Source organism: Streptomyces sp. NPDC046759 (genome assembly GCF_040645475.1).
Classification (GTDB): domain Bacteria; phylum Actinomycetota; class Actinomycetes; order Streptomycetales; family Streptomycetaceae; genus Streptomyces.
In genome coordinates, this window is record NZ_JBEYYJ010000034.1 from 64,966 (window position 1) to 110,581 (window position 45,616).

Annotated in this window: 40 protein-coding genes; 4 read left to right on the forward strand and 36 right to left on the reverse strand. The window is 71.5% G+C overall.

The features are described from left to right. Positions 1 to 121: 121 nt before the first annotated feature. Genes ABZ919_RS34530 through ABZ919_RS34545 form a run of 4 tightly spaced genes read right to left on the reverse strand, consistent with a single transcriptional unit; the run spans position 122 to position 2,949 of the window. Positions 122 to 328, reverse strand: coding sequence for a hypothetical protein (locus ABZ919_RS34530; RefSeq protein WP_361255887.1), 207 nt, complete (start codon positions 326 to 328; stop codon positions 122 to 124). Beyond that, positions 328 to 729, reverse strand: a complete 402-nt coding sequence (locus ABZ919_RS34535; protein ID WP_361255890.1) for a hypothetical protein — start codon at positions 727 to 729, stop codon at positions 328 to 330. Before ABZ919_RS34535 ends, ABZ919_RS34530 begins: the two co-directional genes overlap by 1 nt. A gap of 55 nt (positions 730 to 784) precedes the next feature. Further along, positions 785 to 2,248, reverse strand: coding sequence for a HAMP domain-containing sensor histidine kinase (locus ABZ919_RS34540; RefSeq protein ID WP_361255893.1), 1,464 nt, complete (start codon positions 2,246 to 2,248; stop codon positions 785 to 787). Then, positions 2,245 to 2,949: a response regulator transcription factor gene (locus ABZ919_RS34545; protein ID WP_361255896.1), complete on the reverse strand. Its 705-nt coding sequence runs from the start codon at positions 2,947 to 2,949 to the stop codon at positions 2,245 to 2,247. Before ABZ919_RS34545 ends, ABZ919_RS34540 begins: the two co-directional genes overlap by 4 nt. A 344-nt stretch (positions 2,950 to 3,293) precedes the next feature. On the opposite strand from ABZ919_RS34545, the gene ABZ919_RS34550 reads away from it, so the two are divergent. The 3 genes from ABZ919_RS34550 to ABZ919_RS34560 all read left to right on the forward strand — a co-directional run bounded on the left by ABZ919_RS34550 (position 3,294) and on the right by ABZ919_RS34560 (position 7,114). Continuing rightward, positions 3,294 to 4,520: a histidine kinase gene (locus ABZ919_RS34550; protein ID WP_361255899.1), complete on the forward strand. Its 1,227-nt coding sequence runs from the start codon at positions 3,294 to 3,296 to the stop codon at positions 4,518 to 4,520. Then, positions 4,517 to 5,158, forward strand: a complete 642-nt coding sequence (locus tag ABZ919_RS34555) for a response regulator transcription factor (RefSeq protein ID WP_361255901.1) — start codon at positions 4,517 to 4,519, stop codon at positions 5,156 to 5,158. The genes ABZ919_RS34550 and ABZ919_RS34555 overlap by 4 nt, the downstream gene beginning before the upstream one ends. A 132-nt stretch (positions 5,159 to 5,290) precedes the next feature. Further along, a complete protein-coding gene (locus tag ABZ919_RS34560; protein WP_361255903.1) occupies positions 5,291 to 7,114 on the forward strand; it encodes a glycoside hydrolase family 18 chitinase in 1,824 nt (607 codons plus the stop codon). Positions 7,115 to 7,135: 21 nt separating this feature from the next. Here the strand turns inward: ABZ919_RS34560 and ABZ919_RS34565 are convergent, their stop codons facing one another. From ABZ919_RS34565 to ABZ919_RS34680, 24 genes are all read right to left on the reverse strand, one after another. Next, entirely contained in the window at positions 7,136 to 7,582 is a 447-nt protein-coding gene (locus ABZ919_RS34565; protein ID WP_351215662.1) for a DUF2550 domain-containing protein, read from the reverse strand. Positions 7,583 to 7,730: 148 nt separating this feature from the next. Then, positions 7,731 to 8,105, reverse strand: coding sequence for a F0F1 ATP synthase subunit epsilon (locus ABZ919_RS34570; RefSeq protein WP_361255905.1), 375 nt, complete (start codon positions 8,103 to 8,105; stop codon positions 7,731 to 7,733). 110 nt (positions 8,106 to 8,215) lie between these two features. After that, positions 8,216 to 9,652 (reverse strand): F0F1 ATP synthase subunit beta, encoded by a 1,437-nt coding sequence (atpD, locus tag ABZ919_RS34575; RefSeq protein WP_361255908.1) that lies wholly within the window; start codon positions 9,650 to 9,652, stop codon positions 8,216 to 8,218. Next, a complete protein-coding gene (locus tag ABZ919_RS34580) occupies positions 9,653 to 10,570 on the reverse strand; it encodes a F0F1 ATP synthase subunit gamma (protein WP_361255910.1) in 918 nt (305 codons plus the stop codon). Between the two features lie 21 nt (positions 10,571 to 10,591). Then, positions 10,592 to 12,184, reverse strand: coding sequence for a F0F1 ATP synthase subunit alpha (atpA, locus tag ABZ919_RS34585; protein ID WP_361255912.1), 1,593 nt, complete (start codon positions 12,182 to 12,184; stop codon positions 10,592 to 10,594). Between the two features lie 158 nt (positions 12,185 to 12,342). Continuing rightward, a complete protein-coding gene (locus ABZ919_RS34590) occupies positions 12,343 to 13,158 on the reverse strand; it encodes a F0F1 ATP synthase subunit delta (protein ID WP_361255913.1) in 816 nt (271 codons plus the stop codon). Further along, on the reverse strand, positions 13,155 to 13,703 hold the full coding sequence (locus tag ABZ919_RS34595) for a F0F1 ATP synthase subunit B (RefSeq protein WP_361255991.1): 549 nt from the start codon (positions 13,701 to 13,703) through the stop codon (positions 13,155 to 13,157). The genes ABZ919_RS34590 and ABZ919_RS34595 overlap by 4 nt, the downstream gene beginning before the upstream one ends. Positions 13,704 to 13,751: 48 nt before the next feature. Then, positions 13,752 to 13,991 carry an ATP synthase F0 subunit C gene (atpE, locus tag ABZ919_RS34600; protein ID WP_351250117.1) on the reverse strand — a complete coding sequence of 80 codons (240 nt, stop codon included), beginning with the start codon at positions 13,989 to 13,991 and terminating at the stop codon, positions 13,752 to 13,754. Between the two features lie 83 nt (positions 13,992 to 14,074). Beyond that, a complete protein-coding gene (atpB, locus tag ABZ919_RS34605; RefSeq protein WP_361255915.1) occupies positions 14,075 to 14,893 on the reverse strand; it encodes a F0F1 ATP synthase subunit A in 819 nt (272 codons plus the stop codon). A 225-nt stretch (positions 14,894 to 15,118) separates the two neighbouring features. After that, positions 15,119 to 15,556 carry a hypothetical protein gene (locus ABZ919_RS34610; protein ID WP_361255918.1) on the reverse strand — a complete coding sequence of 146 codons (438 nt, stop codon included), beginning with the start codon at positions 15,554 to 15,556 and terminating at the stop codon, positions 15,119 to 15,121. A 287-nt stretch (positions 15,557 to 15,843) separates the two neighbouring features. Continuing rightward, complete coding sequence (locus ABZ919_RS34615; protein WP_361255921.1) at positions 15,844 to 17,118, reverse strand: methylaspartate mutase; 1,275 nt, start codon at positions 17,116 to 17,118, stop codon at positions 15,844 to 15,846. Continuing rightward, positions 17,115 to 17,588 carry a cobalamin-dependent protein gene (locus tag ABZ919_RS34620; protein ID WP_361255924.1) on the reverse strand — a complete coding sequence of 158 codons (474 nt, stop codon included), beginning with the start codon at positions 17,586 to 17,588 and terminating at the stop codon, positions 17,115 to 17,117. The genes ABZ919_RS34615 and ABZ919_RS34620 overlap by 4 nt, the downstream gene beginning before the upstream one ends. Continuing rightward, positions 17,581 to 18,834 (reverse strand): type III PLP-dependent enzyme, encoded by a 1,254-nt coding sequence (locus tag ABZ919_RS34625; protein WP_361255926.1) that lies wholly within the window; start codon positions 18,832 to 18,834, stop codon positions 17,581 to 17,583. The genes ABZ919_RS34620 and ABZ919_RS34625 overlap by 8 nt, the downstream gene beginning before the upstream one ends. After that, entirely contained in the window at positions 18,831 to 20,324 is a 1,494-nt protein-coding gene (locus tag ABZ919_RS34630) for an AMP-binding protein (RefSeq protein ID WP_361255928.1), read from the reverse strand. Before ABZ919_RS34630 ends, ABZ919_RS34625 begins: the two co-directional genes overlap by 4 nt. Before the next feature lie 16 nt (positions 20,325 to 20,340). Next, positions 20,341 to 21,882, reverse strand: coding sequence for an amino acid adenylation domain-containing protein (locus tag ABZ919_RS34635; protein ID WP_361255930.1), 1,542 nt, complete (start codon positions 21,880 to 21,882; stop codon positions 20,341 to 20,343). Next, entirely contained in the window at positions 21,879 to 22,799 is a 921-nt protein-coding gene (locus ABZ919_RS34640) for a hypothetical protein (RefSeq protein WP_361255933.1), read from the reverse strand. Before ABZ919_RS34640 ends, ABZ919_RS34635 begins: the two co-directional genes overlap by 4 nt. Continuing rightward, complete coding sequence (locus ABZ919_RS34645) at positions 22,796 to 23,485, reverse strand: 4'-phosphopantetheinyl transferase superfamily protein (protein WP_361255936.1); 690 nt, start codon at positions 23,483 to 23,485, stop codon at positions 22,796 to 22,798. Before ABZ919_RS34645 ends, ABZ919_RS34640 begins: the two co-directional genes overlap by 4 nt. After that, positions 23,482 to 24,567, reverse strand: a complete 1,086-nt coding sequence (locus ABZ919_RS34650; RefSeq protein ID WP_361255939.1) for an acyl-CoA dehydrogenase — start codon at positions 24,565 to 24,567, stop codon at positions 23,482 to 23,484. The genes ABZ919_RS34645 and ABZ919_RS34650 overlap by 4 nt, the downstream gene beginning before the upstream one ends. Further along, complete coding sequence (locus ABZ919_RS34655) at positions 24,560 to 25,753, reverse strand: acyl-CoA dehydrogenase family protein (protein WP_361255942.1); 1,194 nt, start codon at positions 25,751 to 25,753, stop codon at positions 24,560 to 24,562. The genes ABZ919_RS34650 and ABZ919_RS34655 overlap by 8 nt, the downstream gene beginning before the upstream one ends. Then, a complete protein-coding gene (locus ABZ919_RS34660) occupies positions 25,750 to 26,004 on the reverse strand; it encodes an acyl carrier protein (RefSeq protein WP_361255945.1) in 255 nt (84 codons plus the stop codon). Before ABZ919_RS34660 ends, ABZ919_RS34655 begins: the two co-directional genes overlap by 4 nt. Positions 26,005 to 26,035: 31 nt before the next feature. After that, positions 26,036 to 27,130: an acyl carrier protein gene (locus ABZ919_RS34665; protein ID WP_361255948.1), complete on the reverse strand. Its 1,095-nt coding sequence runs from the start codon at positions 27,128 to 27,130 to the stop codon at positions 26,036 to 26,038. After that, positions 27,127 to 27,405: a phosphopantetheine-binding protein gene (locus tag ABZ919_RS34670; RefSeq protein WP_361255951.1), complete on the reverse strand. Its 279-nt coding sequence runs from the start codon at positions 27,403 to 27,405 to the stop codon at positions 27,127 to 27,129. The genes ABZ919_RS34665 and ABZ919_RS34670 overlap by 4 nt, the downstream gene beginning before the upstream one ends. 49 nt (positions 27,406 to 27,454) lie before the next feature. Continuing rightward, positions 27,455 to 28,225, reverse strand: coding sequence for an alpha/beta fold hydrolase (locus tag ABZ919_RS34675; RefSeq protein WP_361255954.1), 771 nt, complete (start codon positions 28,223 to 28,225; stop codon positions 27,455 to 27,457). Further along, positions 28,213 to 29,214, reverse strand: a complete 1,002-nt coding sequence (locus tag ABZ919_RS34680; protein ID WP_361255957.1) for a ketoacyl-ACP synthase III family protein — start codon at positions 29,212 to 29,214, stop codon at positions 28,213 to 28,215. Before ABZ919_RS34680 ends, ABZ919_RS34675 begins: the two co-directional genes overlap by 13 nt. A gap of 213 nt (positions 29,215 to 29,427) precedes the next feature. On the opposite strand from ABZ919_RS34680, the gene ABZ919_RS34685 reads away from it, so the two are divergent. Beyond that, on the forward strand, positions 29,428 to 30,051 hold the full coding sequence (locus ABZ919_RS34685; protein ID WP_361255960.1) for a DapH/DapD/GlmU-related protein: 624 nt from the start codon (positions 29,428 to 29,430) through the stop codon (positions 30,049 to 30,051). Between the two features lie 59 nt (positions 30,052 to 30,110). Here ABZ919_RS34685 and ABZ919_RS34690 read toward each other — a convergent pair whose 3' ends face one another. From ABZ919_RS34690 to ABZ919_RS34725, 8 genes are read right to left on the reverse strand one after another with little or no spacing between them, the layout of a single operon-like run. Further along, positions 30,111 to 31,544 carry an NDP-hexose 2,3-dehydratase family protein gene (locus tag ABZ919_RS34690; RefSeq protein ID WP_361255963.1) on the reverse strand — a complete coding sequence of 478 codons (1,434 nt, stop codon included), beginning with the start codon at positions 31,542 to 31,544 and terminating at the stop codon, positions 30,111 to 30,113. Beyond that, positions 31,541 to 32,524 carry a dTDP-glucose 4,6-dehydratase gene (rfbB, locus tag ABZ919_RS34695; RefSeq protein ID WP_361255966.1) on the reverse strand — a complete coding sequence of 328 codons (984 nt, stop codon included), beginning with the start codon at positions 32,522 to 32,524 and terminating at the stop codon, positions 31,541 to 31,543. The genes ABZ919_RS34690 and rfbB overlap by 4 nt, the downstream gene beginning before the upstream one ends. Beyond that, positions 32,521 to 33,585, reverse strand: coding sequence for a glucose-1-phosphate thymidylyltransferase (locus ABZ919_RS34700; protein WP_361255969.1), 1,065 nt, complete (start codon positions 33,583 to 33,585; stop codon positions 32,521 to 32,523). Before ABZ919_RS34700 ends, rfbB begins: the two co-directional genes overlap by 4 nt. A 28-nt stretch (positions 33,586 to 33,613) precedes the next feature. Then, entirely contained in the window at positions 33,614 to 34,738 is a 1,125-nt protein-coding gene (locus ABZ919_RS34705) for a DegT/DnrJ/EryC1/StrS family aminotransferase (protein WP_361255971.1), read from the reverse strand. 46 nt (positions 34,739 to 34,784) lie between these two features. Continuing rightward, the gene (locus ABZ919_RS34710; protein ID WP_361255974.1) at positions 34,785 to 36,008 is read right to left on the reverse strand and encodes a glycosyltransferase; all 1,224 of its coding nucleotides are present in this window, start codon (positions 36,006 to 36,008) and stop codon (positions 34,785 to 34,787) included. Between the two features lie 8 nt (positions 36,009 to 36,016). Further along, positions 36,017 to 37,006, reverse strand: coding sequence for an SDR family NAD(P)-dependent oxidoreductase (locus ABZ919_RS34715; protein ID WP_361255977.1), 990 nt, complete (start codon positions 37,004 to 37,006; stop codon positions 36,017 to 36,019). Between the two features lies 1 nt (position 37,007). Next, on the reverse strand, positions 37,008 to 38,213 hold the full coding sequence (locus tag ABZ919_RS34720) for a macrolide family glycosyltransferase (RefSeq protein WP_361255980.1): 1,206 nt from the start codon (positions 38,211 to 38,213) through the stop codon (positions 37,008 to 37,010). 56 nt (positions 38,214 to 38,269) lie between these two features. Beyond that, entirely contained in the window at positions 38,270 to 45,607 is a 7,338-nt protein-coding gene (locus tag ABZ919_RS34725) for an SDR family NAD(P)-dependent oxidoreductase (RefSeq protein WP_361255983.1), read from the reverse strand. Positions 45,608 to 45,616: the final 9 nt, after the last annotated feature.

The window sequence follows — 45,616 nt, forward strand, 5'->3', positions numbered from 1 at the left end:
GGGGGTTGTCCCCCGGGACATGCAGCATCCTGGCTCGAGTGGCCAACCGGGACGTGGGCGACGTGCTGTGGGTCCCCGGCGGGGAACGCCGAGGGCGTCTCCCGGTCCAGGGACCCCCGCGTCAGCGGTCCGCGTCGCTCGCGGCGTCCCGGTCGGCCGCCGCGGCCGCGGACTGGGCCGCGTCCACCTTCTTCTGCATCTGCGCGTATCCGGAGGGCGTGCCCGAGGCCGGCGGGGTCTTGGGGGACGCCCCGTCGTGGTGGGCGCAGCCCGCGGTGAGCGCCACCAGCAGGGCGACCGCCGGCAGCGCCGCCGGTCGTGGCCGCATCAGCTCGCCGCCTTCCCGCCGTTGTTGTCCCGGCACCAGGTCCGGACGTCGTTCAGGTCCTTCTGGCGCTGGTTGAGGGTGGCCACCAGCGACTTGCGGAAGTCCAGCCGGTCCTGGAGGTAGGTGGCGATCTGGGTGTGGCCCGCCTGCTTGGCGTTGTCCACGCGCTGCTGGAGCCGGGCCACCGAGCCCCGGGTGCCGGCACCGGCGTCCAGCCGCTTCAGAGCCCGCTGGATCCGGCGGTCGATCTTGGGCACCCGCTTGCACAGTGCCTGCGCCCCGTCACCGGTGGGTCCGGGCGCGGGGGTGCTGTCGGCCGCGGCCACCCCGCCGGTGCCGGTCAGTACGGCCGCCGCCGCCAGCCCGGCGAACAGGGTGCGCGCACCTCGTCGTCCGTTCATCGCTCTCTCCGTTCCCTTCCCGGGCGGCCCGTTCGCCCGCCCGACGAGACGGAGGTTAGGAAGGGTCTTTGGGGAAACTCTGTGACCGGTTTGCCCCTGCTGTACCGATCAGCCAGTCCCGTCGGCCGGGCAGTCCACCGCCGTCCGAGGGCAGCCGTACCTCGAAGCGCGCGCCGGTCCCGCCCGGCCGGTCGGTGACGGTGACGCCGCCCCGGTGCAGTGCGGCCTGCTGGGCGACGAGGGTGAGGCCGAGGCCCGAGCCCGCGCTGTCCGGACCCCGCTGGAACCGCTCGAAGATCCGGGCGCGGGCGTCGGCGGGTACGCCGGGGCCGTGGTCGTCGACCGTGATCAGGACCTGGCCGGCGGTGCCGGTCACGCCGACCCTCACCCGTGCCCGGCCGTGCGCGTCGCGGCCGTGGGCGAGGGCGTTGCCGAGCAGGTTGTCCAGCAGGAGCCTGAGGCCCGGCTCCCAGCCGTGCACGGTGCGTCCGTGCGCCGCTTCGAGGGTGATGTCGGCGTCGGGGGCGCGGCGCCTGGCCTCGGCCACCGCGGCGTCGGCGATGTCGGACAGGTCGACGGTCCGCAGCGCCTCGGCCTCCACCAGGTCTCCGCGTCCGAGCTCCCGCAGCATCACCAGCAGTCCGAGCAGGCGGGTGTGTTCGCGGCGCAGGTCGGCGAGGACCTCGGCGCGGTCCGCATCCGGCAGGCCGGGGTGGTCGGTGAGGATGTCGAGGTTGGTGCCCATGCTCATCAGTGGGGTGCGCAGTTCGTGTGCGGCCGCCGAGGAGAAGGAGCGGGCGGTGTCCAGGGCCTGGCCGGTGCGGGCGGCCTGTTCGTCGTAGCGGGCGAGGACGGTCCGCAGGGTCGCGGCCAGTTCGTCGACCTCGCGCACCCCGGTCCGCTCCTCGGGCAGCCGGGCCGTGCTGGTGCGCGGGTCGAGACCGGCGGTGCGACGGGTGAGGCGGCGCAGAGGCGCGCTCGCACCGGTGGCCAGGCCCCCGGCCAGCAGGCCGGACAGGGGTGCGGCCAGCAGCGCGGCGAGGACCACGCGTCGGCGCACGAGCGGCAGCCGGGTGCGGTCGGCGGTGTCGGGCGAGAAGAGCCACAGCGTGCCTGCGGCGGCCGTGCCCCGCACGGGCCGGGCCAGCGCGCGCCAGCTGCGCCCGCCGGTGCGGAGGGTGACGAAGCCGGAGGAGCGGTCGGGCAGGGCCACGGCGGGACCGGGCTGGGGGCCGCCGCTGAAGGTCGTGTCCGGGCCGACGAGCCGTACGCCGACGTCGAGGGCGGAGCTGAACAGCTGCCGCTCCCGTGTGTCGGCGGCCTTGGGGCGGCCGTCCGCCGAGGCCCGCAGCAGCGCCCGGGCGTCCGGCGCCAGGGACACCGCGCGCTGCCGCAACTGCTGGTCCTCGGCCTGGCGCAGGTCCCGGGCGACCAGGTGCAGCAGCAGCCACCCGGCGGCGAGCACGAGCAGCGGGACGGTGCAGCCGACGGCGAGGGCGATCCGGGTGGAGAGCCTCATGGTGTGTCCCGCGGTTCCCTGAGCACGAAGCCGACGCCCCGCACCGTGTGGATCAGCCTGGCGCCCCCCTCCGCCTCGAGTTTGCGGCGCAGATAGCTGACGAAGGTGTCGACGGCGTCCGTGCGCACCTCGAAGTCGTAGCCCCACACCCGGTCCAGCAGCTGGTCACGGGTGAGGACGAGTCCGGCGTTGCGGGCGAGCACCTCCAGCAGCTCGAACTCGCGCCGGGTGAGGTCCAGCGGCCGGCCGTCCCGCTCGGCGGTGCGGGCGGCCGGATCGATCACCAGGCCCGCCACCCGCAGGTGCGTCCGGCCCGTCGGCGGACGGCGGCGCAGCAGGGCGCGCAGCCGCAGCACCAGTTCCTGCAGGGCGAACGGCTTGACCAGGTAGTCGTCGCCGCCCGCCTGGAGCCCGGCGATCCGGTCGGCGGTCTCGTCCAGCGCGGAGAGCATCAGGACGGGCAGGTCCCGGTCCTCGTCGCGGAGCCGGGTGCACACCTCGATGCCGCTCATGCCGGGCATCGACACGTCGAGCACCAGCACATCGGGCGGTGTGTCCCGGATCGCCGCCAGTGCCTCGGGGCCGTCGGCGGCGGTGCGCACCACGAACCCGCTCAGTGCGAGGCCGCGTTCCAGTGAACGCCGGATCGCCGCGTCGTCGTCGACGACCAGTACCGCACCGGATCCCGCCGTGTCGCTCATGCGCCCCTCCTCATCGCCGGGTCAGCGTACGGCCCTCCTCGGAGCGTGCGGCAGTGCCCCGGTTGGTTTCGGCGGGCGGGCGGGCGCGCCGACGAGGCGGTGGGCGGCGTGGCCGTCGAGCCGGCGGATCGCGTGGCACGCCACCTCGCAGGCGATGACCGACCCGACGACCGCGTTCGTCCCTTTCCCCTCGTCGCCTCGGCCGCCGCCCCCCTCCAGGCTCCCGGCGGCCGGGGCGCGGAGTGTCGTCGGCGCGGGCGAAACCCGGGGTAAGCGAAAGTTGCAGTCCAGGACGGTACTGGGGGAGCACGCGGGGCGGCGGCGGGCCGTGTTGGATGGCTCCCATGGCCCGCGCACTTCCCCGCCCCCACCGTGACGACGTGCGGATCGCCGTGGGCGGACTGCTCGGCGGCGTGCTGCTGTGGGCCCTGGGCCTCCACCCGCGCATGCCCTCCGCCCCCGTCGTGCTGTGGGCGGCGCCGTGGGCCCCGCTGGTGCCGCTGACGGTGACGGCCGTGTGCGAGCCGCTGCGCCGCACCCGGCCCCGCCTCGGTCTGCTGGTCGGCACGCTCGCGCTGGCCGTGGACACGGTGACGGTCGGCAACATCGTCACGGTCGTGCTGTACACCGATCTGATGTACGCGGCCGTCCTGTACGGCACGGCGTCCTCGGCCCGCCGCATCCCCTGGATCACCGGGCTGCTGACGGTGCTCGGCGGGGTGGTGCCGGCCACGCTCTGGCGCGACCCGGCGGCGCTGCTCATCGGAGTGGGCGTCGGCGTGGTCGCACTGGCGCCCGCCGCGACCGGCTGGGTGGTGCGCAACCACCGCGACGCCGCCGACGCCGCCCGGCTGCGCGCCGAACAGACCGCGCTGCTCGCCGAGATGGACCGGACCCAGGCGGTGACGGCGGAACGGGCGCGGATGGCACGGGAGTTGCACGACATGGTCGCCAACCACCTCTCCGCGATCGCCATCCACTCCACGGCCGCGCTGTCCCTCGACGATCCGCAGACCTCCCGGGACGCCCTGAGCGTGATCCGGGAGAACAGCGTGGCGGGGCTGGCCGAGATGCGGCGGCTGATCGGCATCCTGCGGGACAGCAGCGGCGATCGGGAACCGGCCGTCACGCCGGGGCTCGATGGTCTCGCCACGCTGGTCGAGGGCGCCCGCGCCAACGGCCTGGACGTCCGCCTGGACGCCGACCACGGCCGGGTGCCGGCGCCGGTGGGGCCGGCCGCGTACCGGATCGTGCAGGAGTCGCTGACCAACGCGCTCAAGCACGCGGCGCCGGGTCCCGTACGGGTCACCCTGCGGCGGACGGACGGCGCCCTGCAGGTCGAGGTCGTCAGCCCCCACCGGCCCGGTGACGGACCGCGCGCCCCCGGCTCGGGCTCCGGGCTCACCGGGATGCGGGAGCGGGCGGCGCTGCTCGGCGGCGGCTTCACGGCGGGGCCCGAGGCCGGCCTGTGGACCGTACGCGCGACACTTCCCCTGAACGGCACCGAAGCCGAGACCGGAGCCGACGCCCACATCCACACCGGCACCGGCACCGAAGGAGACTCCCCGTGATCCGTGTCCTGGTCGCCGAGGACCAGTCCGCCGTACGCGCCGGACTCGTCCTGATCCTGCGCAGCGCGCCGGACATCGAGGTGGCCGGGGAGGCGGCGGACGGTGAGCGGGCGGTGGAACTGGCCCGGGAACTGCGGCCGGATCTGGTGCTGATGGACGTGCAGATGCCCCGCCTGGACGGGGTGTCGGCGACGCGGCAGATCGTGGCGGAGCGGCTCGCGGACGTGCTGGTGCTGACCACCTTCGACCTGGACGAGTACGTGTTCGGGGCGCTCAGGGCGGGGGCGGCCGGGTTTCTGCTGAAGCACGCGGAGGCGCGGGAGCTGCTGGCGGCGGTGCGCGCGGTGGCGCGCGGGGAGGGAGTCGTGGCGCCGGCCGTGACCCGGCGGCTGATCGCCGAGTTCGCAGCGGCGCCGGTGCGGGAGCCGAAGGCCGACCCGGCGGTGCTGGACGCGCTGACCCCGCGTGAGCGGGAGGTGCTGTCCTGCGTCGGCCAGGGGCTGTCGAACGGCGAGATCGCCGGGCGGCTGGGGATGGCGGAGGGCACGGTGAAGTCGCACGTCAGCCGGCTGCTGGCCAAGCTGGAGCTGCGCAGCCGGGTTCAAGCGGCGGTGCTGGCACAGGAGTTGGGGATCTAGCGGACCCTCAGGCGTAGTGGTCCAGACCTATTGACCTGTGGTCCAGACCTTTCTACTCTCGCAGCACCGTGGGCGTGAAGGCTCAGTCATGCCCCTGACATTCCATCATTCCCCCTATCGAGGAGGCGCAGCATGCGCTTCAGACACAGAGCCGCGGCAGGGTTCGCGACCCTGTTGCTCCCCCTGGCCGGACTCGTCGGCCTCGCCGGCCCCGCCCAGGCCGCGACGAACGCGACGGCGAGCTTCACCAAGACCAGCGACTGGGGAACCGGCTTCGGCGGTCAGTGGACCATCAAGAACACCGGCAGTGCCAGTATCAGTTCCTGGACCGTGGAGTGGGACTTCCCCTCGGGGACGTCCGTCACCTCCGCCTGGGACGCCGACGTCACCAGCTCCGGCAATCACTGGACCGCCAAGAACAAGTCGTACAACGGCACCCTCGCCCCCGGCGCCTCCGTCTCCTTCGGCTTCAACGGCGCGGGCCCCGGCTCCCCGTCCAACTGCAAGCTGAACGGCGACAGCTGCGACGGCACGACCGCCCCCGGTGACGCCGCGCCCTCCGCGCCCGGCACCCCGACCGCCTCCGGCGTCACCGACACCTCGGCCAAGCTCTCCTGGGGCGCGGCCACCGACGACAAGGGCGTCAAGAACTACGACGTCCTGCGCGACGGCAAGGTCGTCGGCACGGTGACGACGACGTCGTACACCGACCCCGGCCTGACCCCCGGCACCGACTACTCCTACACCGTGCAGGCCCGGGACACCGCCGACCAGACCGGCCCGGTCAGCGGCGCGGTCAAGGTGCACACCACCGGCGGAGGCGGCACCACTCCCCCGCCCACCGGCGACAAGGTCAAGCTCGGTTACTTCACCGAGTGGGGCATCTACGGCCGCAACTACAACGTCAAGAACCTGGTGACGTCCGGTTCCGCCGCGAAGATCACGCACATCAACTACGCCTTCGGCAACGTGACCAACGGCCAGTGTGCCATCGGCGACTCCTACGCCGACTACGACAAGGCCTTCACCGCCGACCAGTCGGTCAGCGGCGTCGCCGACACCTGGGACCAGCCGCTGCGCGGCAACTTCAACCAGCTGCGCGAGCTGAAGGCCAAGTACCCGAACATCAAGATCCTGTGGTCCTTCGGCGGCTGGACCTGGTCCGGCGGCTTCGCCCAGGCGGCGGCCAACCCGACCGCCTTCGCGCAGTCCTGCTACAACCTGGTGAAGGACCCGCGCTGGGCCGACGTCTTCGACGGCATCGACATCGACTGGGAGTACCCGAACGCCTGCGGCCTGTCCTGCGACACCAGCGGGGCGGCGGCCTTCAAGAACGTGATGGCCGCGCTGCGCGCCAAGTTCGGCTCCTCCGCCCTGGTCACCGCGGCGGTCACGGCCGACGGCTCCTCCGGCGGCAAGATCGAGGCCGCGGACTACGCGGGCGCCGCCCAGTCCGTCGACTGGTACAACGTGATGTCCTACGACTTCTTCGGCGCCTGGGACGCCCAGGGCCCGACCGCCCCGCACTCCCCGCTCACCTCGTACTCCGGCATCCCGAAGGCGGGCTTCACCACCGCCGACGCGATCGCCAAGTACAAGTCGGTCGGGGTCCCCGCGTCCAAGCTGCTCATCGGCATCGGCTTCTACGGCCGCGGCTGGACCGGTGTCACCCAGGACGCCCCGGGCGGCACGGCCACCGGCCCCGCGGCCGGCACCTACGAGCAGGGCATCGAGGACTACAAGGTGCTCAAGACGTCCTGCCCGGTCACCGGCACCGTCGCCGGCACGGCGTACGCCCACTGCGGGAGCAACTGGTGGTCCTACGACACCCCGTCGACCATCGCCGGAAAGATGAGCTGGGCCAAGTCCCAGGGACTCGGCGGAGCCTTCTTCTGGGAGTTCAGCGGCGACACCAGCAATGGTGAGCTGGTGAACGCCATCAGCAGCAACCTGTAGGGCCGCTACCTGCAAAGGGCGCTAAGCGACGTTGACGCGCTGACCGGGCGGGGCTGCTTCCAGCCACGCGAGGAATCCGGTCAGCGCGTCTTCGCTCATGGCGAGTTCGAGGCGGGTGCCCCGATGGGTACAGGCGAGGACCACCGCGTCGGAGAGCAGCGCCAGTTCCTCCTCGCCCTCGGGCAGCCGGCGGCCGGCCACCTCGATGGCGGCGCGCTCCAGGGTGCGGCGCGGGCGGAAGGCGTAGGAGAAGACCCGGTACCACTCGATGCGGTCGCCGTTGTAGCGGGCGACGCCGTAGGACCAGCCCTTGCCGCCCGCGTCCGGTTTCTCGGCCACGTCCCAGCGCAGGGAACAGTCGAAGGTCCCGCCGGAGCGCTGGATCAGCCTGCGGCGCAGCCCGAACAGGAACAGTCCCACCACCACGAGCGCGACCACGATCCCGCACACAGTCAGAGCGAGGACCATCGGCACCGACCTCCTCGTCTCCTAGGAACTGCTTCTGTTACTGAGTAATGAAACGGAAAAAACACCCACATCTGCCTCAGCCGCGACCGGCACCGGATTGCTCCGGGCCGGCCGCGGCTGAGTGATGTCAACGTACAGCGCGGCTGGTTCAGCGCGCCGTCGCAGCGCGCAGTCGGACGTCCGCGCGGCGCTCGGCGGCGGCGTCGCCCTCCGCCTTCGCGCGCTCCAGCTCCCGCTCCGTGCGCTGGACATCGATCTCGTCCGACAGCTCGGCGATCTCGGCCAGCAGGGACAGCTTGTCGTCGGCGAACGAGATGAAACCGCCGTGCACCGCGGCGACGACCGTTCCACCTTCACTCGTACGGATGGTCACCGGGCCCGACTCCAGCACACCGAGCAGCGGCTGGTGACCGGGCATGACGCCGATGTCGCCGGACGTGGTGCGCGCGACGACCAGGGTGGCCTCGCCGGACCAGACCTGGCGGTCGGCGGCGACCAGCTCGACGTGCAGCTCAGCAGCCAAGGGTGGCTCCTCGGGTCACCACCCGGCGGTTCTGCCGGGTGTTGGGGTCAATTCTAGTAGGCGTGACTGAGGGGGCGGGACGCGCCCGCCCCCTCAGACGAGCACGGGGCTCAGGAGACGCCCAGCTCCTTGGCGTTGGCCTTGAGGTCCTCCAGGCCACCGCACATGAAGAACGCCTGCTCCGGGAAGTGGTCGTACTCGCCGTCACAGATCGCGTTGAACGCCGCGATCGTCTCGTCCAGCGGCACGTCCGAACCGTCCACGCCGGTGAACTGCTTGGCGACGTGGGTGTTCTGGGACAGGAAGCGCTCCACGCGACGGGCACGGTGGACGACGAGCTTGTCCTCCTCGCCGAGCTCGTCGATACCGAGGATCGCGATGATGTCCTGCAGGTCCTTGTACTTCTGCAGGATGTTCTTCACGCGCATCGCGGCGTTGTAGTGGTCCGCCGCGATGTACCGCGGGTCGAGGATGCGGGACGTCGAGTCCAGCGGGTCCACGGCCGGGTAGATGCCCTTCTCGGAGATCGGACGGGACAGAACCGTCGTCGCGTCGAGGTGGGCGAAGGTGGTCGCCGGGGCCGGGTCGGTCAGGTCGTCGGCGGGGACGTAGATCGCCTGCATCGAGGTGATCGAGTGACCGCGGGTCGAGGTGATGCGCTCCTGGAGGAGGCCCATCTCGTCGGCCAGGTTCGGCTGGTAACCCACCGCGGACGGCATACGGCCGAGCAGCGTGGAGACCTCGGAGCCGGCCTGCGTGAAGCGGAAGATGTTGTCGATGAAGAACAGCACGTCCTGCTTCTGGACGTCACGGAAGTACTCGGCCATGGTGAGGCCGGCCAGCGCGACGCGCAGACGGGTGCCCGGGGGCTCGTCCATCTGACCGAAGACCAGCGCGGTCTTGTCGATGACGCCGGAGTCCGACATCTCCTCGATCAGGTCGTTGCCCTCACGGGTGCGCTCACCGACACCGGCGAACACGGAGACACCGTCGTGGTTGTTGGCGACACGGTAGATCATCTCCTGGATGAGCACCGTCTTGCCGACGCCGGCGCCGCCGAACAGGCCGATCTTGCCGCCCTTGACGTACGGGGTGAGCAGGTCGATGACCTTGACGCCCGTCTCGAACATCTCGGTCTTGGACTCGAGCTCGTCGAAGTTCGGGGCCTTGCGGTGGATCGGCCAGCGCTCGCCGTCGTAGGTCTCGTCGACGTTCAGCACCTCACCGAGGGTGTTGAACACCTTGCCCTTGGTGAAGTCGCCGACGGGAACGGAGATCGCCGAGCCCGTGTCGGTCACCGGGGCCTGGCGGACCAGACCGTCGGTGGGCTGCATCGAGATGGTGCGGACCAGGCCGTCACCCAGGTGCTGGGCGACCTCCAGGGTCAGCGTCTTCTTCTCGCCCGCGTTCGCCGGGTCGGAGACCTCGACGTGCAGGGCGTTGTAGATGTCCGGCATCGCGTCGACGGGGAACTCCACGTCGACGACCGGGCCGATGACCCGGGCGACGCGGCCCGTAGCCGTCGCGGTCTCAACAGTGGTGGTCATTTATCGGTCACTCCCCGCGGTCGCGTCGGCCAGGGCGCTCGCGCCACCGACGATCTCGCTGATTTCCTGGGTGATGTCGGCCTGGCGGGCCGCGTTGGCAAGCCGGGTGAGCGTCTCGATGAGCTCGCCGGCGTTGTCGGTGGCCGACTTCATCGCGCGCCGCGTGGCGGCGTGCTTCGAAGCGGCCGACTGGAGCAGCGCGTTGTAGATCCGGCTCTCCACGTAGCGCGGCAGCAGGGCGTCGAGGACGTCCTCCGCCGACGGCTCGAAGTCGTACAGCGGGAGGATCTCGCCCTTGGGGGCGGCCTCCTCGGCGACCTCTTCGAGGCGCAGTGGCAGCAGCCGGGCGTCGAGCGCCGTCTGCGTCATCATCGAGACGAACTCGGTGAAGACGATGTGGAGTTCGTCCACGCCGCCGTCCGCCGTCTCCTTCTCGATGGCCTCGATCAGGGGCGCCGCGACCTTCTTGGCGTCCGCGTACGTCGGCTCGTCGGTGAAGCCCGTCCACGACTCCGTGACCTTGCGCTCACGGAAGTTGTAGTGGGCGACACCGCGCCGGCCGACGATATACGTGTCGACCTGCTTGCCCTCGCGCTCCAGGCGCTCGGTCAGCTGCTCCGCCGTCTTGATGGCGTTGGAGTTGAAGGCGCCGGCCAGGCCGCGGTCGCTCGTGAGGAGCAGGACCGCGGCACGGGTCGGGTTCTCCGTCTCCGTGGTGAGCGGGTGCTTGGTGTTCGAGCCGGTGCCGACCGCCGTGACCGCGCGCGTCAGCTCGGTCGCGTACGGCGTGGAGGCCGCCACCTTGCGCTGTGCCTTGACGACGCGCGAGGCGGCGATCATCTCCATCGCCTTGGTGATCTTCTTGGTCGCGCTGACGGATCGGATGCGACGCTTGTAGACCCGGAGCTGGGCTCCCATGAGTCAGGTCCCTTCCTTACGTCACTTGGCGGCAGCGGCAGGAACGTCCTCGCCGAGCAGCTTGCCGTCCGAGGTCTCGAACTGCTTCTTGAACTCGGCCACCGCGTCGTCGATCGCCTGGATCGTGTCGTCCGACATCTTGGCGCCCTCCTTGATGGAGGTCATCAGGCCCTGGTGCTTCCGGTGCAGGAAGTCGATCAGTTCCTTCTCGAAGCGGCGGATGTCGGCGACCGGCACGTCGTCCATACGGCCGTTGGTGCCGGCCCAGACGGAGACGACCTGGTCCTCGGTGGCCATCGGCTGGTACTGGTCCTGCTTCAGCAGCTCGACCATGCGCGAACCGCGCTCCAACTGCGCCTTCGAGGCCGCGTCCAGGTCGGAACCGAAGGCGGCGAACGCCTCCAGCTCACGGAACTGGGCGAGGTCGACACGGAGGCGGCCGGAGACCTGGCGCATCGCCTTGTGCTGCGCGGAACCACCGACTCGGGAGACGGAGATACCGACGTTCAGCGCGGGACGCTGACCGGCGTTGAACAGGTCCGACTCCAGGAAGCACTGGCCGTCGGTGATGGAGATGACGTTGGTCGGGATGAACGCCGAGACGTCGTTGGCCTTGGTCTCGACGATCGGCAGACCGGTCATCGAACCGGCACCCATCTCGTCGGAGAGCTTGGCGCAGCGCTCCAGCAGCCGGGAGTGCAGGTAGAAGACGTCACCCGGGTAGGCCTCACGGCCCGGCGGGCGGCGCAGCAGCAGGGACACGGCGCGGTAGGCGTCGGCCTGCTTCGACAGGTCGTCGAAGATGATGAGGACGTGCTTGCCCTCGTACATCCACTGCTGGCCGATGGCCGAACCGGTGTACGGCGCCAGGTACTTGAAGCCGGCCGGGTCGGACGCCGGGGCGGCGACGATGGTCGTGTACTCCAGGGCGCCGTTCTCCTCCAGCGCGCGGCGCACGCCGGCGATGGTGGAGCCCTTCTGGCCGATGGCGACGTAGATGCAGCGGACCTGCTTCTTCGGGTCGCCCGAGCGCCAGTTGTCGCGCTGGTTGATGATCGTGTCGACGGCCAGGGCGGTCTTGCCGGTCTGGCGGTCGCCGATGATCAGCTGACGCTGACCACGGCCGATCGGGGTCATCGCGTCGACGGCCTTGTAGCCGGTCTCCATCGGCTCGTGCACCGACTTGCGCTGCATGACCGTGGGGGCCTGCAGCTCCAGCGCACGGCGGCCGGACGTCTCGATCTCGCCGAGGCCGTCGATCGGGTTGCCGAGCGGGTCGACGACGCGGCCGAGGTAGCCCTCGCCGACCGCGACGGAGAGGACCTCACCGGTGCGCGTGACCGGCTGACCCTCCTCGATGCCGCTGAACTCACCGAGGACGATGGCACCGATCTCGCGCTCCTCGAGGTTGAGGGCGAGGCCGAGGGTGCCGTCCTCGAACTTCAGCAGTTCGTTGGCCATGGCCGAGGGAAGACCCTCGATCTTCGCGATGCCGTCGCCGGCAAGGGTGACCGTACCGACCTCCTCGCGCGAGGCCGCGTCCGGCTTGTACGACTGGACGAAGTTCTCCAGCGCGTCCCGGATCTCCTCCGGCCGGATCGTGAGCTCCGCCATCTGGGTTCCCTGCTCTCCTTGTTGGGCCCGAAGTTTCACTTGGGGGGGATGGGGACTCCCCCCTGTAAGAGGTGAATCCTCTGCACGGCCCAACCAGGGCCGTAGGTACGTTCTTCTTTTCTCGAAATATCGAGTTGTCTCGAAATGTCGAGTTGCTGCTAGCTCGCCATGCGGCGGGCGGCGTCGTCCAGGCGGTCCGCGATCGAGCCGTTGATGACCTCGTCACCGACCTGCACCCGGATACCGCCGACGACCTCGGGGTCCACGTCCAGGTTGAGGTGCATCCGGCGACCGTAGAGCTTGGTGAGGGCGGCGCCGAGGCGCTGCTTCTGGCCGTCGCTCAGCGGCACCGCCGAGGTGACGACGGCGACCATCCGGTCCCGGCGCTCGGCGGCGAGCTTGGACAGGGACTCCAGTCCCGCTTCCAGGCTACGTCCACGCGGCGCGGTCACAAGGCGCGTCACCAGACGCTCCGTGACCGGCTTGGCCCGTCCGCCGAGCAGCCGGTGCAGCAGCTCGGTCTTGGCCGCCGCCGAGGCGGCGCGGTCGGTCAGCGCGGCGCGCAGCTCGGTGCTGGAGGAGACGATCCGGCCGAACCGGAACAGCTCGTCCTCGACGTCGTCGAGAGTGCCCGTCTTCTCCGCGGCCGTGAGGTCGGCGATGCTCGCCAGCTCCTCCAGCGCGTCCACCAGGTCGCGGGGCTGCGACCAGCGGGAGCGCGCCGTCCCGGCCACCAGGTCGGCGGTCGCGCCGCTGACCTGGCCACCGATCAGACGCTGGACCAGCTCCGCCTTGGCCTCCGCGGGCTGCGCCGGGTCGGTGAGGACCCGGCGCAGGCCGGCCTCGCGGTCGAGCAGCGCGGTGACGGCCGCCAGCTCGTCGGCGAGCGAAGCGGCGTCCACGGACGTGGAGTCCGTCAGCGCGTCGAGACGCTCACGTGCGGCTGCCAGGGCCTCGCGGCTCGCTCCGTTCATCGCGTGGCCTCGGCCTTCTCCTCGAGCTCGTCGAGGAAGCGGTCGATCACACGGCTCTGGCGGGCGTGGTCCTCGAGGGACTCACCGACGAGCTTGCCGGCCAGCTGCGTGGCGAGCGTGCCGACGTCCTGCCGAAGCGCCTGCGCGGCGGCCTTGCGGTCGGCCTCGATCTGGGCGTGACCGGCGGCGATGATCTCCTCGCGCTGCCGCTGGCCCTCGGCCCGCATCTCGGCGATGAGCGCGGCACCCTGCTCCTGCGCCTCCTGGCGCAGGCGCGCGGCCTCGTGCCGGGCCTCGGCGAGCTGTGCCTTGTACTGCTCAAGGACGCTCTGGGCCTCGACCTTCATGGCGTCGGCCTCTTCGATACCGCCTTCGATCGCCGCGCGACGCTCCTCCAGAACCTTGTTGATGTTCGGAAGCAGCTTCTTCCCGAGGAAGAAAAAGACGATGGCGAAGGTGACGAGGCCGATGACCAGTTCGGGGCCCGGCGGGATGAGGGGATTCTCCGATTGCTCCGCCGCCAGCTGCACCAGCTGTTGTGTCAGCTGCATGTCATCAGTGCCTTTCCCTGAAGGGTGGTCGTCAGCCGCGGTTTACTTGTAGGTGTAAACGAACGGCATGACGATGCCGATGAGGGCGAGCGCCTCACAGAAGACGAAGCCCAGGATCTGGTTGGCGCGGATCAGGCCGGCGGCCTCGGGCTGACGGGCCAGGGCCTGGGTGCCGTTGCCGAAGATGATGCCGATGCCGATGCCGGGACCGATGGCGGCGAGGCCGTAGCCGACGGAGGCGATGGAGCCGGTGACGGCGGCAAGGGTCTCAGTGGCAGCCATGCTGATTCTTCCTTCTCATTTCAAGGACCGGTGGGGGTTGGCCACCGGGCGTCTGGTGACGGGGGCGGAGGGGGAGGGGGAGTTCAGTGGTGCTCGGCGAGAGCGCCCTGAACGTAGGTGCAGGCCAGCAGGACGAACACGTACGCCTGGACGGCCTGGACGAAGAGCTCGAACCCGATCATGAGGATGGTCATCACGAAGGAGACCGCCGCGGCGGGGACCAGGTAGCTGTTCATCAGGTACCAGCTCGCGACCGTGAACATCACGAGCAGCAGGTGGCCGGCGAACATGTTGCCGAAGAGTCGGACGGCGTGGGTGAAGGGCCGGACCAAGAGGTTCGAGAAGAACTCGATGAGCATGACCAGCGGCAGCACCCAGCCGAGGGACTTGTCGTACCCGGTGAGGTTCTTCAGACCACCGACGAAGCCGTGCTTGCGGAAGGTCAGGATGAGCCAGGTGAAGTAGACGATCCCGGCCAGGGCCGCCGGGTAGGCGATGATCGACGTGACCGGGAACTGCGCGACCGGGATGACCGACCAGAGGTTCATGACCCAGACGAAGAAGAACAGCGAGACCATGAACGGGACGTACTTGTCGCCCTCACGCTTGCCGAGCGTCTCGTAGACGATGCCGCGGCGGACGAAGTCGTAGCCCGCCTCGCCGATCATCTGGAGCCTGCCGGGGATCACCTTGGCCTTGCCGAACGCTGCCCAGAAGAAGCCGATGACCACCAGGGTGCTGAGCAGCGCGAGCAGCATCGGCTTGTCGATGTCGACACTGCCGACCGTGAACATCGGCTTGAACAGGAAGGAGTGCAGGCCCGGCGACGGGAAGCCGCAGCCGTTGTCGGCGAAAACGCGGCAACTCCAGTCGAAGGCGAGCGTGGTCTGGTCAGCACTCACCGCGAGCTCCTTCGGCGTGACGCATGGATACGGCAACCTCGTTGTGTCGGCGCGGCGCGCAGCCGCGGGTCGGCACCGGACTGGTGTTACGGATGTGGGGGCGGCTGGGGGGCATCAAGCCTCGCGAATGAGCAGGCGACAGCTCCGATGCCCGCGCCCGCGATGCCGCAGTTGGCACCGGACGATAGCAGGAGATCACACACGCCTTTATCCCGGCCCTACCCCTCACGACGAGTGCCCTGTCTTCTCGGGCTTCTCGCCCTCGCGGGAGTCGGGGTCGACGTAGAAGATCCTGGCCTTCAGGTGCGCCCGGGTCTGTGCGGCCATCCACACGACGGTCGCGGCGATCAGCGAGAGCGCGAACGCCCTCGTATTGAAGAGAGTGGTGCCCTTGAACAAGGCCAGGAAGAGCATGACCAGCAGCAGCTGGGCGACGTAGAGCATGAGCCCCATGGCCTGGAAGAGCTGCGGGAGCGTTTTTGCCGTCCACTGCAGCACATAGAGGCCGATCCCCATGTAGGCGACGGCGAGCAGCACGCCGACGGCCGCCCCGAGCGCCCCCTTGCCACCGGCGAGCGCACCACTGACAGCGACGGCGACCACGCCGGCAGCCGCTGTGGGCGCAGCGATCTGCAGAAGGTTCCGGGCGTCATTGGACGGCATGGCGGCAACTCCGCTTTCACAGGGGGCAGGGTGTCGTCATGGACGAGCGTAGTCCCGGGCTGAGTGATCGAACCTCACACCTCCGGACCGTCGCACTGCGGCCCTTCGGTTCTCTCCGGGGTTCTCGTGAACCGTATCACAAACTATTTGATGAGGTCTTTACCTGATCGGTGTGCTCACTGTCACACATGAGAGTGAGGGCGCACGTCCGTGCAATAACCGCGCCCAGTTGCCTGGTATTAGGAGAGTTTGTTCCCCCATGAGTGGGCAATGCTCTCGTCAGATTCTTACCTTGCCGTCAGGGCACCCCCGGCCGGTTCATCATATTTGCGGCGTATATATGAAAGATCGCCAAGGAGATCCGCCGAGGTGGAGCGCCGGCCGCGGGAACGTCGTGGAGCGTCGACCGGCAGCGCGCCCGTTGCCTCCCAGCACAGACGTCCGTCGCCGTCGATATAACTGCGGGTCTGTCCCTTGTTGTCCGGGTGCAGGCAGTACGGGATGTCGAGGTAGCCCTTGCGGAACGCCAGCAGCAGAGCGCGGCCCACATCCGGGTCGAGCTCCAGAACGGCGTTGACCAGTGCCGATGCCTCGTCGTAGGTCGCGGAGCCGACGGCGGCGTCGACCGGGACTCGTGTCGCCCGCCGGGCCGCCCAGGCCGCGTACTCCAGGGCGCGGACGTTCACCTCGATGCTCGGGATGCGCTGTGATTCCGCGGCCGTCTTGACTATCAGCCGCTGCGCACCGCCCTCGACGGCGAGCTCGGCCGCCTGGCCGAGCAGGCGGTAGGCGCCGTCGTGCGTCTGCGGGTACAGGCCCATGTACGCGTAGACGACGACGTGCCAGTCGGACACCCGCAGCAGTTCCCCGCACAGCCGCCGCAGCGCCGCGATCGCCTCGCGGTCCTGGCCCGGGTGAGTCTGCTGCGCGTAGCTGACGGAGATGCTGCGGATGCCGTGCTGGACGAAGAAGAGGGCCTCCAGCACGCTGATGGCCACGAGCTGGCCGGGCGGGCACAGCTGCCCGAGCATGCAGCCGCCGAAGGTCTCCAGATGCGGCTCCACACCGGTGTCGCGGAGCCGGGTGAGCAGCTCACAGCCGCGTTCCCAGTTGAGGACGGACTCCGCCAGCGGCGTGCGGCCGTAGGGCAGGCAGTAGGAGACCGGCCCGCCCTCGGTGGCGCCCAGACGTACGGCGAGCATGGCCTGGAAGATGTCTACGGGATCCGCCGACCCGTGGCGCACCTGAACAGGGAAGTGCGGGCCCTCGATGCCGGCCAGTATGCCGGCGGTCGTCGCCGCCGGGTGGGTGACCAGGGGATAGCCGTTGAGGGCGACGCCGTCGCGCAGGGCGCTCTCCACGGCGGCCAGGTGACCCACCCGGGTGTGGGCGTCGATGGTGATCGTGCCGACCGTGCGGGCGGCCGCGGCCCGGGTGGCGGCGAGCCCGGCGCGCATGACGGCCGGGTCGCCGAATCCCATCCGCGGCTGGACGACGAGCCGGCCGGCCTCGGCCTCGGCCCTGACGTACGCGCCGAAGTCCGCGGTCTGCCGCTCGCTCATCGGGCAGTGTGCAGTGGGACCGGGAGACGGCCCGGCGCCACGGTCTGGTGAAGCGAGGCAGCGAAGATGGCCAGGGCGGTGGCCGGGTCCTGCTCCTCCTCGAAGACCTCGTCGAAGCCGGCCGCCCTCAGCTCCCGGGCGCGGGCGGAGCTCTTGCCGTCGACTCCGAGCTTGCCGCCGATGACCACGGGGGTACTGGTCAGGTCGGGGTGGGAGCGGAGCTTCCCGATGACACGCAGGCCGTCCTGGTGGCCGTGGCCGTTGACGCTGCTGACGACGACGAACGCGGGACGCAGCGCGGCGCAGCGGTTGACCAGCAGGTCGTCGGGGACACAGGGGCCGAGGTTGACGACCTCGTAGCCGAGTTCCTCCAGGAGGAGTTGGAGGAAAACCAGGTTCCAGGTGTGGGAGTCGGAGGCCATCGTCGTCACGACGACGGTCGGCCTGGCCGCGGTGCGCGCGTCAGTCATGTTCCCGTTCCGCCTTCCGGTAGGTCCGTACGTGTTCGATACGGGAGACGGAGACCACATCGCCGTCGCGGACCACGGCCTCGGCCGGGGCGGGCCTGCCCAGGAACATCAGGAGGCTGGCGGTGGGGCCGTAGGCTCCGGTGTTGGGGATGGCGAGGAGGTCGCCGGGGCCGATGCCGGCGGGGACCTCGACGTCCCGGCCGAGGGTGTCGCCCGGGGTGCACAGCGGTCCGGCGAGGGTCACCCGCTGCGTCTGCTCGGCGCCGGAGTCGACGCGGACGGACACCGGGAGGATGCGACCCAGGCCGGACAGTCCGCCGAAGGTGTTGATGCCGGCGTCTAGGACGACGAAGGTCCGGCCGCGGCCGGTCTTGACGTTGCTGACGGACGCCAGCAGAGTCCCGCAGTCGCCGACCAGGTAGCGGCCCGACTCGACGGCGAGCCGGGGGGCGCCCTGGCGCCAGCGCGGGAAGTGCGCGTCGAGGGCGGCTTCGAGCGCGGCGCGCAGGGCGGGGTAGGCCGTGCGCTCGCCGTGCTGCCCGTACGGCGACGCGAAGCCGCCGCCGATGTCGAGCAGGCGCAGGGGCACGCCGAGTTCCCGCTCGATGCGGGCCGCGGCGTCGATGGTGTGCCGGAACTCGGCGATCAGGGCGTCCTCGTCGGAGGCGTTGCTCTGGGAGAACAGATGCAGACCGGCGAGGGAGGTGCCCGGCACCGCGCGCAGCCGCGGCGCGAGGCCGGCGATGGTCTCGCTGTCGAAGCCGAACTGGGTGGGCCGGCCGGTCATCCGGACGCCGGTGGCCGCCCGGGCGGTCGCGTCGTTGATGCGCAGCAGGCAGTCGGCGACCGTGTCATGGGCCAGCGCGGCCTCGCCGATGTGCTCGAGGTCGGTGAGCGATTCGGCGGAGAAGAGCCGGACGCCCTGCCCGATCGCCTCGTGCAGTTCGCCGGGAGTCTTGCCGGGCCCGGTGTAGAGGATGCCCCTGGGGTCGTGCCCGGCCTGCAGGGCCGCGGCGAGTTCGCCGGTGGAGCTGATCTCGGCGCGGCAGGCGCGGCCGTCGCCCTCGCGCAGGGCCTGGACGAGGTCGACGTGCGGGTTGGCCTTGAGGGCGTAGAAGACGTCGAACTCCTCGGGCAGCCAGCCGAACAGGTCGCGCCGGGCGGCATCGAGGCGGTCGAGGTCGTAGACGTACAGCGGGGTGCCGTAGGCGTCGGCCAGTTCGCGCAGTCGGGTGCGGCCGGTCATGCGCCCTCCCCCTTCAGCAGGGCCGCGAGCTCGCGGCGGGCGTTCTTGCCGTGCAGGGTGAGCGGGAAGTCCTTCAGGACACGGCAGACGGTGGGTACCTTCGGCAGTTCGAGGCGCTTGGTGAGTTCGGCAGTGACCTGGTGGGCGTCGAGGTCGCTCTCGACGAACAGGGCGAGCCCGTGTCCGTCGCCGGGCGGCAGCGCGGCGGCGGCCCGTACACCGGGGATGTCCATGGCCGCGCTCTCGATCTCCACGGTGCTCATGCGGAAGCCCTTGTGCTTGAACATGTCGTCGCGGCGGCCCTGGAAGTAGAGGTGGCCGTCGTCGTCGAGCCAGCCGTAGTCGCCGGTGTACAGCAGTGGCTCCCCGGTGCGCGGGTCGCGGCGGAAGGAGCGGGCGGTGTCCTCGGGGTTGCGCCAGTAGCCGGCCATCACATGGGGGCCGGCGGCAACGATCTCCCCCACCTCACCGGCGGGCAGCGGGCTGCCGTCGTCGTCGAGGACGAGCACGCGGGTGCCGGGCAGCGGCAGGCCGACGGAGCCGGGGCGTTCCCGGTCGGCCTCGGGCGGCATGACCGTGATGCGCTTGGCCTCGGTCTGGCCGTACTGCCGGACCACACGGGCGCCGGGGAAGTGGGCGCGCAGGGCGTCGATGGTGCTCTCGGGCAGGGCGGCGCCGGTGTTGGTGAACATGCGCACGGGTGGCACGGGCCGGGTGTCCCGGCCGGCCAGTCGGACGATCATCGTGGCGAGGGACGGCACGATCGGCACGATCGTCACGCCGGTCTCCCGCATGCGCTGCAGGAGGCGGAAGTCGGACTCGCCGTCGGCGAGGACGATCTCGCAGCGCGCGACACAGGTCATCAGGACCTTGCACAGGCCGTAGTCCCAGGACATGGGGAAACGGCAGAAGACCACGTCGTCCGGGCGGTATCCGAGCACCTCGGTCAGGGCGCGGCAGGCGAAGCTCACCTGGGCGTGGGGGCACGCGACCGCCTTCGGGGCGGCGGTGCTGCCGGAGGTGTAGATCAGCACGGCCAGGTCGTCGGCCGCGACCGGTTCCGGTTCACCGCGGTCCGCGCCGTCCGGCGCGAGGTCCGGCCGTACATCGGCGATGTCGTACACCGGTGCGGTGCTGACGCGGCGCAGCGCCGGGGCGCCGGCGGCGTCGGTGAGGACGAGTTTCGGTTCCGCGTTGCCGAGGACGGAACGCAGGTGGAACTCCTTCATCGCCGGGTTGAGCGGGACGAAGACGGCGCCGGCCCGCGACGTGCCGTAGAACATCGCGGCCAGTTCCCGGCTGGTCGGCAGCTGGACGACGACGCGGTCGCCGCGGCCGATGCCCTGGCCGCGCAGCCAGCGGGCGAACGCCCCGGCGGCCGCGGCCAGTTCCCGGTAGGTCCAGCGGCCGGTGGCGTCCCGGATCGCCGGGGCGTCCGGCGCCTCCTGGGCCGCTGCGTCCAACAGGGAGTGGATGGTCTGGCCGTTCAAGCGTGTTTCCCCCGTTTCAGCGTGCGCGAGCGGTGGTGAGCATGTCCCGCAGGGCGCGGCGGTCGATCTTTCCGTTGGTGTTCAGCGGCAGGTCCGCCAGCACGGTGAGGGTGCCGGGGACCATGTATTCGGGCAGGCGGGCGCGCAGGGAGGCGAGGACGTCGGCGGCTTCGACGTCCTCTCCCGTGCAGACGGCCGCGAGGCGCGTCTCACCGCCGGGGCCGGGCAGGGTCAGCGCGACGGCGTCGCGCACGTGCGGGTGGGCGCGCAGTTCGCTCGCCACCTCGGCGAGCTCCAGGCGGTAGCCGCGCACCTTGACCTGGTCGTCGAGGCGGCCGAGGTGGGTGAGGCCGTCCTCGCCGAGGCACACCCGGTCGCCGGTGCGGTACCAGAGCCGGTCGTCCGGGTCCGGTACGGCGTCCACGGCCGTGGCACGGTCGTCACCGGGTTCGTAGCGCAGGAAACGGCCGGCGTTGTCGGTGGGGTCGAGGTAGCCGGGGAAGCGCTGGACGCCCCGGACGCACAGCTCGCCCTCGTCGGCGGGGCGGCCGTCGTCGTCCACGACGAGGTGTTCCAGGCCGGGGTAGAGCCGCCCGATCGGCACGGTGCCGTTCGCGGCCAGGTTCTCGGCCGGAGTGTCGGTCAGCCGGTGCTGGGTGCAGCTCAGGGTCAGCTCGGTCGGGCCGTAGAGGTTCTCCAGCACGCTGTCGGGGGCAGCCGCCCGCCATGCCTCGGCCTGCGCGGTGGTCAGCGGCTCGCCGCAGAACAGGCTCCAGCGCAGCGTGGGCATGCTGCCGGGGGTCAGTCCGCGCAGCCGTCGGGCGAGGGAGATCACCGACGGCACGGAGAACCAGTGGGTGATGCGTTCCCTGGCGACGAAACGGGCGGGGGCGAGGAGGTCGCCGCGGCCGGGCACGACGACCGTGGCGCCGCGGCTCCAGGCCGCGAACAGGTCGAAGACGGAGAGGTCGAAGGTGAGGTCGAAGGTCTGGGAGAGCCGGTCGCCGACAGCGATGCCGTAGCGATCGGTCACGTGGTCCAGGTAGGCGGTGACGTTGCGGTGCCGGATCGGGACGCCCTTCGGCGTGCCGGTGGAGCCGGAGGTGAAGAGGATGTAGCAGATGTCGTCGGGCCCGGCGGCCCCCGGGGCGGTGAGCGGGGCCGGGGCGGGTGTGGTGGCATCGGGTGTCAGCACCGGTACCGGCAGCTCGACGCCCGCGCGGTCCGGGTCGGCCAGGACGCAGTCCAGTGCGGCCGCCTTCGTCGTCGTCGCCGTGCGCGCGGGCGGGAAGTCGGGGTGCAGCGGAACAACGGTGGCGCCGAGACGCTGTACGGCGAGATAGCCGGCGTAGGCGGTCAGGGTGCGCAGGGCGAGCAGGCCGACCCGGCGGGGGGCCGGGCCGTCGGTGCCGGCGACCAGGGCGGCGGCCAGGCGTGCGGCGAGCGCGTCCAGTTCGGCGTAGGTGTGGGCGGTGCCGTCGAGTTCGAGCGCCACGGCGTCCGGGTGGTCGCGGACCGACGCGGCGAACCGTCCGTAGAGGGAGTCCTGGTGGGTCATCGGCCCGCGTCCTCCTGCGGCTCGCTCTCCAGGCGCTCCATGGTGCCGATCACCTGCTCGAAGGACCTTTGCACGGCCCCTTCCCGGTACCGCCCTCGCTCGGCGGAGGCGATGCCGAAACGGACGGCCTGCGGGAGAGTCGCCCACGCTGCCGACGCCTCGGCGACGCCTTCCGTCTCGGGTCGGGAAGCCAGTCGGAAGCGCTGGTGACGGGCGGCGGTCCAGATGTCGTCGGCGTAGCGGGCGAGTGCGCCGGGGTCGGCGCACACCGTGTGGGCCACATGCCGCAGCGCGGGCAGCGGCCCCTCCACCCAGGTGCCTTCGGGGGCGGCCGTGTCCGGCGCGTCGGTGAGCTCGAGCCAGCGGTAGCCGGTGTACGGCGCCAACTCGGTGACCTCACCTAGGGCGTGGCGGTCCCGGCTGACGGCCTGGGCGGTCGTAGCGGACAACGGCCTGAGGATGTCGTGGAGTTCGACGTCGTCGAGGATGCCTTGGTACGCGGTCTGAGAGCCGTGGGGAGTGAGGGCGTCGAAGTCGTCGCGTACCTGCCACTTGCCGTCGGCGTGCCCGCGGAGCACCACCCAGTGCGAGGTCTCCGCGCCGCCGTACGACGGGGACCAGCGGATGTGGCGGGTGTTGGCGACAGCGAGCACGGCGCCGTGCCGGGACAGTTCGGCATCGAGCGCGAGGCGGGCGACGGCCCAGTCGTCGGCACCGCGGTAGACGAGTCCGCGGCCCTGGTCGTCGATGTCGACGCGGGTGTGGTGGGAGAACGCCAGCCCGCCGTCAGGCGGATCGGTGCGCACGCGCAGGCGGACGGCGGCAGCGAGCCGGTCCCGGATGTCGGGGACACGGGGTTCCAGGTAGGCCACCAGGCTCGCGGTGTAGCAGCTCAGCTCGGCCGGAGGCTCAGTCACTGTCGTTCTCCAGGGGGCGTTCGGCGGGAGGTCGGTACGGAAAGCGGCGTGTAGGCGCAGCTGAGCGGGATCGGCGACTGCTCGCGCAGGCTCACCCACCGGTGGTGGCCCCAGGCACCCCGCCGGGTGTACGGGGCGACGTCGGCCGTCCACAGACCGCCCGCGAGACCGGTGCCGTCGGCCTTGACGATGGCCTCGCGTACGGTCCACAGCCAGGCGAACTCCCGTGCCCGCGCGGCCATGGGCAGACGGGCGAGCCGCTCGGTGTGGGTCTTGGCGCAGCGGCGCAGCATCGCGTCGGACACGGTGTCCGGCGGGTGCTGGAGGTCGACGCCGACGGCGTGGTCGAGGGCGGCGCAGGCGGCGACGGTATCGCCGTCGTGGCTGACGCTGATGCCGATGTCGGGCCGGTCTACGAGGCGGGGCGCACCCCGGTCGGTGTAGGCGACGGGTGCCTGCCGGGCCTGGGGGAAGTGGGCGGCCAGCAACTTGCGCAGGGCCCGGCGCGCGGCGAGGTGTTCGCGAGCGCGCCAGTCGGGCAGGTGCTCGGCGCCGGCCAGGTCCTGCGGGGTGAGCCCGGCCGGCTCGTCGGCAGGGGTGCCGATCGGTTCCACGGTGACCCAGACGCCGGGAGCCGCCTCGGTGTGCAGGCGGGTCCCGGCGACGTCGGCGGCGGGGGCGGTCATGGCGTCAGCCCGCTCAGGACCTGGTCGAGGCGTTCGGCGACGGTGTCGAGGACGACTTCGGTGGCGCCGCCGCCGATGCCGAACACCGCCGCCTCGGCGCGCAGCCGCTGCACTCCGCCGCGGTCGAAGCCGTCGGCTCCCTGCAGCCGGGCGCACTCGGTGAGGATGTGTTCCACGGTCATGCCGGACAGCGCCTTGAGCGAGGCGGCGGCGGTGGCGTCGTGGTGCTGCGCGATGCGGTCGGCGGACTGGGTCCACAGCGCGTCCAGAGCGCTGAGACGTACGGCACAGTCCGCGAGCCGCTGGCGCACGGACGGCGACCGGCGCAGGGGCACGCCCTCTACGGACCGGGTGGCGAGCCGCTGGGCCGTGCCGGCTACGACCCTGCGGCACAGCGCCACCGCCCAGGCCGCGGAGGCCAGGCGTTCCACGGTCACGTGCCGGGCGAACAGGGCCAGCCCCCGGCCGGGGCGGCCAAGGACGTACTCGCGGGACAGACGCACGGAGTCGAAGTGGAGGTGACCGAGGCCCGCGCCGTCGAAGAGGTCGGTGTCGGCCGCTCGTACCGTCACTCCGGGGGCGGTCAACGGAACCAGGACCCAGGTGAAGCTGGTGAAGTGGCGGCCGGAGCGGTGCCGGGCCAGGACCAGGGCGTGGCCGGCGGTCAGGGCGGAGGTGACCCAGCGCTTGCCGCCGTCGAGAAGGATGCCCCCGTCGCCGTGGGAGAGGTCAACGGTGGTGCCGAGGGCGGCGAGGTCGGAGCCCGGCGAGGCCGTGTCGGTGGCCGCGAGGGCGAGCAGTTCGCCTCCGTCGAGGGCCGCGCGCAGGATGCGTGAGGTGACGGGGCTGTCGGCCGCCTCGGCGAGCAGCGGTGTCACGTTGGCGAGTTGGACGAGCAGCGCGAGGACGGTGCCGGTCGCACCGTGTGCGTCGGCCTCGGTGAGGATGCGGCGCAGCAGCAGCGGATCAAGACGGCCGGCCGGCTCCTTGCCGTAGAGCTCGGTGAGCGTGCCGGAGGCGGCCAGGCCCGAGAGGATCGCGGCCGTGTCGCCGTCGTGCAGCCCGAGGGGCCGGTCAGGCAAGGCGCACCTCCGCATCGAGCAGGGCGAGCCTGCCGTCGGCGAGGTGGAGGCGGTCGTTGCTGTAGTTGAGCGCGGCGGACCTGAGGTCGCGCAGGGCGCGTTCGAGTCCGGTGGGCGAGCTCTTGAGGTAGCCGTGGCGCAGACCGACGGCGTCGACCAGGTCCTCGATGGTGCGGTGGCACTCCTCGGACGCGGTGATCTTGAGGGCGTTGACCAGCAGCTGGTACTTGGGGCGGGAGAGGTCGTCACCGTCGTCGGCCGCCCCGGAGAGGGTGGCGGCGGTGTGCCGGAGCAGGGCATGCACGGTGTCCAGCCGCTGCCGGGCGCGGGAGAGCCGGGTCAGCAGCAGCTCGGAGTCGAGGTTGGCGCTCTTGCGGCCGGACGGGCTGCGCAGGGTGTGCAGCACCCGGGACAGGGCGCCGGCGGCGGTGCCCAGCCAGCTCGCGGCCCAGCCGAGGTGGGCCAGGGGACCGAAGGTGTCCAGGACGACCTTGCGGAACTGGCCGTGCTCGCCGACGACCTGGTGGCCGGGTACCTGGCCGGTGAGCTTCAGGGCGACGCTGTGGCTGGCGCGCATGCCGAGCGGGTCCCAGTCGCCGGAGACGTCGATGTCCAGCTGGTCGCGGTGGGCGTAGACGAGGGAGACCTCGTGCGGGGAGCGTGCCGTGGGGCTGAGCATGGTGATCAGGAAGCCGTCGGCGTGGGCGCCGCCGGTGACGATCGGTGCGACCCGGTCGATGACCAGCCGGTCCGCTTCCGTGGCGAGTTCGGCCGCGGAGGTGAGCAGGTGACCGCCCTTGCCGGCCTCCGTGGTGACGGAGGCCAGGTAGAGGCGTCCCGCGGCGATCTCCGGGAGGAGTTCCGCGGCGAGCCGGGGGGCTGCGTGCCGGACGATGCCGGCGACCTGCTGGCAGTGCATGGTGAAGATCATGGCGACGGACATGTCGACGCGACCGAGGGCGATGCCGGCGTCCAGGACGTCGTCCACCCCGCCGCCCATCCCGCCGTGGGCGGTGGGCACCATCAGGCCGAGCAGTCCGCTCCGGCGCATCTCCGCCAGGGCCTCGACGGGGAACTCGGCGGCCTCGTCGCGGGACGCGGCGTACTTCTCGGCCGTCTCGCACACTCCGCGGACGGCGTCCGCGGTGGCTTGTGCGTCGAAGCCGGTGCGGTCGAAGCCCCTCATATCGAGTCCGCCGTGCCGGCGGGCATCGCGGCGACGGCCGCGTTCCACAGGCTGCCCGCGGTGGCGAAGGTGTCCTCGGTGAGGACGTCGTCGGGCAGTTGCACCCCGAAGGTGTCCTCCAGCGTGAACATCAGCTCGATGGCCTGCATGGAGTCCAGTCCTAGCTCGCGCAGCGGGGTGTCGGCCGTGATGGGCTGGTCGCCGAGGAAGGGCAGAAAAGGCCTGAGCATCTCGGTAAATCGGGCGTCCACGGAAGAGCTTTCCCTTCGAGGTGACTGTGTTCTATGCATGGTCGAGTGCGCGGTTCAGCAGTGCGCACAGTCCCGCGACGCTCTGCAGGTTCTCGGGCACCAGGTCGGCCGGGTCGAACTCCACGGCGAACCGTTCTTCGAGGATCTCCACGACTTCCACCATCCGGATCGAGTTGAATTCCGGATGGAGCGTCAGATCTTGTTCTGCCAGGTCCTTTTCAGCGATCTGGAGAACGGAGGCGACGACCTCGCGCACGGTGGCGCCGGCCCCGAACGCCACGGAGTCCCCCGCAAGCGCCTCGGCTGCGCGCTCGAACAGGCCCGGCGGCTCGGCCCGGCCACGATCCACGCGGCGGAAGGCGAGGTAGGCGTGCTCGACGAGACCGTCCCACCGCTGAAGATGCTCCCGCACCGGCTCCGGCAGCGCAGCGCCCCGCTGTTCCTCCAGACAGGCGGCGTGCAGTCGGCGGGCGCGGGCGAGCAGCCAGGTCTCCAGCGTGAAGGCCTCCAGTGCCGCCCGCCGGTCCGGGTGCTCGCGATAGCCGCGCAGGTACTCCGGCGGCGGACCGGACTCGTGGCGGGGCCGGGGCGGTGCGCCGAGCGGACGGGGTGTGAACCGCACGGTCTCGGCGCCGTCCGGCAACGCCTTGAGCAGCGCGGCGAAGTCCTCGCGCCGATAGGGCAGTTGACGGGGGCGGGCGCTGCCCCACTGGGTGTCGTTGTGGTAGGCGTCGCTGATCACGACGGTGTCGCCGCCGTCGTCGTCCACGAGGAAGCTGTGCTCCACATGTTTGGTCCCGTGGTAGGGCACCCAGGGCAGGTGGTAGGCGTCGGCGACGACATACAGCGGGCCGTCGGCGGTGTCCGGCACCTCGCCCGGGGCGGGCGGGCGGCGGTCGGTGACGTCCAGGCCGAGCAGGGCCGTGGCGTCGGTGAGCTGCTGGTCGAGGGTCGGTTCGACGGTGAGCAGGCCGACCAGGGGCCCGTGGGCCAGCGGGCGCGGCGCGCAGCGCAGCACGCCGCCCAGGCGGGTGTGCGTGCCCGTGCCGTGGTGCCGGTCGGCGAGCAGGGCGAGGTTGGCCTGAAGACAGTCCAGGTGCTGGGCGTGGGCGGGGAAGGGGGTCACCGGACCGGGCTCCCTTCGGCGCCGTCGACGGCCAGGTCGACGAGGTCGCGGACGGTCTCGTAGGAGCGGCCGGCGAACAGGTCGTCGGGCAGCGGGGTGTCGAGTTCGTCCTCGAGCCTGCTGAGGATGCCCAGCAGGCGCATGGAGGAGATCCGCAGCAGCTCGCCGCCGAGCGGCTCGTCCTCGGACAGCGCGGACGGCCGCAGGCCGGGTCCGGCCTCGGCGGCGATCACGCGCTTGACGGCCTCGGCGATGCTGTCCCGGTCGGGATTCACTTCTGGGTTGACCTTCCGTCGTGTGTTCGCGGTACGGCGGTGAGGCCGCTCAGCGCGCCCTCGGGGAGTCCGCGGCCGACATGTGCTCCGCGATGGCCCGGATCACCGCTTCTCCCTGGGAGTTGAGGTAGAAATGGCCGCCGGGGAACACGGTGATGTCGAACCGTCCGGTGGTGTGCTCGGCCCAGGACCGCGCCTCTTCCGGGGTCACCTGGGGGTCGGTGTCGCCGGTGAGGGCGAGGACCGGACAGCTCAGCGGCGGACCGGGGCGGTAGCGGTAGCCCTCCACGGCCCGGTAGTCGCCGCGGATGACGGGCAGGATCATCCGCAGGAGTTCCTCGTCGGCGAGTATCCGGTCGTCGGTGCCGTCCATGCCTCGGATCTCGGCCATCAGCCCCTCGTCGTCCCGCAGGTGCACCAGGTCCCGGGTGGGCCGGACGCACGTCGGGGCACGGCGGCCGGAGACGACGAGCCCCTGGGGTGCCCTGCCGTCGCGCTCCAGCAGGCGGGCCGCCTCGAAGGCGACCATGGCGCCCATGCTGTGCCCGAAGAGGGTGACGGGCCGGTCGAGCCAGGGGGCGAGCGCGTCCACGGCGGCGCGGGCGAGCTCGTCGATGGAGCCGAGGCAGGGTTCCTGCCGGCGCTCCTGGCGCCCGGGGTACTGCACGGCGAGGACGTCCGTGTCGCCCGCCATGGCCCGGGCCACCGGTACGAAGTACGGGGCGGCGCCGCCGGCGTGCGGGAAGCACACCAGCCGCCGGTCGGCGTCCGGCGCCGGCTCGTACCGGTGGATCCACTTCTCGGTGACTACTGCGCCCACGCGGGCCGCTCCCGGATGGTCAGGACGGCGGAGGAGCAGACCCAGCCGGGGCCCTGCGACGTCACCAGGACGTGATCGCCCACCTCGACCTCTCCGGTGCGCACCGCGTGCTCCAGGGAGATGAGGATGTCCGCGCCGCCGGCGTGTCCGACGGAGGCTCCGTACTCCCAGATCAGCCGGTCGTCGGGAATACCGAGCGGGCGCAGCAGGGCATGCTCGATCATCCGCTTGTCCACGTTGATCGTGATGACCTTGGAAATGTCGGCGGCGGTCATTCCGGCGTCGATGATGGAGTCGTTGATGACACCGAGGTCGAATTTCGTGAACGTCTCGAAGAGCTCGGTGAAGCCCATGACGTTGTCCACGAAATACTGCGACCGCTCCCCCACATTGAAATACTTCCGGGGGTTTCCATCGGGCGGGAGCAGGGATTCCTGACCACGGTGCCACTGCTCAAGACTGTGCAGCGTCCCGGAATTCATGGACCGCACCTCGGCGAATCCACCCCGGCCGTTCACCACGGCGGCAATCGCTCCGTCCGAGTAAAGGGACGAAGTGCCGAAATCACGCCACCGGTTGATGAGCGGGGAGCTGAAGTTCGTGGCCGTGGTGAGCAGGACGTTCTGCCGGCGGCCTACGCCGGTGATCTGCCCCGCGGCCGTCTCCAGTGCGCCGAGCACGCCGTCGCAGCCTTGCTGGACGTCGAGCGACGGGATGTGGCCGGCGCCCAGTTCACGCAGGATGTAGCCGGGCGCGTACGCCCCTTCGGGCACTTGGTAGTAGACGCTGCCGTGGATGTGGGAGTCGATCGCCGCCAGGTCCACGGCCGAGCGCTCGACAGCGCTGCGGGCAGCCAGGACGGCCATGTCGACGGCCGGAGTGTCGCCGGCCACGTGCGTGCCGGTCAGGCCGGCCGCGGTGAACTCGCCGCGCTCGTAATCCCCCGCGCCCTCCGCGTCGGCAACGGACACCCATTCCGAGAGGTGCACGCCGAGCGAGTCAATGTATACACCATTTACCTGCATCGCGAAAATCCCTTCACGCCCCCGCTTTTTCTGATCACTACCCAATTACAGCGGCAATCGCCGTGTCAAGCCAGGTCGGCGAACCATTACCCACCCCACACGTGATGTGCATCACATCTGAATTTTGGCAGTACGGTATCCATATACCTGCTCGTTCTTTCCGCTGACGGAGGAATGATGAACGTTCACATTGCACCCGGTGCCGAGGTCGACGAAAAGGCGACCGTGGGCGACGGCACGTCCGTCTGGGGCACGGCTCATATACGGGAGGACGCGGTCGTGGGCCGCGACTGCAACATCGGGCGGGGCGTGTACATCGGCCCCGGCGCCACGGTCGGGGACAACTGCAAGGTGCAGAACTACGCCCTGCTCTACGAGCCGGCCCGGGTGGAGGACGGCGTGTTCATCGGCCCCTCCGCCGTGCTCACCAACGACCCGCATCCCCGTGCCATCACCCCCGCCGGAGTCCCGAAGGGACCTCAGGACTGGACCCCGGTGGGGGTGACCGTCCGGCACGGCGCCTCCATCGGCGCCCGCGCGGTGTGCGTGGCGCCGGTGACGGTCGGGCGCTGGGCGCTGGTGGCCGCCGGCTCCGTCGTCACCCGGGACGTGCCCGACTTCGCGCTGGTGGCGGGGTCGCCGGCCCGCCGCGTGAAGTGGGTCGGGCGGGCCGGTGTGCCCCTCGAGGACGAGGGGGACGGCCGCTTCCGCTGCCCGCGCACGGGTGAGCGGTACACCGAGCACGACGGTGACACGCTGATCCCCGACGGGGAGGCAGAACTCCACGACGACCTCTCCTGACGGCGCACGGCGACATGCGGCGGCTACGGCGGCTACGGCGGCTACGGCGACCGCAGTGGCTATGACGGACGGCGGACGGCTGTTGGCGGGCGGGGTGGCACCTGGGTTCGGGGCAGCGCGTTCAGGCAGGCCAGCAGGGTGCGGGCCTGCACGCTGACGTAGTGCTCATGCCGCAGCAGCCCACCCAGCTGCGGCACGCTGAACCAGGCGAATTCCGGCGGGAGTCGGGTGGGCAGTGTCGAGTCGGCCTCGACGATGGTGTAGCGGGCCACCGCGTCCAGGAACCGTCCGCCCTCCTCCGAGTGCACGGTGTCGTACCACACCCGCGCCGGATCGGCGGACAGCACCCAGTCCAGCAGCGGTGGCCGGTCGGTCGGTTCGCAGTTGTCCGGCACGCACTGCACGGTGGGGCCCAGCTCCACCACGCCGCGGAAGCCGGGCTCGGCGCGGGCCTGCAGCAGTACATGCGGTACGCCACCGAACTCCCGTACCACCAGGGCGGCCACGCCCATTCCGCGCGGCGCGAACAGCGGCTGGTGCCAGCTGCTCACCTCGCGGTTGCCGGCCCGCACGGACACCGCGACCACGCTGAAGTAGCGGCCGTCCGGGCGGGCGATCTCGTCCGGACCGCGCCGCCACCCGTCGGCCTCCGTCTCCCGCAGGGGAATCCTGCTCACCTCGATGTCGCGGGTGGCGCGCTGCCCGGTCAGCCAGCCCAGCAGCTCGGCAGTCGGGGTGAGGGCCTCCTCCTCGGGCCCTGACGGCCACAGGAAAGGGCTCAGGCAGGACAGCACCGTCCGCACGTCCATGTTGACCACGTTGTCCCGGGCGAGGAGCTCGTGGATCTGGCCCAGGGTCAGCCAGCAGAAGTCGTCCGCGAGGGGCACCTCGGCGTCCGCGTCCACCTCGACGACCATGTTGCGGTTGCTCTTGCGGTAGAACCACGAGCCGTGCTCGGACTGCAGGACGTCGGCGACCACCCGGTGGCGCAGCGGACCGGCGAAGTACTCCAGGTAGCGCACGGGCGCGCCCTTGTGGACACCGGTGAAGTTGCTGCGGGTGGCCTGGACGGTCGGCGACAGCTGGAGCAGGTTGGGGTTGCCGGGTTCCATCTTGGCCTGCATCAGGAAGTGCGGCACCCCGTCGAAGTCCTGCATGAGGATGCCGAGGATGCCGATCTCCGGCTGCCTGATGATGGGCTGGCGCCACCGTCGGGTCTCCGTGCTCACCCGCAGTCCCTCGACGGTGAAGAACCGCCCGCTGCGGTGGCCGAGGTTGCCGGTGGCCTCGTCGAAGCTCCAGCCGTCCGCCTCGGCGAACGGCAGCCGCTCGACCCGGAAGGGATGCGCCTGCCGGCTCTCCTCCAGCCAGGCGTCGACCTTGTCCGTCGGCAGGATCGTCCCGGCCCGCTCACTCGCCGACCGTGCCAACCGGGCGGGCAGGTCCGGGTCCTCGCAGCGCAGCAGCGCCGCCGGATGCGCCGGGGCGGTCATGCGGCCGCCTTCCGGACGGCGGGCGATGCCTGCCACCAGTCCGGGTTGGCCCGGTACCAGTCGACGACGTCGGCCAGGCCCTCCTCGAAGGGCACGCGCGGGGCGTAGCCCAGCTCGTCACGGATCTTGCCGTCGTCCAGCGCGTAGCGCAGGTCGTGGCCCTTGCGGTCGGTGACGTAGCGCACCTGGCCGGGCGAGGCACCGCACAGCCGCAGCAGCAGGTCGGTGACCTGCCGGTTGGTGTGCTCGGTGCCGCCTCCGACGTTGTAGACCTCACCGGCGCGGCCGCGGGTGAGGACCAGCTGGACGGCCGCACAGTGGTCGCTCACGTGCAGCCACTCGCGGACGTTGGAGCCGTCGCCGTACAGCGGGACGGTCTCGCCCCGCAGCAGACGGGTGACGAACAGCGGGATGAGCTTCTCGGGGTGCTGGTGAGTGCCGTAGTTGTTGGAACAGCGGGTGACGGACACGTCGAGGCCGTGGGTGCGGGCGTAGGCCCGGGCCAGCAGATCACTGCTCGCCTTGGACGCCGCGTAGGGCGAGTTGGGTGCCAGCGGCCACTCCTCCGTCCAGGCACCGGACGCGATGGAGCCGTAGACCTCGTCGGTGGAGATGTGCACGACCCGTTCCACGCCGGTGCGCAGGCAGGCCTCCAGCAGGGTCTGGGTGCCGACGACGTTGGTGCGCACGAACACCGAGGGGTCGGCTATGGAGCGGTCCACGTGAGACTCGGCGGCGAAGTGCACCACCGCGTCGTGGCCGGGCAGCAGTTGGCGGAGCAGGTCGGTGTCGCAGACATCGCCCTCGACGAAGTCCAGCTGCTCGTGCCGCTCGGGCAGATTGGCCCGGTTGCCGGCATAGGTCAGCTTGTCCAGGACGGTCACCGACGCGCCTTCGTAGCCGGCGTAGCCGCCTGCCAGCACAGTGCGGACGTAGGCCGACCCGATGAACCCGGCACCACCGGTCACCAGCAGCTTCATGCGGCCACCTCCACGCGCGCGTGGTCGCCGACGATCAGCCGGTGGGAGCCGTCGGCGTCGGTGGCGCTGACGCTGGCCTCGCGGCCGATGATGGAGCTGCGGACCGACGTGACCCCGCGCACGCTGGCCCGTTCCAGCACGATGGTGTCGCTCAGCTGCACGCCGAGCAGCCGGCAGCCCTCACCGATGGAGGTGTGCGGGCCGATCGAGCTGCCCTCCACGACCGCGCCGGCGCCGACGACCGCCGGCCCGGTGATCCGGGAGCGGATGATCCGGGCGCCCTCTTCCACCACGACGGCACCGATCAGCTCGCTGTGCGCGTCGACCTCGCCGCTGACGGACGGCTTGATCCGCTCCAGGAGTTCGCGGTTGCAGGCCAGGACGTCGTCGATCTGCCCGGCGTCCTTCCAGTAGCCGCGGTAGGCGCCGGCCCGCACCTCCGCACCCCGGCTGACCAGCCACTGGATGGCGTCGGTGATCTCCAGCTCGCCGCGGGCACTGCTCTCCACGGCGGCGACGGCCTCATGGATGGCCTCGGTGAAGAAGTACACACCGACCACAGCCAGGTCGCTGACCGGCTGCTCGGGCTTCTCCACCAGGCGCAGCACCCGCCCGGTGGCGTCCACCTCGGCGACCCCGAAGGCGCGGGGGTCGGCCACCCGGTGCACCACGAGCTGGGCCGCGGGACGCCGGGCCCGGAACTCGGCGGCGATGTCGTCCACGCCCTCGGGGAGCAGGTTGTCCCCGAGGTACATGACGAAGTCGTCGTCGCCGAGGAAGTCCCGGGAGATGGCGACGCAGTGCGCGAGGCCGCGCGGGGCGTCCTGCGGGATGTACGTCAGCCGTACGCCGAACTCCGCGCCGTCACCGAGGAACTGGCTGATCTTCTCCGACCGGTCGCCGACCACGATGCCGATCTCAGTGACACCCAGACCGCGCAGTTGCTCTATGGCGTGCAGCAGGACGGGCTTGTTGGCGAGCGGCATCAGCTGCTTGGGCATCGAATGGCTGAACGGCCGCAGCCGCAGCCCCATGCCACCGGACAACACCAGTGCTTTCACCGGGGACTCCTTGTCGAAGCGTGCTGGCTCACAGCGTCTTGAGGACATCACGCAGGGCACCGATCACGGTGTTCTGGAGGTCCACGGGCAGGGAGGGGTACATCGGCAGCGAGAAGATCTCGTCGGCCAGCGCTTCGGTGACCGGCAGCGCTCCCTTGCGGTAGCCGAGGTGCTCGAAGCCGGACATGGTGTGCACCGGCCACGGGTAGCTGATGTTGAGGGAGATGTCGTACTCGCTCTTGAGGCGCTCGATGATCAGGTCGCGCTGCGGGTGGCGTACGACGTACACGTAGTAGACGTGCTCGTTGCCGGGGTTGGTTCCGGGCAGCAGCAGGCCGCCGGGGCCGGTGAGATCGGCCAGGCCTTCCTCGTAACGGCGGGCGACAGCCCGGCGGCCGGCGATGTAGGCGTCGAGGCGGGTCAGCTTGCGGCGCAGGATCTCCGCCTGCACCTCGTCCAGGCGGCTGTTGTGGCCGGGGGTCTGGACGACGTAGTAGACCTCCTCCATGCCGTAGTAGCGCAGCCGGCGCAGGGCGGCGTCGGCGTCGACGTCGGCAGTGAGGACCGCGCCACCGTCGCCGTAGGCGCCGAGGACCTTGGTCGGGTAGAAGCTGAACGCGGCCGCGTCACCCATCGTGCCGGCCAGCCGGCCGTGCCGGCGGGCGCCGTGGGCCTGGGCGCAGTCCTCGACGAGGGCGAGTCCGTGTTCGGCGGCGAGGGCCTGCAGGGGCGCCATGTCCACGCACTGCCCGTACAGGTGCACCGGCAGCAGGGCCTTGGTGCGCGGAGTGATCGCGGCGGCGACCTGGGCGGTGTCCATGAGGAAGTCCTCGGCGCGGACGTCGACGAAGACGGGGGTGGCGCCGGCGCCGGCGATGGCCACGACGGTGGGGGCGGCCGTGTTGGACACGGTGATCACCTCGTCGCCGGGCCCGATGCCGAGCGCTTCGAGGGCGAGCTTGACGGCATTGGTGCCGTTGTCGACGCCCGTGCAGTGACGTACACCGTGATAGGCGGCGAACTCGGCCTCGAAGCCGCTGACGCTCTCGCCGAGCACCAGGCGCCCCGAGGCGAAGACCTTCTCGACCGCGTCGAGGATGTCGGCGCGCTCGGCCTGGTATTCCGGAAGGTAGTCCCAAACATACGTGCTCATGAGGGGTATGGCTCTCCAAGCCTTGAGAGGTGGGGGGTTGTGGGGGTCAGGCGGCCGCGGCCACTGCGGATTCGATGAGGTCGCAGGCCGTGTCCACGCCCCGTTCGGCGCGGACGCGCTCACCGAGGAGGTTGGCCCGTTCAGCGGGCCGGGGGTCGTCCAGGACGGCCGTCACGGCCTGCCGCAGCCGCTCGCCGGTCATCCGCTGGAACGGCACCGGGTCCGGCGCGACGCCGAGTTCGGCCAGTCGTGCCGCCCAGTACGGGCCGTCGGCCCAGCACGGCACGGTCACGTGCGGTACGCCGGCGCGCAGCGCGTCGGCGGTGGTGCCGAAGGCCGCCCCGTGGATCACCGCGGCCGCCCTCGGGAAGAGCCAGCCGTAGTCCACTTCCTGGACCCGGAACACGTCGTCGGAGGCGGTGCCTTCGGGGCCACCCACCACGACCAGGCGCCGCCCGGCGTGGCGTACCGCGTCCCGCACGGCGTGGAAAGTCTCCTCGCCGTACACCGGCCAGGCGCTGCCCAGGGCCAGCACCAGCGGCCGGGAGCCGCTGTCGAGAAAGTCCACCAGATCGGCGGGCGGCACCTGCTCGGGGCGTTCCCAGACCCAGTAGCCCGTGACGTGGGCGCGGGCCGGCCAGTCGGCCGGGGGCGGCAGGAAAGCGGGGCTGTAGGGATAGAGCACGGGGTGCTCGACGCCGAGCGCACCCATCGGCGACTCCTTCAGCGGTGGCAGCCCGCGACGGGTGCGGACCTTGTTGACGGCCGGGCGGTGCACGGCCCACTCCAGCTGGGCGGACATGGCGTGCGTGAACCGGGTGTAGGCCTGCCCGAGCGGCAGGTCGGGGGTCTTGTACGCGCGAAACTCCCGGGTCGCGGTCATCGGCCACCAGTTGACGGTGCCCCAGGGCGCGGTGGCGCCCGAGAATCCGTAACCGCGGCAGATCATCGAGGTGAGCACGAAGTCGCAGCCCTCGGCGGCCTCCTGCATCCGCTCCACGGAGTGGGCGAACTCCTCCGTGGTGGGCCGCTTCATCACCAGCGCGGTGCGCAGCGACGAGGCGCTCTTGCGGATCGACCGGATGACGTCCGGGTCGGCGAAGTGGTCGGCGCTCGTTCCGGGTATCTCCCGGAACTCCAGACCGGCCAGCTCGACCATCGCCTTGAAGTCGGTCGACGTGGCGACGCTGACCTCGTGTCCGCGTCGGCGCAGACCGATGCCCAGCGCCACGAAGGGATGCACGTCACCGCGCGTTCCGAACGTCTGCAACGAAACCTTCACTGGACCTCCAGCACGTTTTTCCGGTACCACCGCGCGGTGTCCCGCAGGCCGTCCCTCAGCGGACGCGGCGTGAAATCGACGACCTTGTGGAATCGCTCGAGATCGAGCTCCCGCCGGGCCGCCCCGACGGGCTTGTCGGGGTCGAACCGGATCCGGTCCTTCTCCTGGTCGGTGGCCTCCGCGACGAGGTACGCCAGGTCCCGGATGGAAACCGACTCCGGCGTCCCGACGTTGAGCGCCGGATACTCCCCGGAACGCACCATGCACAGCACCGCGCGCACCAGGTCCTGCACGTGGATGAAGGTCCGCAACTGGCTTCCGTCGCCCCAGACCTCGACGTCCTGTCCGGCGGCGAGCCGCATCAGCATGTTCGGGATGACGTGGTTCGTCGTCGTGGCGAAGTCGTCGCGCGGCCCGTACACGTTGGTGGGTCGCGGCGTGAAGATGTTCATCCCGAACTGCGTGCGGTACAGGTCCGCGAGCACCTCGGTGAACACCTTCGACATCCGGTAGCCGTTCGGCGAGAACTCCATGTGCCGCCGGTGGTCGTCCTCCTCGCGCGGGGGCCGCGTGCCGTCGTACGAGTAGATCTCGGCCGAACTGATCAGCACCACGTCGGGGACAGCACGGTCACGGGCGAGGTTGAGCACATGGGAGGCGATGCGGGTGTTCTCGTCGAGCACGCGGCCCGACTCCTGCAACAGGAAGTGCTGGTTGCCGTCCAGGGTCGCGCAGTTGACGACCATGTCGAGCGCCGGGACCGTGTCCGCGGCCGCCCGTAGCGCCCGCTCGTCGAGGACGTCGACCTTCAGGGTCGTCAACGCCTCGGTGACGGGCAGCTCGGCCCGTATCTCCGGGCGCTCCCGGCGGTACAGGCACAGCACCCGTGCGCCCAGGCCCAGCAGTTCCTCGACGAAGTGGGAGCCGACGAAGCCCAGTCCCCCGGTGACCAGGACCGTGCGGCCCGCCCAGTGTCCCGCCGCCATCTCAGAACCGCTCCGCATACGCCTCGATCGCGTCCGCCGCCGCGGCCGCGCCGCCCTCGGCGCGCGCGTTTGCGGCCACGGCGGCCACCCGCTGCCGGATCCCGGCGTCTTCGGCCGCCGTCAGGACCGCCTCGCGCAGCGCCTCGGGCGAGGCCTCCAGGCGGGCGACGCGCACGCCGAGGCCCAGATCGGCGATGCGCCGTGCGGTGAAGTCCAGTTCGACCGACTGCGGCACGGCCACCAGCGGGACACCGGCCGCGAGCGACTCCATCGTGGAGCGGATGCCCGCGTGCGTGACGAAGACCGCGGCGTGCTCCAGCACGGCACGCTGGGGCACCTGCCGGTGCACCTCCCAGGTGTCCGGTACGACGCCCAGGTCGGCGGGGTCGACGTGCTCGCCGGTCGCCATCACCACGTGGAAGGGCAGGTCGGCGAAGGCCTTCAGGCAGGCACGGTAGAAGTCGGGCCGCTCGTTGAACAGCGTGCCGAGGGCGATCAGCAGCACCGGCCGGGCACCCTGCGGCGGCTGCCACGAGACGGCTTCGCCGCTGCCCGCGGTGGCGGCCGGGCCGACGAAGACGTACCGCTCGTCGAAGGTGTCCGCGGCGGGCTGGAACTCCCTGGTCACGAACACGACATTGAGGGCCTCCGGCACGCCGAGGATGTCTCCGGGGCCGGGCACGGACAGACCGTGCCCGGTGCGGAACTCGGCCAGTTTCATGCCGAATTCGAGCAGCGCCGGATGCTGCGGGTCCATCGCCGGGAACTCCTGCGCCAGTGCCGCGACCACCGAGAAGTGCTCATTGGAGGCGAGCATCGGAATCAGCTGGGCGGCCGGCTTCTCCCATTTCTCGGCCAGCACCCGGCCGGAGAAGTTCATGAGGGTGTCGTAGACCACCACGTCCGGGCGGTCCTCGGCCAGCTCCCGCTCGGCGGCGGCCGTGGCCGCGATGTTCTCCCGGAGCATCTGGAGCGGTCCCGCCGCCATCTCGTCCGCCGACATCTCCGGCGGCACGCTGCGGTCGGCCGACCAGACCGACTCGTACGTGACGACGCGGGCACCGGCCGCCGACACGGAGCGCGCGAAATGGTCCGTGGTGACATAGGTGACCCGGTGTCCGCGGCCGACGAGATCGGCGACGACGGGAAGGGTGTGGTTCACATGCCCGTGGTACGGGGCTCCGAGAACGGCGATGTGCTTGGTCACAGTCCTGACTTTCGTTGGGTCTTTGCTTCGCTTTGGTACGGACACTCGACGGGCGCTCAGCCGACGGTTCCGTTCGCGGTGATTTCGGTGAGCCATTCCTCGACGACGCCGGCGGTGTCTCCGGCGTGTTCCTCGACGATGCTGAAGTGGTTTCCGGGCACGTCCCGCGCGGTGTGGACGAACTTCCAGTCGACGCGCAGCATCACCGTGTCGTCTTGCACCGCCCCGGACGCCGACGGCATCGGCTCGGTGGCGCGCACCAGCAGAGTCGGCGTCTTGACGGGCTCCGGCCGCCAGTCGGCCAGGAGGCGGTGGTAGCCGCCCATGGCGGTCAGCCTGACGTCGTTCATGATGCCGCCGCCCAGCTTCCGCTCCCGGTCGAAGGCCACGCCGAGCATCGCCGCGCCGACCTCCGCGTTGTCCGCGTCGTCCTCGGGCCACGGCACGTCCAGCAGGACCAGGGCCGCGGGCTGTGTGCCGAGGCTCTCCAGGCGCGCGGTCACGGCGTGCGCGATCTGCCCGCCCGCGGAGTGCCCCACCAGAACGAACGGCTCCTCACCGGCGATCCGGCGCAGCGTCTGCACGTGCAGTTCGGCCAGTGCCGCCATGTCGGCGGGGATGCACTCGCCGGGCAGGTAGCCCGGCTGGGGCAGCACCGTGATGTCCCGGCGGCCGCGGAAGCGCTCCGCAAAACGGGCGTACTGCTGGGGCCCGGCGGTCGCCACCACGGCCGGCAGGCAGAACAGCCGGGGCCGTTCCTCGCCGGCCGCCAAAGGCACCGGCTCCGGCGCGTGACCCGCGGCCGACGCGACGTCGAAGGCGTCCCGCAGCCGGGAGGCCGCCATGATCAGCTCATTGCCCGCGACATGCCGCCCTTCGGCGAACGACTGCCGGAACATCGCCTCGATCCCGCCCGGCGCCTGCCCGCCCGCAGCCGCCTCCCGCGTCAACTCCCCCCGCAGATGGGCCGCCACGGCAGCCGGCCTGGTGTACTCGAAGAGGAACGACGCGGGCAGCCGCAGTCCGGTGGCCGCATTGAGCCGGTTGCGCAGCTCCATCGCCATCAGCGAGTTGAAGCCCAGCTCGAAGAAGCCACGCTGGGCCTCCACCGCGTCCGGTCCGGACAGCCCGAGGACCGCGGCCGTCTCGGCGTGCACCAGTTCGGTGAGCACCCGCAGCTGCTCTGCCTCCGCCAGCCCGGCCAGCCGGACGGCGAGCCCCGGCTCGCCCGCGTCGCCGGCGGACACCGCGGTGCGGCGTGCCGGAACGGGGCGACGGATCACGGTACGCACCGGGCCGGAGCCGTCCGGATCCATCGGCCCGCCGAACTCCGCGAACTCCGCCGGATCCAGGGCGGTCAGCGCCACCAGCCCCACCGAGGCGACGGCCGCGCCGCTCGGGTCGGCCAGCTCGACGGACACGCCCTCCGGCCGTCCGCCGCCGCCGATCCGCACCCTCAGCCGCTCCGCCCCCACCGCGTGCAGGACGACGTCCCGCCACACCGTGGGCACCAGCAGCCGGTCCGTGTCCCCGCCGCCGTCCGCCACGCACCGCGCGACCTCCAGGGCCGCGTCGAGCAGTGCCGGATGCAGGCCGTAGCGGGCAGCCTCCGCCCACTGCCCCTCGGGCAGGCTCACCTCGGCGAACATCTCGCCGTCGGCGCCCCGCCACAGGGCGTCCACCCGATCCGTCTCCACCCGGGCCGCCCCCGCCGGAGGCCAGGCGGCCGGTTCCCACTGCGGCACCGGCGCAGCGGCCCGCACCAGCAGCCCGGTGGCGTGGCAGGCCCACGGCGTACCCGGGCCGGCATCCTCGGCGCGTGAGTGGACGCCGAAGGTACGCCGCCCCTCCGCGTCTGCCTCGGTCACCCGCACCCGCAACTGCACGGCGCACCGTGCGCGCAGCATCAGCGGCTCCCGGAGTGTCAGTTCGGCCACCGTGTCGCAGCCGACCTGGTCACCCGCGTGAACAGCCAGCTCCACGAACGCCGTCGCGGGCAGCAGCACGCTCTCGCCCTCGCCGGCCAACCAGGAATGGGCCTGTGCCGACAGGCGTCCGGTCAGCACGACCCCGTCCGCCTCCGGCAGTTCGACCGCCGCCCCGAGGAGCGGATGCCCGGCCGGCAGCAGCCCGACGGCTCCGACATCACCCGCGGGCGAGGGGTCGACGGTCAGCCAGTAGCGGCTGCGCTGGAAGGCGTAGGTGGGCAGGTCGACGTGGTGGGCGCCGGTGCCGGTGAAGGCCTGGGCCCAGTCGACGTCGATGCCGTGGACCCATAGCTCACCCAGGGAAGTCAGGAAGCGGTCCGGGCCGCCGTCGTCGCGGCGCAGGGTGCCGGTGACGACCGCGTCGTCGGCGGTGTCCTGGATGCTCATCGCGAGCACCGGGTGCGCCGACACCTCGACAAACGCCGTGTGGTCCTGGCCCGCCAGGGCGCGGACCGCCTCCTCGAAACGGACCGTGCGGCGCAGGTTGCGGTACCAGTACCCGGCGTCCAAAGCCTCGGTGTCGATCCAGTCGCCCTCCACCGTGGAGAAGAACGGGATCGTGGAGGTCTGCGGACGCACCTCGGCCAGGACCCGGGCCAGCTCCCCCTCGATCCGCTCCACATGGGAGGTGTGAGAGGCGTAATCCACCGGGATACGACGAGCACGCACACCGTCGGCCTCGCAAGCGGCGATCAGCTCGTCCAGGGCCTGCGGTTCACCCGCCACCACCACCGAGGTGGGGCCATTGAGCGCCGCGATCTCGATACGACCGTCCCAGCCGGCGATCCGCTCGGCAGCCTGCCCGGCGTCCAGAGCCACGGACACCATGCCACCGTCACCAGCCAGGCTCGCCGCGATCGCCTGCGAACGCAGCGCCACGACCCGGGCACCGTCCTTGAGGGTCAGCCCACCCGCCACACAGGCAGCAGCGATCTCACCCTGCGAATGGCCGAGCACGGCAGCGGGTTCGACGCCGTAGGAACGCCACAGGGCGGCCAGCGACACCATGACGGCCCAGGACAGCGGCTGCACCACATCGACGCGCGCCAGCGACGGAGCACCAGAAGCCCCCCGCAGGACCGCCTCCGCATCCCAGTCCACAAACTGGGCCAACGCCTGGGCACACTCGGCGAACCGCTCCGCGAACACCGGCGCGGAATCGATGAGTTCCACACCCATCCCGGCCCACTGCGCACCCTGACCCGGGAAGACGAACACCACCCGGCCACCAGAACCCGACCCAGCATTCACGTCACCCAGCCCAGCCAGGAGTTCACCGCGCTCACGGCCGACCACAACCGCCCGATGCTCGAACCGCGCCCGGCCCGCCAGCGTGAACCCCACACACGCCGCAGAGAACTCCGGCTCCTCCCCGAGGTGAGCGAGCAGCCTCGCCGCCTGCTCCCGCAGCGCACCGGCACTGCGCGCGGACAGCACCCACGGCACCGCCACCGGCTCCACCACAGCCGACGCCTCGACCTCCGGCGCCTGCTCAAGAATCACATGCGCGTTCGTGCCACTCACGCCGAAGGACGAGACACCCGCCCGACGCGGCTCTCTCGTCTCCGGCCAGGCGCGTGCCTCCGTCAGCAGCTCCACCGAGCCCGCCGACCACTCCACCTTCGACGACGGCACACCCACATGCAGCGTCCGCGGCAGCACCCCGTGCCGCATCGCCTCGACCATCTTGATCACGCCCGCGACACCGGCGGCGGCCTGAGTGTGCCCGATGTTCGACTTGACGGACCCGAGCCAGAGCGGCCGGTCCCGGTCCTGGCCGTAGGTCGCGATCAGCGCCTGCGCCTCGATCGGGTCACCGAGGGTCGTCCCCGTGCCGTGGGCCTCGACGGCGTCCACGTCACCGGTCGACAGCCCGGCGTTCGCCAGGGCGGCGCGGATCACCCGCTGCTGCGACGGCCCGTTCGGCGCCGTGAGGCCATTGCTCGCACCGTCCTGGTTCACGGCCGAGCCGCGCACGACCGCCAGCACCGGATGCCCGTTCCTCCGCGCGTCCGACAACCGCTCCAGGACCAGCATGCCCGCGCCCTCGCCCCAGCCGGTGCCGTCCGCGTCGTCGGAGAAGGACCGGCAGCGGCCGTCCGCTGACAGCCCCCGCTGGCGGCTGAACTCCACGAGGAGACCGGGGCTCGTCATGACGCTCACGCCGCCGGCCAGGGCCAGGGTGCACTCGCCCGACCGCAGCGCCTGCACCGCCAGGTGCAGCGCCACCAGCGACGACGAGCACGCGGTGTCCACGGACAGAGCGGGTCCTTCGAGGCCGAGGGCGTAGGACAGCCGGCCGGAGACGACGCTGGCCGCGATGCCCGTGGCCAGATAGCCCTCGGACTCCTTGGGCGAACGCTGCATCAGCGTGCTGTAGTCCTGGCCGTTCGTGCCCGCGAATACGCCGGTCCTGCTGCCGCGCAGGCTGGTGGGGTCGATGCCCGCGCGTTCGATGGCCTCCCAGGACGTCTCCAGCAGCAGCCGCTGCTGCGGGTCCATGGCGACGGCCTCGCGGGGGGCGATGCCGAAGAAGACGGGGTCGAAGTCTGCGGCGTTCTCCAGGAAGGAGCCGGTCCGCACGTAGGTCGTGCCGATGTGGTCCGGGTCCGGGTCGTAGAGGCTGTCGATGTCCCAGCCGCGGTCCGCCGGGAATTCCACGATCGCGTCGCTGCCGGAGTCCAGCATCCGCCACAGTCCCTCGGGGGAGTCCGCGCCCCCGGGAAAGCGGCAGCCCATGCCGATGACGACGATGGGGTCGTCGTCGGCCGCGGGCGCGGCGGGAACCGGCTCCGCCTCGGGGACCTGGTCCGTCGTACCGAGGAGTTCGGCCAGCAGGTACTGGGCGAGCGCGGTGGGCGTGGCGTAGTCGAAGACCAGGGTGGCCGGAAGGGCGAGGCCGGTCTCGGCGGCGAGCCGGTTGCGCAGTTCCACGCCGGTCAACGAGTCGAAGCCGGTCTCCTTGAAGGGACGCCCGGCACCGATGACGTCGGCGGAGGCGTGGCCGAGCACCTGGGCAGCGCATCCGCGTACCAGGTCGAGCACTGCCTTGTGCCGGTCGGCCGGGGCGACGCCGGCCAGCCGCCGGGGCAGGGCCGTACCGTCCTGGGCGGTCGCCGCGTGCTGTCGGGTGACGGCGCGGCGCGTGGCGCGCGGTGCCAGCGCGCGCAGGGCGGCCGGGAGGTGGCTGCTCGCGCGCAGGGCCGCGCGGTCCAGTCGTACCGGCACGAGCGCGGGCCGTCCGGCGGTCAGGGCCGCGTCGAACAGCGCAAGGCCCTGGTCGGCGGAGAGCGGCAGGATGCCCTCGCGGGCGATCCGGGCCAGGTCGACCTCGCCGAGGTCACCGCCCATGCCGCCGAGTTCCGGCTCCCACAGGCCCCAGGCCAGGGAGACGGCGGGCAGGCCGAGGGCGTGCCGGTGGGCGGCCAGCGCGTCGAGGAAGGCGTTGGCGGCCACGTAGTTGCCCTGTCCGGCGCCTCCGAAGGGGGACGCCGCCGACGAGAAGAGCACGAAGGCGCGCAGGGGCAGGTCGGCGGTCAGCTCGTGCAGGTGCCAGGCCGCGTCGACCTTCGGACGCAATACGGCGTGCAGGTCGTCCGGGGTGAGCGTGCTCACGAGGCCGTCCGCGACGACGCCGGCCGTGTGCACGACCGCGGTCAGCCGGTCACCGATCGAGCCCACCAGCTCGGTCATGGCCTCGCGGTCGGCGGCGTCGGCGGCCACCATCCGCACGCTCAGGCCGAGCGCGTCCAGTTCACCGAGCCACTCCGTCCAGCGCGGGTCGCGCCCGGAGCGGGAGACCAGCACAAGTTCCCTTACGCCGTGGGCTTCGGCGAGGTGGCGGACCACCAGCCGGCCCAGGCCGCCTGTCGCACCGGTGACGAGGACCACGCCGTCGGCGAGAGAGCCGGTGCGTGCCGGGGGGGTGAGTTCGACGGGCTTGAGGCGGGCTACATACACACGGCCGTCTCGGACCGCGGCCCACGGCTCCTCGCGCGCGGCGAGGCCCGCGCGGAGCGTCTCGGTGTCGACGGACGCGGTTCCTGTACCTGTCGCCGTCACCTCGGCTTCGAGCAGGGCGAACCGCCCCGGGTTCTCCGACTGGGCGGAGCGCATGAGTCCGCGCACCGGCTCGGCCACCAGCTCGGTGTCCGTCCCGGCCGGCTCCGACCGGGTCACCACGACGAGCCGGGAGTCCATGGTCCGTGGGTCGGCCAGCCAGTCCTGGAGCACCTCCAGCAGGCGCTGCGTGACGGCGTGCACCCGCTCGGGCAGCGGGCGCCGCGGATCACCGCTGCCCGGCTCGTAGACGACGACCGGCGGCAGCGCCCGGCCGGCCGGCAGACCGGCTATGACCTCGTACGGGCGCCACTCCACCGGAGCATCCAGCGGGCGGCCTGGCGCCAGGACCCATTCCACCTCGAACAGCGAGTCCCTCTCGACGGGAGCCGCAGCGGCGGGCAGTTCGTCGGCCGCGAGCGGGCGCAGCGCCAACTCCTCGACGGCCAGTACGGCCGCCCCGTCGTCGTCGGCGGCGCTGAGCTTCACGGTCTGCGCGCCCGCGGGTGTCAGACAGACGCGCAGGGAACGGGCCCCGGCCGCGTGGGCGCGCACCCCGCGGACCGCGTGCGCGAGGAGCTGTGCGGCGGAGGTGACGGTGTCGAGGCGATCGGCGAGTTGCAGAGCCGTGTCCAGCACGGTGGGGTGTACCCCGTACCGGTCGGCGTCCGCGTCGTCCTGCGCGCCCTCCGGGAGGCGCACCTCCGCGTACAGCCGTCCCTGGGCCTCCCAGACCGGCCCTACGCCGTCGGGCACCGGCCCGGCCACCTCTACGGCGCCCGCTGGGGGCCAGGAAGTGAGGTCGGCCTCGGGCGGTGCGGTGGCGTCGTCCCAGGGGGCCAGCGTGCCAACGGCGTGCTCACGCCAGCCGTCCTGGCCGGTGGCGGTGGCGTCGGCGCGTGCGTGGACGCGCAGCGAACGGCGTCCCTCGGCGTCCGGCGCCGCGAGGGCGAGCTGGACGACCGTGCCTCCGGCTGCGGGTACGACGATCGGCGCGGACACGGTCAGTTCCCCGATCACCGGCGCCTGCACCTGCTCACCGACGTGGGTCAGCAGATCGACCAGGGCCGCCGTCGGAAGCACCGTGACGTCACCGACACGGTGGTACGTCAACCAGGGCTGCGCCTGCTGCGAGAGGCGAGCGGTCCAGAGCAGGTCCCCTTCCCCGGCGACCTCCAAGGTCGCGCCGAGCAACGGGTGTTCGGCCACATCCAGACCTACGGCCCGCAGGTCGCCGCGGCTTGCGTCGGTGCCGTCCTCCAGCCAGTAGCGGTGGCGTTGGAAGGCGTAGGTGGGCAGGTCGACACGGGTGGCACCGGTACCGGTGAACACCGCCTTCCAGTCCACGTCCACACC

Bases quoted from the DNA above. Each gene is read 5' to 3' on its own strand.
- ABZ919_RS34615 (WP_361255921.1), bottom strand. From the start codon at position 17,118: ATGAGCGAGCGGCAGACCGCGGACTTCGGCGCGTACGTCAGGGCCGAG.
- atpD (WP_361255908.1), bottom strand. From the start codon at position 9,652: ATGACCACCACTGTTGAGACCGCGACGGCTACGGGCCGCGTCGCCCGG.
- ABZ919_RS34690 (WP_361255963.1), bottom strand. From the start codon at position 31,544: ATGACCGCCCCGGCGCATCCGGCGGCGCTGCTGCGCTGCGAGGACCCG.
- atpA (WP_361255912.1), bottom strand. From the start codon at position 12,184: ATGGCGGAGCTCACGATCCGGCCGGAGGAGATCCGGGACGCGCTGGAG.
- ABZ919_RS34625 (WP_361255926.1), bottom strand. From the start codon at position 18,834: ATGACCGGCCGCACCCGACTGCGCGAACTGGCCGACGCCTACGGCACC.
- ABZ919_RS34565 (WP_351215662.1), bottom strand. From the start codon at position 7,582: ATGGTCCTCGCTCTGACTGTGTGCGGGATCGTGGTCGCGCTCGTGGTG.
- ABZ919_RS34590 (WP_361255913.1), bottom strand. From the start codon at position 13,158: ATGAACGGAGCGAGCCGCGAGGCCCTGGCAGCCGCACGTGAGCGTCTC.
- ABZ919_RS34580 (WP_361255910.1), bottom strand. From the start codon at position 10,570: ATGGGAGCCCAGCTCCGGGTCTACAAGCGTCGCATCCGATCCGTCAGC.
- ABZ919_RS34560 (WP_361255903.1), top strand. From the start codon at position 5,291: ATGCGCTTCAGACACAGAGCCGCGGCAGGGTTCGCGACCCTGTTGCTC.
- rfbB (WP_361255966.1), bottom strand. From the start codon at position 32,524: ATGAAGCTGCTGGTGACCGGTGGTGCCGGGTTCATCGGGTCGGCCTAC.
- ABZ919_RS34530 (WP_361255887.1), bottom strand. From the start codon at position 328: ATGCGGCCACGACCGGCGGCGCTGCCGGCGGTCGCCCTGCTGGTGGCG.
- ABZ919_RS34535 (WP_361255890.1), bottom strand. From the start codon at position 729: ATGAACGGACGACGAGGTGCGCGCACCCTGTTCGCCGGGCTGGCGGCG.
- ABZ919_RS34545 (WP_361255896.1), bottom strand. From the start codon at position 2,949: ATGAGCGACACGGCGGGATCCGGTGCGGTACTGGTCGTCGACGACGAC.
- atpE (WP_351250117.1), bottom strand. From the start codon at position 13,991: ATGGCTGCCACTGAGACCCTTGCCGCCGTCACCGGCTCCATCGCCTCC.
- ABZ919_RS34655 (WP_361255942.1), bottom strand. From the start codon at position 25,753: ATGAGGGGCTTCGACCGCACCGGCTTCGACGCACAAGCCACCGCGGAC.
- ABZ919_RS34685 (WP_361255960.1), top strand. From the start codon at position 29,428: ATGAACGTTCACATTGCACCCGGTGCCGAGGTCGACGAAAAGGCGACC.
- ABZ919_RS34645 (WP_361255936.1), bottom strand. From the start codon at position 23,485: ATGACCGCCCCCGCCGCCGACGTCGCCGGGACCCGCCTGCACACCGAG.
- ABZ919_RS34610 (WP_361255918.1), bottom strand. From the start codon at position 15,556: ATGCCGTCCAATGACGCCCGGAACCTTCTGCAGATCGCTGCGCCCACA.
- ABZ919_RS34705 (WP_361255971.1), bottom strand. From the start codon at position 34,738: ATGAGCACGTATGTTTGGGACTACCTTCCGGAATACCAGGCCGAGCGC.
- ABZ919_RS34620 (WP_361255924.1), bottom strand. From the start codon at position 17,588: ATGACTGACGCGCGCACCGCGGCCAGGCCGACCGTCGTCGTGACGACG.
- ABZ919_RS34550 (WP_361255899.1), top strand. From the start codon at position 3,294: ATGGCCCGCGCACTTCCCCGCCCCCACCGTGACGACGTGCGGATCGCC.
- ABZ919_RS34635 (WP_361255930.1), bottom strand. From the start codon at position 21,882: ATGACCCACCAGGACTCCCTCTACGGACGGTTCGCCGCGTCGGTCCGC.
- ABZ919_RS34715 (WP_361255977.1), bottom strand. From the start codon at position 37,006: ATGGCGGCGGGACACTGGGCGGGCCGCACGGTCCTGGTCACCGGGGGA.
- ABZ919_RS34540 (WP_361255893.1), bottom strand. From the start codon at position 2,248: ATGAGGCTCTCCACCCGGATCGCCCTCGCCGTCGGCTGCACCGTCCCG.